The sequence below is a fragment of the Bradyrhizobium ingae genome (assembly GCF_055791185.1).
The window spans coordinates 1-57,145 of record NZ_JBVUBB010000033.1 but is presented as its reverse complement, the minus strand read 5'-3'; the positions used below and the strand labels follow the sequence as shown (position 1 = coordinate 57,145).

The 57,145-nt window shown below is 63.8% G+C and carries 48 protein-coding genes (1 of these 48 cut by a window edge); 21 read left to right on the top strand and 27 right to left on the bottom strand.

Translation table 11 applies throughout. The annotated features are described in order from the left end of the window. The 6 genes from ACV1FX_RS32585 to ACV1FX_RS32560 form a co-directional block, all read right to left on the bottom strand. Nucleotides 1-1,453, bottom strand: the 5' portion of a protein-coding gene (locus ACV1FX_RS32585; RefSeq protein WP_473121638.1) for a feruloyl-CoA synthase. It extends 431 nt beyond the left edge of the window; only the first 1,453 of its 1,884 coding nucleotides appear in the window; its start codon is at nt 1,451-1,453; its stop codon lies beyond the left edge, outside the window. Then, nucleotides 1,450-2,259: a crotonase/enoyl-CoA hydratase family protein gene (locus ACV1FX_RS32580; RefSeq protein WP_473121637.1), complete on the bottom strand. Its 810-nt coding sequence runs from the start codon at nt 2,257-2,259 to the stop codon at nt 1,450-1,452. The genes ACV1FX_RS32585 and ACV1FX_RS32580 overlap by 4 nt, the downstream gene beginning before the upstream one ends. Nucleotides 2,260-2,530: 271 nt before the next feature. Further along, entirely contained in the window at nt 2,531-2,992 is a 462-nt protein-coding gene (locus ACV1FX_RS32575) for a DUF3237 domain-containing protein (protein WP_473121636.1), read from the bottom strand. Between the two features lie 10 nt (nt 2,993-3,002). Beyond that, nucleotides 3,003-4,322, bottom strand: a complete 1,320-nt coding sequence (locus ACV1FX_RS32570; RefSeq protein WP_473121635.1) for a TRAP transporter large permease — start codon at nt 4,320-4,322, stop codon at nt 3,003-3,005. A gap of 2 nt (nt 4,323-4,324) precedes the next feature. Next, on the bottom strand, nt 4,325-4,834 hold the full coding sequence (locus ACV1FX_RS32565) for a TRAP transporter small permease (protein WP_473121634.1): 510 nt from the start codon (nt 4,832-4,834) through the stop codon (nt 4,325-4,327). Nucleotides 4,835-5,094: 260 nt separating this feature from the next. After that, nucleotides 5,095-6,111 (bottom strand): TRAP transporter substrate-binding protein, encoded by a 1,017-nt coding sequence (locus tag ACV1FX_RS32560; RefSeq protein ID WP_473121633.1) that lies wholly within the window; start codon nt 6,109-6,111, stop codon nt 5,095-5,097. 251 nt (nt 6,112-6,362) lie between these two features. Here ACV1FX_RS32560 and pobA point away from each other — a divergent pair, with 251 nt between their 5' ends. Further along, entirely contained in the window at nt 6,363-7,532 is a 1,170-nt protein-coding gene (pobA, locus tag ACV1FX_RS32555; RefSeq protein WP_473121632.1) for a 4-hydroxybenzoate 3-monooxygenase, read from the top strand. Between the two features lie 311 nt (nt 7,533-7,843). Continuing rightward, nucleotides 7,844-8,263: a PaaI family thioesterase gene (locus ACV1FX_RS32550; protein WP_473121631.1), complete on the top strand. Its 420-nt coding sequence runs from the start codon at nt 7,844-7,846 to the stop codon at nt 8,261-8,263. A 6-nt stretch (nt 8,264-8,269) separates the two neighbouring features. Here ACV1FX_RS32550 and ACV1FX_RS32545 read toward each other — a convergent pair whose 3' ends face one another. Continuing rightward, entirely contained in the window at nt 8,270-9,154 is an 885-nt protein-coding gene (locus tag ACV1FX_RS32545; RefSeq protein ID WP_473121630.1) for a LysR family transcriptional regulator, read from the bottom strand. A gap of 120 nt (nt 9,155-9,274) precedes the next feature. On the opposite strand from ACV1FX_RS32545, the gene ACV1FX_RS32540 reads away from it, so the two are divergent. Next, nucleotides 9,275-9,901: a pyridoxamine 5'-phosphate oxidase family protein gene (locus tag ACV1FX_RS32540; protein WP_473121629.1), complete on the top strand. Its 627-nt coding sequence runs from the start codon at nt 9,275-9,277 to the stop codon at nt 9,899-9,901. Between the two features lie 215 nt (nt 9,902-10,116). On the opposite strand, the gene ACV1FX_RS32535 is transcribed toward ACV1FX_RS32540, so the two are convergent. From ACV1FX_RS32535 to ACV1FX_RS32525, 3 genes are read right to left on the bottom strand one after another with little or no spacing between them, the layout of a single operon-like run. Further along, nucleotides 10,117-10,848 carry an ABC transporter ATP-binding protein gene (locus ACV1FX_RS32535; RefSeq protein WP_473121628.1) on the bottom strand — a complete coding sequence of 244 codons (732 nt, stop codon included), beginning with the start codon at nt 10,846-10,848 and terminating at the stop codon, nt 10,117-10,119. Then, nucleotides 10,845-12,614: a branched-chain amino acid ABC transporter ATP-binding protein/permease gene (locus tag ACV1FX_RS32530; RefSeq protein ID WP_473121627.1), complete on the bottom strand. Its 1,770-nt coding sequence runs from the start codon at nt 12,612-12,614 to the stop codon at nt 10,845-10,847. Before ACV1FX_RS32530 ends, ACV1FX_RS32535 begins: the two co-directional genes overlap by 4 nt. A gap of 5 nt (nt 12,615-12,619) precedes the next feature. Further along, nucleotides 12,620-13,660, bottom strand: coding sequence for a branched-chain amino acid ABC transporter permease (locus ACV1FX_RS32525; RefSeq protein WP_473121626.1), 1,041 nt, complete (start codon nt 13,658-13,660; stop codon nt 12,620-12,622). Between the two features lie 175 nt (nt 13,661-13,835). Between ACV1FX_RS32525 and ACV1FX_RS32520 the strand changes: the two genes are divergently transcribed. After that, nucleotides 13,836-14,366 (top strand): MarR family winged helix-turn-helix transcriptional regulator, encoded by a 531-nt coding sequence (locus ACV1FX_RS32520; protein WP_473121625.1) that lies wholly within the window; start codon nt 13,836-13,838, stop codon nt 14,364-14,366. A 208-nt stretch (nt 14,367-14,574) separates the two neighbouring features. Here ACV1FX_RS32520 and ACV1FX_RS32515 read toward each other — a convergent pair whose 3' ends face one another. Continuing rightward, nucleotides 14,575-16,680 (bottom strand): putative bifunctional diguanylate cyclase/phosphodiesterase, encoded by a 2,106-nt coding sequence (locus ACV1FX_RS32515; RefSeq protein ID WP_473121624.1) that lies wholly within the window; start codon nt 16,678-16,680, stop codon nt 14,575-14,577. Nucleotides 16,681-16,927: 247 nt separating this feature from the next. On the opposite strand from ACV1FX_RS32515, the gene ACV1FX_RS32510 reads away from it, so the two are divergent. The 7 genes from ACV1FX_RS32510 to ACV1FX_RS32480 are packed head-to-tail and all read left to right on the top strand — an operon-like array spanning nt 16,928 to nt 24,330. Further along, nucleotides 16,928-17,200, top strand: a complete 273-nt coding sequence (locus tag ACV1FX_RS32510) for a helix-turn-helix domain-containing protein (RefSeq protein WP_473121623.1) — start codon at nt 16,928-16,930, stop codon at nt 17,198-17,200. A gap of 34 nt (nt 17,201-17,234) precedes the next feature. Next, nucleotides 17,235-19,235 carry a hydrogenase 4 subunit B gene (gene hyfB, locus ACV1FX_RS32505; protein WP_473121622.1) on the top strand — a complete coding sequence of 667 codons (2,001 nt, stop codon included), beginning with the start codon at nt 17,235-17,237 and terminating at the stop codon, nt 19,233-19,235. Beyond that, on the top strand, nt 19,232-20,188 hold the full coding sequence (locus ACV1FX_RS32500; RefSeq protein WP_473121621.1) for a respiratory chain complex I subunit 1 family protein: 957 nt from the start codon (nt 19,232-19,234) through the stop codon (nt 20,186-20,188). The genes hyfB and ACV1FX_RS32500 overlap by 4 nt, the downstream gene beginning before the upstream one ends. Before the next feature lie 3 nt (nt 20,189-20,191). Continuing rightward, nucleotides 20,192-20,854 carry a hydrogenase-4 component E gene (locus ACV1FX_RS32495; RefSeq protein ID WP_027521310.1) on the top strand — a complete coding sequence of 221 codons (663 nt, stop codon included), beginning with the start codon at nt 20,192-20,194 and terminating at the stop codon, nt 20,852-20,854. Beyond that, the gene (locus ACV1FX_RS32490; protein WP_473121620.1) at nt 20,851-22,290 is read left to right on the top strand and encodes a hydrogenase 4 subunit F; all 1,440 of its coding nucleotides are present in this window, start codon (nt 20,851-20,853) and stop codon (nt 22,288-22,290) included. The genes ACV1FX_RS32495 and ACV1FX_RS32490 overlap by 4 nt, the downstream gene beginning before the upstream one ends. 3 nt (nt 22,291-22,293) lie before the next feature. Then, nucleotides 22,294-23,805: a hydrogenase large subunit gene (locus tag ACV1FX_RS32485; RefSeq protein WP_473121619.1), complete on the top strand. Its 1,512-nt coding sequence runs from the start codon at nt 22,294-22,296 to the stop codon at nt 23,803-23,805. A 3-nt stretch (nt 23,806-23,808) separates the two neighbouring features. Further along, on the top strand, nt 23,809-24,330 hold the full coding sequence (locus ACV1FX_RS32480; protein WP_473121618.1) for an NADH-quinone oxidoreductase subunit B family protein: 522 nt from the start codon (nt 23,809-23,811) through the stop codon (nt 24,328-24,330). A 150-nt stretch (nt 24,331-24,480) separates the two neighbouring features. On the opposite strand, the gene ACV1FX_RS32475 is transcribed toward ACV1FX_RS32480, so the two are convergent. The 9 genes from ACV1FX_RS32475 to ACV1FX_RS32435 form a co-directional block, all read right to left on the bottom strand. After that, on the bottom strand, nt 24,481-25,764 hold the full coding sequence (locus tag ACV1FX_RS32475; protein ID WP_473121617.1) for a glycerate kinase type-2 family protein: 1,284 nt from the start codon (nt 25,762-25,764) through the stop codon (nt 24,481-24,483). 205 nt (nt 25,765-25,969) lie between these two features. Beyond that, complete coding sequence (locus ACV1FX_RS32470) at nt 25,970-27,199, bottom strand: ABC transporter substrate-binding protein (protein ID WP_473121616.1); 1,230 nt, start codon at nt 27,197-27,199, stop codon at nt 25,970-25,972. A gap of 234 nt (nt 27,200-27,433) precedes the next feature. Then, the gene (locus tag ACV1FX_RS32465) at nt 27,434-28,660 is read right to left on the bottom strand and encodes an ABC transporter substrate-binding protein (RefSeq protein ID WP_473121615.1); all 1,227 of its coding nucleotides are present in this window, start codon (nt 28,658-28,660) and stop codon (nt 27,434-27,436) included. Between the two features lie 116 nt (nt 28,661-28,776). After that, nucleotides 28,777-30,003, bottom strand: a complete 1,227-nt coding sequence (locus tag ACV1FX_RS32460; RefSeq protein WP_473121614.1) for an ABC transporter substrate-binding protein — start codon at nt 30,001-30,003, stop codon at nt 28,777-28,779. Nucleotides 30,004-30,025: 22 nt separating this feature from the next. Beyond that, complete coding sequence (locus ACV1FX_RS32455; RefSeq protein ID WP_473121613.1) at nt 30,026-31,045, bottom strand: branched-chain amino acid ABC transporter permease; 1,020 nt, start codon at nt 31,043-31,045, stop codon at nt 30,026-30,028. A gap of 2 nt (nt 31,046-31,047) precedes the next feature. After that, entirely contained in the window at nt 31,048-31,926 is an 879-nt protein-coding gene (locus ACV1FX_RS32450) for a branched-chain amino acid ABC transporter permease (RefSeq protein ID WP_473121612.1), read from the bottom strand. A 13-nt stretch (nt 31,927-31,939) separates the two neighbouring features. Next, nucleotides 31,940-32,653 (bottom strand): ABC transporter ATP-binding protein, encoded by a 714-nt coding sequence (locus ACV1FX_RS32445; protein WP_473121611.1) that lies wholly within the window; start codon nt 32,651-32,653, stop codon nt 31,940-31,942. Further along, nucleotides 32,650-33,447, bottom strand: a complete 798-nt coding sequence (locus tag ACV1FX_RS32440) for an ABC transporter ATP-binding protein (RefSeq protein ID WP_473121610.1) — start codon at nt 33,445-33,447, stop codon at nt 32,650-32,652. The genes ACV1FX_RS32445 and ACV1FX_RS32440 overlap by 4 nt, the downstream gene beginning before the upstream one ends. Before the next feature lie 66 nt (nt 33,448-33,513). Next, complete coding sequence (locus ACV1FX_RS32435; RefSeq protein ID WP_473121609.1) at nt 33,514-34,380, bottom strand: IclR family transcriptional regulator; 867 nt, start codon at nt 34,378-34,380, stop codon at nt 33,514-33,516. 131 nt (nt 34,381-34,511) lie between these two features. Between ACV1FX_RS32435 and ACV1FX_RS32430 the strand changes: the two genes are divergently transcribed. The 5 genes from ACV1FX_RS32430 (at nt 34,512) to pimD (ending at nt 42,302) form a co-directional block, all read left to right on the top strand. Continuing rightward, nucleotides 34,512-36,608 (top strand): 3-hydroxyacyl-CoA dehydrogenase NAD-binding domain-containing protein, encoded by a 2,097-nt coding sequence (locus ACV1FX_RS32430; RefSeq protein ID WP_473121608.1) that lies wholly within the window; start codon nt 34,512-34,514, stop codon nt 36,606-36,608. Between the two features lie 193 nt (nt 36,609-36,801). After that, nucleotides 36,802-38,487: a dicarboxylate--CoA ligase PimA gene (gene pimA / locus ACV1FX_RS32425; RefSeq protein WP_473121607.1), complete on the top strand. Its 1,686-nt coding sequence runs from the start codon at nt 36,802-36,804 to the stop codon at nt 38,485-38,487. Continuing rightward, on the top strand, nt 38,484-39,671 hold the full coding sequence (locus ACV1FX_RS32420) for an acetyl-CoA C-acyltransferase (protein WP_473121606.1): 1,188 nt from the start codon (nt 38,484-38,486) through the stop codon (nt 39,669-39,671). The genes pimA and ACV1FX_RS32420 overlap by 4 nt, the downstream gene beginning before the upstream one ends. Nucleotides 39,672-39,834: 163 nt before the next feature. Next, entirely contained in the window at nt 39,835-41,025 is a 1,191-nt protein-coding gene (gene pimC / locus ACV1FX_RS32415; protein ID WP_473121605.1) for a pimeloyl-CoA dehydrogenase large subunit, read from the top strand. 134 nt (nt 41,026-41,159) lie between these two features. Further along, nucleotides 41,160-42,302, top strand: a complete 1,143-nt coding sequence (pimD, locus tag ACV1FX_RS32410; protein WP_473121604.1) for a pimeloyl-CoA dehydrogenase small subunit — start codon at nt 41,160-41,162, stop codon at nt 42,300-42,302. A gap of 222 nt (nt 42,303-42,524) precedes the next feature. Here pimD and ACV1FX_RS32405 read toward each other — a convergent pair whose 3' ends face one another. Next, on the bottom strand, nt 42,525-43,400 hold the full coding sequence (locus ACV1FX_RS32405) for a hypothetical protein (RefSeq protein WP_473121603.1): 876 nt from the start codon (nt 43,398-43,400) through the stop codon (nt 42,525-42,527). Nucleotides 43,401-43,402: 2 nt separating this feature from the next. Then, nucleotides 43,403-44,761 carry an MBOAT family O-acyltransferase gene (locus ACV1FX_RS32400; RefSeq protein ID WP_473121602.1) on the bottom strand — a complete coding sequence of 453 codons (1,359 nt, stop codon included), beginning with the start codon at nt 44,759-44,761 and terminating at the stop codon, nt 43,403-43,405. Between the two features lie 159 nt (nt 44,762-44,920). Between ACV1FX_RS32400 and glpK the strand changes: the two genes are divergently transcribed. Both glpK and ACV1FX_RS32390 read left to right on the top strand, forming a co-directional pair. Then, a complete protein-coding gene (gene glpK / locus ACV1FX_RS32395; RefSeq protein ID WP_473121601.1) occupies nt 44,921-46,423 on the top strand; it encodes a glycerol kinase GlpK in 1,503 nt (500 codons plus the stop codon). A gap of 7 nt (nt 46,424-46,430) precedes the next feature. Continuing rightward, on the top strand, nt 46,431-47,024 hold the full coding sequence (locus ACV1FX_RS32390; RefSeq protein ID WP_473121600.1) for a GNAT family N-acetyltransferase: 594 nt from the start codon (nt 46,431-46,433) through the stop codon (nt 47,022-47,024). A 53-nt stretch (nt 47,025-47,077) separates the two neighbouring features. Here ACV1FX_RS32390 and ACV1FX_RS32385 read toward each other — a convergent pair whose 3' ends face one another. Beyond that, entirely contained in the window at nt 47,078-48,058 is a 981-nt protein-coding gene (locus ACV1FX_RS32385) for a threonine/serine dehydratase (RefSeq protein ID WP_473121599.1), read from the bottom strand. A 27-nt stretch (nt 48,059-48,085) separates the two neighbouring features. Here ACV1FX_RS32385 and ACV1FX_RS32380 point away from each other — a divergent pair, with 27 nt between their 5' ends. Further along, on the top strand, nt 48,086-48,388 hold the full coding sequence (locus ACV1FX_RS32380; RefSeq protein WP_473121598.1) for an ArsR/SmtB family transcription factor: 303 nt from the start codon (nt 48,086-48,088) through the stop codon (nt 48,386-48,388). Nucleotides 48,389-48,399: 11 nt separating this feature from the next. Beyond that, a complete protein-coding gene (locus tag ACV1FX_RS32375) occupies nt 48,400-49,029 on the top strand; it encodes a glutathione S-transferase family protein (protein ID WP_473121683.1) in 630 nt (209 codons plus the stop codon). A gap of 16 nt (nt 49,030-49,045) precedes the next feature. On the opposite strand, the gene ACV1FX_RS32370 is transcribed toward ACV1FX_RS32375, so the two are convergent. The 4 genes from ACV1FX_RS32370 to metF form a co-directional block, all read right to left on the bottom strand. Next, nucleotides 49,046-49,738 carry a hypothetical protein gene (locus ACV1FX_RS32370; RefSeq protein WP_473121682.1) on the bottom strand — a complete coding sequence of 231 codons (693 nt, stop codon included), beginning with the start codon at nt 49,736-49,738 and terminating at the stop codon, nt 49,046-49,048. A gap of 386 nt (nt 49,739-50,124) precedes the next feature. Further along, nucleotides 50,125-50,691 carry a YbhB/YbcL family Raf kinase inhibitor-like protein gene (locus ACV1FX_RS32365; RefSeq protein ID WP_473121681.1) on the bottom strand — a complete coding sequence of 189 codons (567 nt, stop codon included), beginning with the start codon at nt 50,689-50,691 and terminating at the stop codon, nt 50,125-50,127. A gap of 460 nt (nt 50,692-51,151) precedes the next feature. Further along, nucleotides 51,152-55,009, bottom strand: a complete 3,858-nt coding sequence (gene metH / locus ACV1FX_RS32360; protein WP_473121597.1) for a methionine synthase — start codon at nt 55,007-55,009, stop codon at nt 51,152-51,154. A gap of 3 nt (nt 55,010-55,012) precedes the next feature. Continuing rightward, nucleotides 55,013-55,945 carry a methylenetetrahydrofolate reductase [NAD(P)H] gene (metF, locus tag ACV1FX_RS32355; RefSeq protein ID WP_473121596.1) on the bottom strand — a complete coding sequence of 311 codons (933 nt, stop codon included), beginning with the start codon at nt 55,943-55,945 and terminating at the stop codon, nt 55,013-55,015. A 388-nt stretch (nt 55,946-56,333) separates the two neighbouring features. Here metF and ACV1FX_RS32350 point away from each other — a divergent pair. Beyond that, nucleotides 56,334-57,145 (top strand): LLM class flavin-dependent oxidoreductase (locus tag ACV1FX_RS32350; protein WP_473121595.1); only part of this gene is annotated, 812 nt, incomplete at its 3' end.

The following is a 57,145-nucleotide window of genomic DNA, read 5'->3' as shown; positions in this document are numbered from 1 at the left end:
GCTTGAAGTCCTCGGTGACCCGGCCGTCGAAGTCGAAGCCCGCGTTGAGATCGTTGGGGTCGGCTGGCTTCAGCGCATCGCCGAGCTTGTAGAAGCCCTCTTCGTCAAAGGATTTTGCTGTGACTTCCGCCTGGCGCCAGTAGCCGGGCATCACGTTCGGTCCCTTGGCGCGCACCTCCAGCTTGCCGTTGTTCGGCACCAGCTTGGCGTCATTGCCGGAGACGGGCAGACCGACATGGCCGGAGCGGCTGGTGCGCGGGTTGACCGACATGAAGAACGGCGCAGTCTCGGTGGCGCCCAATCCCGTCAGCATCGGAACGCGATAGCCCTTCTCCTTCACCGCGAGCTCGTCGAGGCTGTCCCAGACGAAGGGCGAAAGCGCTGCGCCCGAGAAGAACATCGCATGCAGCCGGTCGAAGAACTTTGCGCGCAGGCCCTGGTCGTCGCGCAAGTACGGCAGCAGCGATTCGTAACCCTTCGGCACGTTGAAATAGACTGTCGGCGAAATCTCCTGGAGATTGCGCACAGTCTCCTCGATGCCGCCGGGGACCGGCTTGCCGGCGTCCAGATACATCGAGCCGCCGTTGTAAAGCGTCAGGCCGATATTGTGATTGCCGCCAAAAGTGTGATTCCAGGGCAGCCAGTCGATGATGACCGGCGGCTCGTCCTTCAGGAAGGTCAGCGTCTCGCGTAGCATCACCTGGTTGGCGCAAATCATGCGCTGGGTGTTGATGACGGCCTTGGGATTGCCGGTCGAGCCTGAGGTGAGCAGGAATTTTGCGATCGTGTCGGGGCCGATTTTGCCGTGCAGCTCGTCAAGCCCGGGGTGGATCGGCGTTGCCATGAGGTCGGCGAGCAGCGTGACGTCGCGTCCCGGCACCGTGCCGTAGGATGCCGCGATCTCGGTGCCGAGCGAGACATTGGTCGCAAGCGCGTCCGCGAATTTGTCGGCATCCTCGGCAAAGACGAGGCCCGGCGTCAGCAGCTTCATCAGATAAGAGAGTTTGCCGTAGTCCTTCGACACCAGCGAATAGGCCGGCGAGACCGGGCAGAACGGTACGCCGGCATAGAACGCGCCGAAGGCGAGCAGCGCGTGATCGATCGAATTGCCGGAGAGGATGACAACCGGCTTCTCCGCCGACAGGCCGCGCTGGATCAGGCCGGAGGCGATGTGCCGGCTTGCGGTGAGGAGCTCGGCATAGGTGACCTTGCGCCAGCCGCGGCCGCCTTCGCGCTCGGCCATGAAGACGCGGTCCGGCGTCGTCTTCGCCCAGTGATGCAGGCGGTCGGTGATGCGCTCCGGATAGTCGCCGAGCGGCTGTTTTGGCCGCAGGTAAATCGTGCCGTCATCGCGCCGCTCGATGTTGACGACGGGATCGCCGAACGAGATCGGCCGCAGCGGAGAGGTGCTCGCGCCGCGCTCCGTGGTGGAAGAGGACGGCTTCGCGCTCATGATTTTGGCTTTACCTTGGCGGTCTTGTGCTCGAGGAATTCGCGAATCCGCCGCTTGGCTTCCTTGTCGCTCTGGGCGACCGTCGCCATCAGCGATTCCATCAACAGGCCGGCCTGCGGATTGGCCTCTGCGATCATCGGCAGCGCCTGGAGCACGGCGAAATTCGTCAGCGGCGCGTTGGAGGCGATGCGGCCGGCGAGCTCGAGCGACTTCGTCAGCGAGCCGCCTTCCTCGGTCAGATATTGCGCAAAGCCGTAGGAGGCGCCTTCGGTCGCGGGATAGACGCGCCCGGTGAGCATCATGTCCATCATTCGCGCAACGCCGATCAGGCGCGGAAGCCGCACCGAGCCGCCGCCGCCGACGAAGATGCCGCGCTGGCCTTCCGGCAGGGCGAAATAGGTCGAGGGCTCGGCGACGCGGATATGCGCGGCGCAGGCCAGCTCCAGCCCGCCGCCAATGACGGCGCCCTTCAGCGCCGCGATCACGGGCACGCGGCTGTACTGAATGCGGTCGAATACCCGGTGCCACATCTGCGAGTGCAGGAGGCCGCCGGTCGCGTCGTGGTCGGTCAGCTCGGAGAGATCGAGGCCGGAGGAGAAATGGTCGCCGATGCCATGGATGACGACTGCACCGATGTCGTCCGGCAGGGTCGCAAAGCAGTCGCCGATCTCGTGAATGATGCCGTCATTGAGCGCATTGCGCTTGGCCGGCCGGTTCAGACCCACGGTCAAGACCTTGCCCGCCCTCTCGATCCTAAGCAGCGCATCAGGCCTCGTGGCTGCGGTATCGGCGTTTCCCTGTGTCATTTGCGTCCTTTTCAGAATAGTTATGTTGTATAACGAATTTCGGAGGAGTCAATATGGGGTAAGTTCCGGGCATCAGCCAGGTAGGCGAGGGGATGGTCCACATTCGGTGTCATCCCGGCGAAGGCCGGGACCCGTACCCCCAGGGAGAAGTTTGGCGAAGACCCTCGTTTGGTACTCAGATCTCTCGCAATCGATGGATTCCGGGTCCCGGCGAAGGCCGGGACGACGAGCAGGGCGCTTGGAGCCAGCGGAACGCTTACGACCGCCCGTCTCACATCACCTGATGCACGTCGATCACCACGCGGTCTGCGTGCCGCGCGGCTGAGGCCACGAAGATGTGCTGCATCAGCCAACGGTATTTCTCGTGCCCGGTCTCGAACTTCGGCACGGTGCGGAAGTAGATCAGCGCGGGATCGACCGCCTCACCGCGCTTGAGTTTTTGCAGCAGGTCCACCGGGCCGAAGCGGATGCCCTTGTTCTCGACATAGACAATAGCCCCGTCGTCGGTCTCGAAGGCGTATCTGGCTTCCAAATCGATCAGCTCGCTCGGACGGATGATCTGAAAGTCGGCGCCGAACGGCAAGACCTTGCCGTTGATCGCGCCCTGCACCTCGCCGCCGATGATCGGGATGATGCGGCGGACACCCGTGCCGGTTTCGCCCGCGGTGATGACGTCGCCGATACGGGCGGTGATGGTGAAGACGTATTTTGTGTCGAGCTTGGGTGAGATCATCGCTCCACCCCTAATGCGCCATCATCCGCGTCGGCAACCACGTCGCCAGCAGCGGGAAGGCGATCAGGATCACCAGCCGCACGAGGTCAGTGGCCACGAACGGGATCACGCCCTTGAAGATGGTGGAGAAGGACACATCCTTCACCACGCTCTTGATGACGAAGACATTCATGCCCACCGGCGGATGGATCAGGCCGAGCTCGACGGTCATGACGATGATGACGCCGAACCAGATCGGATCAAAACCGAGATGCGTGATCACGGGGAAGATGATCGGCACCGTCAGGATGATCATTGCCATGGCGTCCATCAGGCAGCCGAGCACGAGATACATCACCATGATCAGCGCGAGCACGCCGTAAGAGCCGAGGCCGAGGCCGGTGAGGAATTCCGTCACCTTCTGCGGGGTCTGCGTCACCGTCAGGAAGTAGCCGAAGATCAGCGCGCCGATCAGCACAGTGAACACGGCGGCCGCGGTGCGAGTCGCCTGAAGCAGCGATGCAAGAATCTTCTCGCGGTCGAGCCGCCCCGTGAGCACGCCGATGATGAAGGCGCCGGTGGCGCCGACGCCGCCGGCCTCGGTCGGCGTGAAGCGGGGCAGGAACGGCAGGCCGTAGAGGCCGCCGATCACGAACACGAACAAGAGGACCGGCGCCCAGATGTCCTTGAGGCCTGCGAAGCGCTCGTTCCATGGCAGCTTCTTGCCCTTGGGCAAAAAGTCAGGACGAAGATATCCGATCAGGCCGATGGTGATCATGTACATGCTCATCGCGAGCAGGCCCGGGATGATGCCGGCGATGAAGAGCTTTCCGATGTCCTGCTCGGTGATGATGCCGTAGACCGCGAGCACGGTGGAGGGCGGTAGCATCGCACCCAACGTGCCGCCGGCCGCGATCACGCCGGTGGCAAAGGATTGCGGATAGCCGAAGCGGCGCATCTCGGGATAGGCGACGGCGGAGAAGGTCGCGGCGGTTGCGACGGAGGAGCCGCAGATCGCGGCAAAACCACCGCAGGCGCCGACGGTTGCGATGCCGAGCCCGCCGCGCAGATGGCCGACAAAGCCGTTGGCGGCGCGGAACAGCTCGCGGCTCATGCCGGAATTGCTGACGAAGGAGCCCATCAGCAAGAACATCGGGATCACGCCGAAGGTGTAATCGGTGACCGTGCGCATCGAGGTCTGGCCGACCAGCTTCAGCGCCGGCGTTGCGCCGACCAGGTAGGAGAAGCCGGACACGCCGACGAGGCCCATCGCCATGCCAACGGGCACGCGCAGCAGCATCAGGAGAAACAAGGAAACGAAGCCGATTACGGCGACGGCATCGGTGCTCATGATTACTCCGTCGCCTTCAGCTTGGGATCGTGCATTTCTTCGGGATGGAAGATCAGCCGGTAGGTGCGGATCGCGATCAGCAGCACCGCCGAGACGTCGCCGATCCAGGCGATCGCGAAGAACGGCCAGGTCGGCATATGCAGGTCGAAGGTCTGCACATTGTCGTTATAGGTGCCGCGCACCTTGTCGAACAGCGTCCAGGTCTGCACGGTCACGACGAACAGCAGCACCAGGGTTGCGAACACGTCGATCCAGCGCTGGTAGCGCGGGCTTGAATTGGCCCAGACCAGGTCGACCGTGATGTGCGTGCCGCGATAGGAGGTCGCGGCGATGCCCCAGAAGATCAGGATGCCCAGCAGCATCCGGCCGATGTCGAAGCTGTCGGGGATCGAATAGTTCAGCGTGTTTCGCAGCAGGACGGACACGAAGATGTCGAGCGCGACGAGGCCGACGAAGCCGGCCGCAATCCATTCGATCGTATCGATAAAGCGATCCATCCAGGCGCGCTTCATGGGATAGAATCCTGTTCAAATAGCCTGACGAGTTCGAGGCGTTTCCGCGGCGGACGTGCGCTCCCTCTCCCGCTTGCGGGAGAGGCACAGGCGGCCTTCGGCGGCCGTTCTTAGAATACGCCGATGCGAAGCATCGGCTATGGGAGAGGGAGTTTCCGCAATCGAGACTCCCAACGTGGAGACGGCCCTCACCCGGCGCTTCGCGCCGACCTCTCGAGCAAGCGGGAGAGGTGCGGCGAGCTCGCGGCGGCAGCTTGTCGTCACTCCGCCAGCGCGTTGTACTTCTTCAGCGAAGCTTTCAACTCGGCGAGTGCCGCATCGGGGTCGGTGCCGGTCTTCTTCACGCCCTCGCCCCAGGTCTTCACCAGCGGCTCGGCGGCCTTCTTCCAGGATGCGGTCTGCTCCGGGTTCAGCTTGTAGACCTCGTGGCCCTCTTCGGCCTTGATCTTGTCGATGCCGGCATCCTCGAACTTGCCCCAGTGCTCGCCGACCACGCCGGCCATCTCGGTCGTGCAGTTCTTGTCGATGGCCGCCTTCTGCTTGTCGGACATCGCATTGTACTTGTCCTTGTTCATCACGAAGACGAACGTCGTGACATAGAGCGGCGCGTCCATGTGATACTTCGTCACCTTGTCGATGCCGAACAGCACCAGCGAGCCCCAGGGGAAGGTGACGCCGTCGGCGACGCCGCGCTCGATGATGTCGCGCACTTCAGGCGCGGACGACTGCACGTTGGTACCGCCGAGCGAGGTGACGAAATTCGCCATGGTGGCGTGGGCCGGGCGGATCTTCAGGCCTTTTACGTCCTCAGGCACCACGATCTTCTTGGTGCGGGAGTGGAAGGAGGAGGGCGAGTGGACGAAGGCGAGGCAGTATTTGACGTCCTTCATCTCCTTCTCGGCATATTTGCGATACCAGGCGTCCAGCCCCATGGAGCCGCCCTTGGCATCCGAGATCAGGAACGGCAATTCGCCGGCGCCGATGATCGGGAAACGGCCTGGCTGGTAGCCGGGGTTGACGTAGGTGACGTCGGCGATGCCGTCGCGCGCCATGTCGTAATGGTCGAATGCCTTGCCGAGCTGCTGCGCCGGGAACACCTTGCCCTTGATGGTGCCGCCGGAGTCCTTCTCCACCGCGGCCGCCCAGTCCTCCAGCGATTTCTGGAGCGGATGCGAGGCCGGCACCCAATGCGAGATCTTCAAGTCGAAATTCTTGTCCTGCGCGAAAGCAGGCGTCACGCTTGCTGCCAGTAGCAACGCCAGACAGGCTTTCCTCATCACTCGTCTCTCCCTGTTTTTGACCGCAGGCTTCTTCGGCCCGGTCTTGTTAGTTAACATGTTATATAATTGGAGTGCTCGTTCAAGCCGGAATTGGCAACGCGACTGGTTCATCCCGCGGAGAACGGTTGCTCGCGCTGCGGCGAATAGCACTCCCTTTTGCTCAAATGTTATATGTTATAATTACAGCGCGAGGACGACCGCGACAAGCAAGCTCGCGCCGCACCCTACAGGATCGAGAGGAGCAAGTATTGCGGACAAAAGTCGCAATCATCGGCGCTGGGCCGGCGGGACTGTTGCTTGGCCAATTGTTGCACAGTTACGGCATCGACAATGTCATTCTCGAGCGACAGAGCCCGGACTACGTGCTCGGGCGTATCCGTGCCGGTCTTCTCGAAGAGGGAACCGTGGCGTTGCTCGACGAGGTCGGTGCGGGAACGCGCGCACATGCCGAAGGCCTCCTGCATGAGGGCATCGAGCTTGCCTTTTCCGGCCGTCGTCACCGCATCGACATGAAGGCTGCGACCGGCAAGACGGTCATGATCTACGGCCAGACCGAGGTGACCCTCGATTTGATGAATGTGCGGAAGGCTGCGGGCCTCACCTCGGTCTACGAGGCCAAGGACGTGCAGCCGCATGACTTCGACAGTAGTCACCCGCGCGTAACCTACATCAAGGACGGCGTCAGCCACGAGATTTTCTGCGACTTCATCGCCGGCTGCGATGGTTTCCACGGCGTCAGCCGCGCCAGCGTCAAGCCGTCGGCGATCGAGGAGTTCGAGCGGGTCTATCCGTTCGGCTGGCTCGGCATCCTCTCGGATACGCCGCCGGTCAGTCATGAGCTGATCTATTCCAACCACGCCCGCGGTTTTGCGCTCTGCACCATGCGCTCGACCAGGCGCAGCCGGCATTATGTCCAATGCTCGCTCGACGATCACGTCGACCAGTGGCCGGACGATCGCTTCTGGGACGAGTTGAAACGCCGGCTCGACCAGGAGGCGGCCGACAGCCTCGTCACCGGGCCCTCGATCGAGAAGAGCATCGCGCCCTTGCGCAGTTTCGTCGCCGAGCCGATGCGCTTTGGGACGATGTTCCTGTGTGGCGATGCCGCCCACATCGTGCCGCCGACCGGCGCCAAGGGCCTGAACCTCGCAGCGTCGGATGCGCATTACCTCGCAACCGCGCTCCGCGAATATTACGACGAGAAATCGAGCGCCGGGATCGATGCCTATTCCACCACGGCACTGGCGCGGGTCTGGAAGGCCGTGCGCTTCTCCTGGTGGATGACCTCGATGCTGCACAAGTTCCCCGATACCGGCACCATCGGCGCGCGCATCCAGCTCGCAGAGCTCGACTACGTCACGCAATCGCAGGCAGCGATGGCGTCGTTGTCGGAGAATTATGTGGGACTGCCGTTTTAATTTACAGGGTGGGCAAAGTGGAAGCGTGCCCACCACTTCTGTCTCACTTGCGGGAAAATGGTGGGCACGGCGCGATGCGCCTTTGCCCACTCTACGCGTCGAAGCTGTCTCCACACCGTCATTGCGAGCGCAGCGAAGCAATCCAGACTGTCTCCGCGGAACGATTCTGGATTGCTTCGTCGCTACGCTCCTCGCAATGACGGCAAAGCGCATTTTCAAACGTTCGCGCAAATGTCGTTTAAAACTTTGTAGGTGATGCATCCGTCACGTCCATCGCGTTCAATGGCGGCAACCAACGACGCGAGGCACGCATGAGCGCCACCGGCATTCCCGACGGCTTCGAGCCGCATTTTCGCAAGTCTCCGCTCACCGATCCCTGGGAGCCGCTCTATTCCAAGCGCACCGAGAAGGCCGTGGTCGTCGGATTGCGGCTGGCAAAACCGCACACCAATGCGCGCGGACTTATTCACGGCGGCCTCATTGCAGCGCTGGCCGATGCCGCGATGGGCTATAGCTGCGCGCAGGCAACTGGCTGGACGACGTCGTTCGTGACGATCTCGCTCGCCGTCGATTACGTCGGCGCGGCCGAGATCGGTCAGTGGTGTGCGGTCGAGAGCGAGGTGATCAAGACCGGCAGCACGATCTGTTTCGCGCAGTGCCTGGTCAAAGCCGACGACGCCGTCATCGCGCGGGCTAGCGGCACCTTCCGCGTGGTGCCGAAGAAGGAGTGACGATGACTACCCAAACTTCCAGTTCGTCGTTTCCACCGCGAGATCGATGAAGGCGCGCACCTTGGCGGAGAGCAGGCGCGAGGTCGGATAGACGATGTGGATCGGCAACGCCGGCTGCTCGAATTTCGCCAGCACGATTCTGAGGCGCCCGCGCTTCAGGGCGGCGGCGGCCTGATAGGCCAGCACCCGCGTCACCCCGCCGCTCTGCTCGGCATATTGCAGCACCGCATCGGCGCTGTTGCTGATGAATCCCGGGCTTGGCGTGACCTCGATGACGCGGCCCTCGCGCAGAAAACGCCAGTTGGTCGCAGGGCCGAATTGGATCGTGCGGTGCTGGAGCAGCGCCTCCGGAGACTTCGGCTCGCCATGGCGCTTGAGGTAGTCGGGCGAGGCAACCACGATCCGTCGCATCTCGCCGACCTGCCGTGCCACCAGTGAGGAATCGGCGAGATGGCCGATGCGCACCGCGAGGTCGACCGCGTCCTCGACGAGGTTGATCAAATGGTCGGAGAGGCGCAATTCGCCGGTAACATCAGGATAGCGCTTCAGATACGCCGACATCACGGGTCCGACATGCAGCCGGCCGAAGCCGACCGGCGCGGAGACCACGAGCCGCCCGCTCGGCCGGTTGCGCTCTGCGCGCGCCGAGCCATCCGCCTCCTCGACATCCGCGAGGATCCGCCGCGCACGCTCCAGATACCGCGTGCCGACATCGGTGAGCGTCACGGAGCGCGTGGTCCGCTGCAGCAGCCGGGCCCCGAGATGCTCTTCCAGCGAGGCGATCATCCGGGTCACCGCCGACGGCGACAGCCGCAGCTTGCGCGCCGCCGGCGCAAAGCCGCGCAATTCGGCGACGGTGACGAAGACGTGCATGGCCTCGAGCCGGTCCATGGAGATTATTGCATATAACGCAATGATGAAGTGTCAAGTCGTTCGATTGTTTTCGACCGAAATGGGGCCAGTTTGTCTGTCATAGACGCGAGAACGCGCCGGTCTCCTGGAGATGCTTCGATGCCGTCCGCCCGCACCTACGCCAGCGACGTTGCCTTCACCCCGGCAGTCAAATCGATTCAGACGCGAAAAGGCTCGCGCGAAGTCTATGCTGACGCCGAGCAGCGCGGTTGGCGCACCGAGATCGACGAAAATCTCGCAGCGTTCCTGGCTGAAGCGAGCGGCTTCTATTTCGCCACGGCCTCAGCCGACGGCCAGCCCTATATCCAGCACCGCGGCGGCCCGAAGGGCTTTTTGAAGGTGCTGGACAAGCAGACGCTTGCCTTTGCCGATTATGCCGGCAACCGGCAATATCTCTCGCAGGGCAACCTCTCCGAAAATCCCAAGGCCTATATCTTCGTGATGGACTACGCCCACCGCCGCAGGGTGAAGATCTGGGGTGAAGCGCGCGTGGTGGAGGACGATCCCGCGCTGACGCAATCACTGATGCCGAAAGGCTACAGGGCGCGACCCGAGCAGGTCATCCTGTTCAAGATCAAAGCCTGGGACACCAACTGCCCGCAGCACATCCCGCAGAAATTCGACGCGGCGGATGTGGCGGCAGCGCTGGCCGCGCGCGATGCAAGGATCGCGGAGCTGGAGGCAGAGGTGGCGGCGTTGAAGGGGCGGACGGTGGTTACGGGGTAGTGAAGGTGGAAGCTAGCACCGCACCGACAGTGCACCCTCTCCCCTTGTTGTGGGAGAGGATGGCTCGCCGCGGAGCGGCGAGACGGGTGAGGGGTCTCTCTCCGCGAGTAAGTCTCTCGCAATTGAATTCGTCGAAACAACCCCTCATCCGGCGCTTCGCGCCACCTTCTCCCACAAGGGAAGAAGGGAAGAAGGGAAGAAGGGAAGCGAATAGATCAAATCGCGCTGGCGCCTTCGTGCTGGAAGCCGAGATAGCTCGCTGCGACGCGTTCGTTGGCGGCGATGTCGCTGGCTTTGCCGGAGAGCACGAACTCGCCGAGCTCCATTACATAAGCTTTGTCCGCGATTTTCAGTGCGGCCTGCGCGTTCTGCTCGACCAGCAGCACCGAGACGCCGCCGGCGCGCAGCTCGGTGACGATGCGGAAGATGTCGGCGACGATGATCGGCGCCAGGCCCAGGCTCGGCTCGTCCAGCATCAGCAGCTTCGGCTCTCCCATCAGCGCGCGGCCCATGGCGAGCATCTGCTGCTCGCCGCCGGACAGCGTGCCGGCGAGCTGCTTGCGCCGCTCCTTCAGCCGCGGGAACAGCGCGTAGACCCGCTCGATCGAGCTCTTCGCCCGGCTCTTCTCGATACGAAAGGCCCCTAATTCCAGATTGTCCTCGACATTCATGGTCACGAACAATTCGCGATGCTCCGGCACGAGTCCCAGCCCCATCGCGACGCGGTCCTCGATGTCGAGGCGCGCGAGGTCTTGCCCGGCAAAGGCGACGCGGCCCTTCAGCGGCAGGATACCCATGATCGCCGAGAGCAGCGTGGTCTTGCCGGCGCCGTTGGCGCCGACGATGGTGACGATCTCGTTTTGGCCGACCTCGAGCGAAACCGAGCGTACCGCCTCGACCTTGCCATAGGCGACATGCGCGTCGGTGACCGATAACAGCGCGCTCATGCCGCCACTCCGAGATAGGCCTTGATCACTTCGGGATTGGTCTTGATCGTGGCGGGCGTGCCCTCCGCGATCTTGGTGCCGAAATCGAGCACCACGATGCGGTCAGCGAGATTCATCACGAAGCCCATGTCGTGCTCGACCAGGAGGACGCTCATGCCGCCGTCGCGCAGGTCGCGCAGCAGCTTGGCGAGCTGCTGTTTCTCCATGTGGCGCAATCCAGCCGCCGGCTCGTCGAGCAGCAGCAGCATCGGATCGACGCACAGCGCGCGTGCGATCTCGACGATGCGCTGCTGTCCGAGCGAGAGGGAGCCCGCGAGTTGATGCATCTGCTCGCCCAAGCCGACGCGCTCGATCTGGCGCGCGGCTTCCGCGAGCAGCCGCGCCTCGTCGGCGCGGTCAAGCCGCAGCATCGAGGCAATCGGACCGGAATGGCCGCGCAGATGCGCGCCGATCGCGACGTTCTCCAGCACGGTCATGTCAGGCACCAGCTTCACATGCTGGAACGTGCGGGAGATGCCGAGCTTGACGATCTCCTGCGGCGGTGCCTTGTCGACCTTCCTGCCGAGCACCGAGATCGAGCCTGATGTTGCTGACAGCACGCCGGTGATCAGGTTGAACGTCGTGCTCTTTCCGGCGCCGTTCGGACCGATCAGCGCGACGATCTCGCGGGCCTGGACGTCGAAGGAGACGTTGTTCACCGCGATCACGCCGCCGAACTGCTTTCGCGCCTTTTCGACCTGAAGCAGCACGCTTGCCTCGCCGGGCGCGCGGACGCGTGCCGGCAGGGTCAGTGAGGTGTCCGGCTTTTTGCCCTTGGTCCTCTCCGGCAGGAGCGACATCAGCCACGGCCAGACGCCGCCCGGCGCGAGCTGCAACAGCACCACCAGCATGACGCCGAACACGATGGTCTCGACCTGGCCGGAGCCCGGCAGGATCAGCGGCAGGTAGCTCTGCAGCACCTCCTTCAGGATCACGACGATTGCCGCGCCGAGCACGCCGCCCCAGACATAACCGGCCCCGCCGACGACCGCGATAAAGAGATACTCGATGCCGGCCTGCGCGCCGAACGGCGTCGGATTCACCGCGCGCTGGAGATGCGCATAAAGCCAGCCGGAGAGACCCGCGAGCACCGCGGCGTGGATGAACACCAGCAGCTTTGCACGCGGGGTCTGCACGCCAAAGGCTTCGGCCGCGACATGCCCGCGCCTGAGCGCACGGATGGCGCGGCCGGTGCGGGAGTCCAGCAGGTTCATCGTGAGCAGTGCCGAGACGATCACCGCAACCCAGATCGCGTAGTAGATCGAGCCGGGCGAGAGCATTTTGAACGTGCCGATCGACAGCGGGGGGATCGCGGAGATGCCGTCGTTACGTCCCAGAAATTCGAGCTTGCTGAAGAGATAGAAAAGCCCGAGTCCCCAGGCGAGCGTGCCGAGCGGCAGATAGTGGCCCGACAGGCGGACCGTAATCAGTCCGAGCAGCACTGCGAGCAGGCCGCTGACCAGCAGCGAGAGCGGCAGGGTCAGCCAGGGCGACAGGCCATACGCCGTCGACAGCACCGCAGTGGTGTAGGCACCGAAGCCGACGAAGGCTGCCTGTCCGAACGAGGTGAGGCCGCCGACGCCGGTCAGCAGGACGAGTCCCATCGCGACCAGCGCGGCGAGGCCGATATTGTCCAGCAGCACGATCCAGAACGGCGGCATGCCGGGAATAAATGGGATCGCCGCCATGACAAGTGCGAAGACGAGAATGGGAAGCCGATCGTTCATCGTGCTCAGTCCTTCTCTTCCTCGACCGCGGGGGCGGCGAGCGAGCGCAGCAGCAGCACCGGGATCAGGAGCATGAAGACGATGACCTCCTTGTAGTTGCTGGCGTAGAAGGACGAGAACGCCTCGACGATGCCGACAAAAACCGCGGCGATTGCCGTCAGGGGATAGCTGACGAGCCCGCCGATGATCGCCGCGACGAAGCCTTTCAGGCCGATCAGGAAGCCGCTGTCGTAGTAGAGGGTGGTGATGGGAACGATGAGGATACCCGACAGCGCGCCGATCACCGACGCCAGCAGGAAGGCGATCTGTCCCGACAGCGAGGTGCGGATGCCGGCGAGCCGCGCGCCCAGGCGGTTGACGGCGGTCGCGCGCAGGGCCTTGCCGTATCGCGTGAAGCCGAAGAACAGCCAGAGGCCGACGATGAAGGCGATCGTGATGCCGTAGACCGTGATGCTCTGCCCGGTGAAGCGCAGCGCGCCGAGCGTGAAGGCTGTCGACAGCACCGCCGGTCCGCGCTGGCCTTCGGCGCCGAAGAACAGAAGGCCGAGGCCCTGCAGCGCAAGATGGACGCCGACGGAAGCGATCAGCAGCACGAGCACGGAGGTGTGCGCCAGTGGCTGGAACACGATGCGATAGAGCGACACGCCGATCAGCGCGACGATCACCAGCGACAGCGCCATCGAGACAGCGACCGGCGGTTTCTGGCCGGCGAAGTACAGGGTCACCGCCAGCACGAGTCCGGGCAGCACGATGTTGGCGAGGAGGGTGCGCAGGATCAGCCGCCCATGCAGCGCCTTGCGCGCCCCGAACAGGTCGAACACGAAGGCGACGATGCCCATCGCGAGCGCGAGCTTGGCCGTGCCCGGCATCTGGCCGGAGGCGAGCGAGGCATAGGTCAGCGCGCCGTAAGTGACGAATTCGCCTTGCGGAATCAGGATGACGCGGGTGACGGCGAACACCAGCACCAGCGCCAGTCCGAGCAGCGCGTAGATCGCGCCGTTGGTGATGCCGTCCTGGATAAGGAACAGCAGGATGGTGGTGTTCAAGACCGGACGCTCCCCCTTAAGATCCGGGACGATTCCCCCTTTCGCGGTGGATCGTCCCTCACAGCCATTGAAAATCGCTGACGATATTTGATATGGTCAATAACAATTATCGAATATAACTTCAAGGGCCGGGGAACACCGGACCCAAATCTAACGGGATTGCGAGCAACAGGCGATGACCGTTTCCAAGGCGGCGGAAAAATCGGCGGAAGCAACCGCAAAGGGCGCAGAGGCTGCCAAGGCGCGCAAGGACGCGCCCGACGATGCGGCGGAAGCCCTTCAGCTTGGCGAGCTTTCCGAACAACTCGGCTACGTGCTCAAGCGCGCCCAGCTCAAGGTGTTCGAGAATTTCCTGCGCTGCATGGCCTCGCTCCAGCTCACGCCGGCGCAGTTTTCCGTGCTGCTGCTGGTCGAGAAGAATCCCGGCCGCAATCAGACCGAGATCGCCTCCACGCTCGGCATCCTGCGGCCGAATTTCGTGGCCATGCTCGACAATCTCGAAAGCCGCGATCTTTGCGCGCGGATCCGCTCCACCAACGACCGCCGCTCTCACATCCTGGTCTTGACCGACAAGGGCAAGGCCGTGCTGTCCCGCGCCAAAAGGCTCGTCGCAACCAAGCACGAGGCGCGGCTGAACGAGCTGCTGGGCGGGGCCAACCGCGAGTCCCTGATCGCGATGCTCTCCAAAATTGCGAGCGAGTTCTGAGTGATCTCGTCACCTCGGAGCCGCCCGCGGCACCCTGCGCTCCCTTGCGGGAGGGCAATCGCATATGGCCTTGGAGAGCTTGCGCACTGACGTTCCCGCATCGTCATGGCCGGGGCTCGTCCCGGCTCTACGACGTTTCCCGCTGCACGAAGAACGTGGATGCCCGGGACAAGCCCGGCCATGACGAGTTCGTGGCGAGGGAAGACGATCAGGCCGCAGCGAACCGGTCGGGCAGGGTGGGCGCTTCCGGGGACAGGAAGCGGCGCTCGATTTCCGCTGCGGGCAGGGGGCGACTGAACAAATAGCCCTGCATTTCCGTGCATCCTTCCGCCGCGATCCGGTCGAGCTGCTCTCGCGTTTCGACGCCTTCCGCCGTTGCCGTCATTCCCATCCCGCTTGCGAGCGCAGCAATCGCCCGCACGATGTTGAGTGATCCGGCATCGGTGGCGATGTCGCGCACGAAGGAGCGGTCGATCTTGATCTTGTCGAACGGGAAACATTGCAGATAGGTCAGCGACGAATAGCCGGTGCCGAAATCGTCCATCGCGATCCGGATCCCGAGCTCGCGCAGCCGGTGCAGCGTGGCGAGCGTTCCCTCCTTGTCCTGCAAGAGGACGCTCTCGGTAATCTCGATTTCGAGCCGGCTGGCGTCCAGCCCTGCGGCCGCGAGTGCGCCGACGATCACCTCGGCAAGACCGGCGGAGCGGAATTGCACGGCCGATATGTTGACGGCAACGTGGAGGTGCTTTGGCCACCGGCTGGCGGTCATGCAGGCCTGCCGGATCACCCACTCGCCGATCGGCACGATCAGGCCGATCTCCTCGGCAAGCGGAATGAAGCTGCCCGGAGGGATTAATCCGCGCTGCGGATGCTGCCAGCGGATCAGTGCCTCGAAGCCGCTGATCGCGCCGCTGTGGCTCTTCACGAGCGGCTGATAGTGGAGCTCGAATTCGCCGCCGGCGAGCGCCTTGCGCAGATCGATCTCCAATGCGCGGCGGCTCTGCACCTGCTCGTCCATGGCGGGCTCGAAAAAGCGGTACATGCCCCTGCCGTCGCTCTTGGCCCGGTAAAGGGCAAGGTCGGCGTTGCGCAGCAATTGCTCGGGTGTTGTTCCATCGGCTGGCGCAAAGGCGATGCCGATGCTTGCGCCCGCAATCGTCTGCTGGGCGTCGATCTCGAACGGCGCGCTCATCTGCCCGATGATGCGCTGCGCAAGCGTGCCTGCTTCGCTTGCCTCGCTGATCGGGGTCTGCAGCACGACGAATTCGTCGCCACCCATCCGGGCGATCGTATCGCCCGGGCGAACGAGGCTGCGCAGGCGCTCGCTGACGCCCTTGAGCAGGGCGTCGCCGGCATGATGTCCCAACGTGTCGTTCACCGACTTGAACTTGTCGAGGTCGATGTGATGCACGGCGAACGCCTGGTTCGACGCAATCGCCTGTTCGAGCCGCTGGTTCAGCAGGGCGCGATTGGCAAGATCCGTCAGCGCGTCGTGATGCGCCATATGCGCGATTCTGAGCTCGGCCCGCCGCTGCTCCGTGATGTCTTCGTGGGTCGCCACCCAGCCGAGGTCCGGCATCGGGCGATGGCGGATCTTGAAGGTGCGCCCGTTTCGCATCTCGACGATGCTGTCGACGGGCTCGGCCGAGACCGCGACCCCGGTTCGCCATTTCGCGTATTCGTCCCGCGACATTGCCGGCACGCTGCCGACCTCAAAGCGCATGTCGAAGATTTCCGACAGGGGCGTGCCGGGACGGACGCGCTCGCGCGGCAGTCCGTACATGTCGATGAAATCCTTGTTGCACACGATCAGCCGGTGATCGGCATCGAAGAAACACAGCCCGTGCGACATGTTGTTGATCGCGATGTCGAACTGCATGTTGCGCTGCTGCAGCCGCGCGCTGAGCTCCTCGCGCTCGGTGATGTCCTCGTGGGTGGCCATGCCGCCACCATCCGGCAGAGGGTGGACGGTATAGGCGATGATCCGCCCATCCGCGAATTCCTGCACGGTCTGTTCTCTGACGACCTTGCGCTCGGTGCGAGCGCGAACATACTCATCGGCCTCGCCGCGGATCTTCAATCCCAGCTTGAGCCGGTGCTGGATCAGTTTGCCGACCGGCGTGCCTGGCCGCACCTCGTCAGGTGCAAGGCCGTACATGTCCATGTAGCGCTGGTTGCAGTAGATGACCTCGCGGCTCCGGTTGAACAGGATGATGCCGAGCCAAAGATTGTTGACGGCCTGCTCGAGCAGCCCGCCCAAGGCGAGCGAGCCGAGCCCGCCGTGGTCGGCGACCTGCCTGTCGCGATCCTCCATGTGTGTTCGCCCCCTTCAAGCGTGGAAGGCATTAGAGCAGAGGCCGGTGAACGGTCTCTACGATCGGCCGCCCGTGGCGCAGCTTCCTGAAATCGCAGCGAATTTCGCGTTAAGGCGCGCGATGACGTTGCAGCCTGGAGCTGACTTGGCTTTGATGTTCCATGCAGCATAATTGATGCTTGATACATCAATTTAGATATCATAAGATTGCTTTCTCAAATATGACACGTGGCATGGGGCATTCTCCGTGATTACCGCCGCGCAGCTTCGGGCCGCCCGGGCCCTTCTTGGGATCGACCAGCGCGAGCTGGCGCAGCGATGCTCGCTATCGTTGCCGACAATTCAGCGCATGGAGTCCTCCGAGGGCGTCATTCGGGGCAACGTCGATTCTCTGATGAAGCTGGTCGAGGCGCTCGCGGCGGCGGGAATCGAGCTGATTGGCGAGGGCACGGCCTCGACCGGCGGCGGCCGCGGCGTGCGGTTGAAATCACTGCCCAGCGCGGTTGAGGACGACAAATGACGACACGCGCAGAACTCGCAACCCGGGACCTCTGATGATCTCGGTGGCGCTATGGTCGGTGGCACTGCTGCTGGCGCTGGCGCCGGTCGGGATCGCGCTGTCGACGCGCCCGCGCGGCTCGGCCGTGCTTTACGGCGCCTGCCTCGTCGTCACTGCGGCGCTCTGCGTCACCGCACTCCTTCATCTGCTCGATCCTGCTCACCCGGTGCTGAGCGCGACGCTGCCGATCGGTCTGCCCTGGCTGGGGGCTCACATCCGTCTCGATGCGCTGTCGGCCTTCTTCCTGGTCGTGATCAATCTTGGTGGCGCAGCCGCGAGCCTGTTCGCGCTCGGCTATGGCGCGCATGAGGAAACGCCCGGCCGGGTGCTGCCGTTCTATCCGGCCTATCTCGCCGGCATGAACACCGTCGTGCTCGCCAACGACGCCTTCAGCTTCCTGGTGGCGTGGGAGTTCATGTCGCTGACCTCCTGGGCCCTGGTGGTGGCGCATCATCGTGAAGCCGACAACGTTCGTGCCGGCTATGTCTATCTCCTGATGGCGAGCTTCGGCACGCTGGCGCTGCTGCTTGCCTTCGGCCTGCTTGCCAATGGTGCCGGTTACGATTTCGATGCGATCCGCGCCTCGCATCCTTCGGCCGCGCTTGCCGGCATGGTGGTGATCCTTGTCCTGCTCGGCGCCGGCTCCAAGGCAGGCCTCGTGCCGCTGCATGCCTGGCTGCCGCTCGCCCATCCCGCCGCACCCAGCCATGTGTCGGCCCTCATGAGCGGCGTGATGACCAAGGTCGCCGTCTACGGCTTTGTGCGCATCGTCTTCGACCTGCTGCCGGAGCCTGAGTGGTGGTGGAGTATGGTGGTGCTGCTGGTCGGAGGCCCAACTGCGACGCTGGGCGTGCTCTATGCGCTGATGCAGCGCGACATCAAGCGTGTGCTGGCCTATTCGACCATCGAGAACATCGGCATCGTCTTCACTGGCCTCGGGCTTGCGCTCGCCTTCAAGGCGCAGGGGCTCGACTGGGTGGCGGCACTCGCCTTCACCGCAGCGATGCTGCACGTTTTCAATCACGCGCTGTTCAAGAGTCTCTTGTTCTTCGGCGCCGGCGCGGTGCTGGAAGCGACCGGCATGCGCGACATGGAGAAGCTCGGCGGCCTGATCCATCGCATGCCCCGCACGGCTTTCGCGATGCTGGTCGGCTGTGTCGCGATCTCGGCGCTGCCGCCCTTCAACGGGTTCGTCTCGGAGTGGTTGACCTTCCAGGCGATCCTGCTCTCGCCGCAACTGCCGTCCTGGGGACTGAAGCTCGCCATCCCAGCGGTCGGCGGTCTCTTGGCACTGGCGGCAGCCTTTGCCGCGGCCTGCTTCGTCAAGCTTTACGGCATCAGCTTCCTCGGCCGTCCTCGTTCCGATATCGCCGCGGGCGCGCATGAAACCGATCGCTTCTCGCTGGCCGCGATGTTCGCGCTTGCAGCGCTCTGCCTCGTGACTGGGATCCTGCCGGGCCTGTTCATCGATGCGCTGGCGCCAGTGAGCAAGGCCATGGTCGGCAATGTCATGCCGCACCAGGCGGGGCTGGAGTGGCTGACGATTGTGCCGATCGCAGAAAGCCGCAGCTCCTACAACGGGCTTCTGGTGTTCCTGTTCGTCGCATTCAGCGGTACGGCAGCGGCTTCCGCGATCCATCGCCTCGCCTCCGACCGGCTGCGCCGGGCGCCTGCCTGGGACTGCGGTTATCCTGATCCCGATCCCACCATCCAGTACTCGGCCTCCAGCTTCTCGCAACCGATCCGCCGCGTGTTCGGCAGCGTGATCTTTGCGGCACGCGAGATCGGCGAGATGCCGCCGCCTTCCTCGCCCGCACCGGCGCGGCTCACCGTCGAGTTGCATGACCTGATCTGGGAGGCACTTTACGCGCCGATCGCAAAGGGTATTGGCTTCGCCACCGAGCGCATCAATGCCCTCCAGTTCCTCACCATCCGCCGCTACCTGACGCTGGTGTTCGTGGCGTTGATCCTGCTGCTCCTGGTGGTGGCGCTATGACCACGCTGCCTGACATCGTCTCGCAAGGCGTCCAGATGCTGCTGGTGCTTCTGCTCGCCCCGCTGCTGACCGGCTTCGTGCGCAAGGTGAAGGCACGGCTGCTCCGTCGGCGCGGGCCGCCTCTGCTTCAGCCCTATCGTGACCTCGTCCGCCTGATGCGCAAGGACGTCGTGCTCGCGGACAACGCTTCCTGGCTGTTTCGCGCCATTCCTTATTTGATGTTCGCCGGAACATGGGTAGCGGCCTCCCTGGTGCCGACGTTCGGCAACGGCCTGCTGTTCTCCTGGAGCGCCGACCTCATCGCCATCATTGCGCTGCTCGGCAGCGCGCGTTTCTTCCAGGCGCTTGCCGGAATGGATGTCGGCACCGCCTTTGGCGGCATCGGCTCCAGCCGCGAGGTGATGATCGCAACCCTGGCCGAGCCGGCCATTCTGATGACGGTGTTCGCGGTCGCGATGATCGCGGGCTCGACCCAGCTTTCCACCGTCGCCGAATATATGGGCTCCAGCCTCGTCGGTCTGCGTGTTTCGCTCGGCATGGCCCTGGTCGCGCTGACCATCGTGGCGCTGGCGGAAAACGCGCGCATCCCCATCGACAATCCAGCCACTCATCTCGAGCTCACCATGGTGCATGAGGCCATGGTGCTGGAATATTCCGGCCGCCACCTCGCGCTGGTCGACCTGTCCTCGCAGCTCAAGCTTCTGCTCTACGTCTCCCTGATCGCCTGCGTGTTCCTGCCGTGGGGCACCGCGACCGCGGACGCCGGCGTCGGGGCGCTCGGCATCGGCGCGCTGTTCTATTTCGGCAAGCTCGCACTATGCGGCTTCCTGCTCGCGCTGTTCGAGACGTCGATCGCCAAGATGCGTGTCTTCCGTATCCCTGAATTCCTGGGAGCTGCGCTGATGCTGGCGCTGCTCGCGACCTTGCTGCGCTTCGTGTCGGGGAGCCTTTAGGACATGAGCAGCCTGCAATTCGATATCGCCCACCTGCTCGCCGGCTCGCTCGTGCTGGCGAGCTTCATGCTGCTCTATCAGGACCGGCTCTACGCGCTGCTCAACGTCTATGCGCTGCACGCCGGCGTGCTGGCGCTGTCGGTGGCCTGGCAGGCCTATGTGCAGGCGGCGCCGCATCTCTATGTCACCGCGCTGATTGCGCTGGTCTTCAAGGCCATCATCATCCCGGTGGCGCTGCACCGGATCATCCGGCGGCTCGGCATCCACCGGGAGATCGAGAACGTGATCGGCATCGGGCTGACCATGATGGCCGGTATCGGCCTCGTCGCGCTGTCGATGGTGGTGATGTTGCGGGTGACGCCGGGCGCGGATGCGCTGGCGCGGGAGGATCTCGCCTTCGCGCTTTCGGTGGTGCTGCTCGGTCTCTTGATCATGGTGACGCGGCGCAATGCCGTGAGCCAGGTGGTCGGGTTCATGTCGCTGGAGAACGGCCTCGTGCTGGCAGCGACGGGGGCCAAGGGCATGCCGCTGGTGGTCGAGATCAGCGTCGCCTTCTCGGTGCTGATCGCCTTCATCGTGATCGGCATTTTCCTTTTCCGCATCCGCGAGCGCTTCGACAGCGTGGACGTGCAGGCGCTCGACCGCTTTAGGGGAGAGCGACGATGACGATCGACGCGCTCGGTGCGATCCTGCTGATCCCGGCGTTGGCGGCTGCGCTGCTTGCGATCCTGCCCGGCTACCTCTTGACGGCAAAGCTCAATGTCGTCGCCTCGCTTGCAACGTTTCTCATCTCGCTCTCACTGTTCGTGATCGAGCCGACGTCAGGGCCATATCTGCTGCTCGACGACCTCAACAAGGTCTTTATCGTGCTGACAACCTTCGTCGGCTTCACGACATCCGTATTCAGCGCGAGCTACATCCATCATGAGCTCGAGAGCGGACGGCTGACGCCGGCCTTTCTGCGCTTCTATCATGCGATGTACCAGACGCTGATGTTCGCGATGAACCTTGCACTCGCCGCCAACAATATCGGCCTGATATGGGTTGCGATCGAGGTGGCGACGCTGACGACCGTGCTGATGGTCGGCATCTACCGGACCCACGAGGCGCTCGAAGCTGCCTGGAAATATTTCATCCTTGGCAGCGTCGGAATCGCGCTGGCGCTGTTCGGCACCATCCTGGTCTACATGGCGGCGCGCCCGGCGGTAGGTGAGGGGCTCGACGGCATGGTCTGGACCGTGCTGGTGCAGCACGCCGCAGCGTTCGACCCCGCGCTGCTCAACGTCGCCTTCGTCTTCCTGCTGCTCGGCTACGGCACCAAGGTCGGCCTCGCGCCGCTGCATGCATGGCTGCCCGATGCGCACGCCGAGGGCCCGACGCCGATCTCCGCGGTGCTGTCGGGTCTTCTGCTCAATGTCGCGCTCTATGCGCTGTTGCGCTTCAAGATGATGCTCGCGGTCAATTCAGCGGCGATTGCGCCGGGACCGCTGATGGTGACGATGGGCCTGATCTCCGTGATCTTCGCGGCGCTGATGCTGTATCGCCGCCGCGACATCAAGCGCATGTTCGCCTATTCCTCGATCGAGCACATGGGCATCATCGTCTTCGCTTTCGGCATGGGCGGCCCGCTCGCGAATTTCGCCGGCCTTCTGCACATGACCATGCACTCGCTGACCAAGTCGGCGATCTTCTTCGCGGTCGGTCATATCGCGCAGGTCAAGGGCACGCAGAAGATCGCCGACATCGGCGGCCTCACGGTGACCAACCCGGTGCTCGGCTGGGGCCTGATGCTCGGCGTCATCGCCATCATCGGCCTGCCTCCGCTCGGCATCTTCATGAGCGAGTTCCTGGTCATCAGCTCGACTTTCTCCCGCGCGCCATGGGTAACCGCGATCCTGGTGCTGGGGATCATCGTCGCGCTCGGCGGGCTGTTGCTGCGGGTCGGCGTCGTGATGTTCGGCGAGCCCAAGGGCAAGACCGCGCCGGCGGAGGCTTCCTATGTGCCGATGTTCACGCATCTTGCGCTGGTCGCGGTGGCCGGCGTCTATCTCCCGCCGGTCCTGGTGACCGGTTTTACGAATGTCGCAAAGCTCCTGGGATAGGCAATGGGCATCCTCGACCACATCCCTCATGTTCACGCCATGCCGTCGCACCGGCCCTGGCCACGCGTCGTCGTGGTGGAGGCGGGCTGGCAGGCGGCGATCGATCGGCTGGCCGCCGGACGCCTGACGCTGCTCGGCTTCTGGGGTGAGCCGGCCGCGGTGCACATGGCGCTGCTCGATGAAGCCGCGGCGGAGATCGCAGTCGTCACCTTTGAATGCGCAGCGGGGAGCTTTCCAAGCGTCGCCTGCCAACATCCACCCGCGCTGCGGCTGGAGCGTGCCATCCACGACCTGTTCGGGCTAACGCCAACGGGCGCGAACGATGTGCGGCCATGGCTCGATCACCACGTCTGGGGCAGATCGTTCCCGCTTGGAAGCCGCAACATGCCGCCGCGCGAGGTCGTCCCTTATCAATTCCTGCCGGCCGAGGGCGAGGCGCTGCATCAGGTTGCGGTGGGACCCGTCCATGCCGGTATCATCGAGCCCGGCCATTTCCGCTTTACGGCCAATGGCGAGCATGTGGTGCGGCTGGAGCAATGGCTGGGCTATACCCATAAGGGCATCGAAGCGCTGATGCAGGGCGCGAGCCTCGAGGTCGCCGCAAAGCTCGCCAACCGCACTTCGGGCGATAGCGCGGTGGCCTACGCGTTCGCCTTTGCGCGCGCCGTGGAGGCCGCGCTCGACATCGAGGCGCCTCTGCGCGCGACATATCTGCGGGCGCTGATGGCGGAGCTGGAGCGGCTTGCCAATCATTTCGGCGACATCGGCGCGATCTGCAACGATGCTTCGTTCGCGTTGATGCATGCGCAGACCGGCATTTTGCGCGAGCGCTGCCTGCGCGCCGCCGACATCGCTTTCGGCCATCGACTGATGATGGACGTCATCGTGCCCGGCGGTGTGACGCGTGACACCACGCCGGATGGCGTTGCGGCACTGCGCACGCTGGTCGCCGAAATCAACAAGGTGTTTCCGCGTCTGATCGAGCTCTATGACAACACGGCCTCGCTTCAGGACCGTACCGTCACCACGGGCATCGTGAAGACCGACTATGCGCGGCAGTTCGGCGCCGGCGGCTATGTCGGCCGTGCTTCGGGACGCAATTTCGACGCGCGGCGCGCGCTCGGCTACGCGCCCTATGATCGCTTGTCGTTCGAAGTGCCGGTGCTGGATGCTGGCGACGTCAATGCGCGGGTCTGGATCCGCATCCGCGAAGTCGAGCAGAGCGTCGCGCTCATTGTGCAGCTTCTCGACCTGATGGCGCCGGGCGAGATCATGAGCGCGCTGCCGGGTGGTCGCGGTGAATGCGAAGGCTTCGCGCTGACCGAGGCGTTCCGTGGCGACGTGCTGATCTGGCTGCGCCTGGACGGTGACGGTCGTGTGCAGCGCTGCCACCTGCGCGATGCGTCCTGGTTCCAGTGGCCGCTGTTGGAGACCGCGATCGAGGGCAACATCATCGCCGACTTCCCGCTCTGCAATAAGTCCTTCAACTGCTCCTATTCGGGCGTGGATCTCTGAGCCATGCGCAAGACTTTGCTTGAAAGTCTCACTCACGGCTCTCTGACCGAGCCCGCCCCGACGCCCGACGCGACGGCGCTGGCCGAGCTCGCGGCGAAGGTCGACCGCGCCGCGCAGGCAAGACTCGGCCGCTCGCTCGCGATCCGCCAGGTCGATGCCGGCTCCTGCAACGGCTGCGAGCTCGAGATCCACGCGCTCTCCAACGCCTTCTACGACATCGAACGTTTCGGCTTGCGCTTCGTCGCCTCACCGCGTCATGCCGACGTCCTGCTCGTCACCGGCCCCGTGACCAAGAACATGAGGCAGGCGCTGGAGCGCAGCTACAACGCCACGCCCGATCCGAAATGGGTCGTTGCGGTGGGCGGCTGCGCCGCCGATGGCGGCATCTTCAAAGGCAGCTACGCCTGTGTCGGTAGGGTGTCCGAGGTCGTTCCGGTGGATCTGCACATCAAGGGCTGCCCGCCGACGCCGACGGATCTGTTGAAGGGCCTGCTCGCGCTCCTGGAGCATGTCAGCGGGAGGTAGTGAGCTGCGCCCACACATCTCGTCATTGCGAGGAGCTCGCGACAAATTGCGAAGCAATTTTGCGCTGAAGCGACGAAGCAATCCAGACTGTGTCCGCGGACGCAGTCTGGAATGCTTGGCTTCGCTCGCAATGACGGGGAGAACCCTGCCTCAATCCACCAAGATCACCCTGAGGTCGTTCACGTTGGTCAGCGTCGGCCCCGGCAGCAGCAGGTCGCCCGTCGCGGCAAAGAACGCCGTCGCGTCGTTGTTGTCGAGATAGGCCTGCGGCTCCAGTCCCAGCGTCTTCATCTTCGCAAACGTCGCCGCGTCGATCAGCGCGCCGGCGGGGTCGGTGGGCTTGCCGGCGCCGCCGTCGGCACCGTCAGTGTCGCCGGCGAGCGCGGCGATGTCGGGGGTGTCCTTCAGAAGGCCGGCGAGCGCCAGCGCGTATTCCTGGTTGGGGCCGCCGCGGCCATTGCCGCGCACGGTCACCGTGAGCTCTCCGCCGGAGAGGATCGCGGTGCGCTTGCCGGCGGCGCGCGCTTTCAAGGCCAGCTTCGCGTGATCGGCGGCGACCTCGCGCGCCTCGCCTTCGAGATCGGCGCCGAGATCGATCACCTCGTAGCCCGCGTCCTTCGCGAGCTTGACCGCGGCGTCGAGCGACTGCTTGGGACGTGCGATCAGTTCGAACTGCGCGCGCGCGAAGGCGGCATCGCCCGGCTTGCAGCTCTCGTTGCCGGCATCATCGAGCGCGCGCCGCACGGCGTCGTCGAGCTCGAGCTTGTATTTCGCGACGATCGCGCGAGCGTCCGCGAGCGTGGTTGGATCGGGCACCGTGGGACCGGAAGCGATCGCGGAGGGCTCGTCATGCGGCACGTCGGAGATCGCGAGCGTGACGATCTCTGCGGCGTTCTTCCCGGCGCGCGCGAGCCGCCCGCCCTTGATCCGCGACAGATGCTTGCGCACGATGTTCATCTCGCCGATCGGTGCGCCCGAGCGCAGCAGCGCGCGGTTGACCGCCTGCTTCTGCGCGAAGCTGAGGCCATCGACCGGCGCGATCCAGTTCGCCGAGCCGCCACCGGTGAGCAGCACCAGCAGCAGATCATCAGGGGCGGCCTCGCCTGCGAGCACCAGCGTGTCGGCAGCGGCCTTGAGGCCTGCCTCGTCAGGCACGGGATGGCCGGCCTCGACCACCCTGATGCGCCGCGTCGGCACGCCGTGGCCATGGCGGGTGGTGGCGATACCGACCAGCCGCTCCGGGTCGAGCTTGAGCGTATCGAGATAGTGCCGCTCGGCGGCCGCGGCCATGGCGCCCGCGCCCTTGCCGGCGGCGAGGCAGATCACGCGGCCCTTGGGCGCGGGGCGCAGATGCGGCGCGAGCACCACGTCGGGATGGGCGGCGGCGACGGCAGCGTCGTACAGTGCGCGGAGCAGGGGGCGTCGGTCGGTCATGGCGATGCTTTCGTCAAGGAGAGGCGGTTGCCGGCGATCTCGCCGGAGTTCGCCGCATACTTGCCTAGCGCATCGCCGTGCAAAGTGTAAGCAGGCTCGATCAACATTCGATTATGCAATCGCGTGATGATAATCGGAAGGCAATCAAAAGCCCCCCGCGAGGCTCTCGCGAGGGGCGTTCCCCTATCCCGGACCTGCCGGACGGTTAGCCGCCGACGTCGGCGGTGATCACGTCGCCGAACAGCTCCCATTTCTCGCCCTTGAAACGTTCGAGCTGGAGCGAGCTGATAGGAGCAAAATCCGTGGGCGAGGTGTTGATCTTGATGCCGGGCAGCAGCACCTCGGTGCGGAAGTCGTTCAGGTTCGCGGCCTGCTTCATGACGTTCTCGCGCGTCAGGTTGTCGCCGCACTGCTTCAGCACCTGCACGAGGGTCTGCGCGACGCCGAAGCCGGTCATCGTAAAGCTGTCCAGCTTGTCGCCTTCCGGGAAGTTCTTGTCCATGAAGGTCAAGAACTCCTTCATTCCCGAGTCGTCTTTCCAGGTCGGATCGGTAACGTCCTTTAGGTACGCGGCGGAGATGATGTCCTGCGCGTTCTCGAAGCCCGCCGGCTTCAGCACGCTGCCGACGCTCGAGGAGACGTTGTTGAGGAAGTGCAGCGGCTTCCAGCCGATCTCGGCGTTCTTCTTGATCGCCTGGGCCGCAAATTTCGGCGTCGTGATGTTGACGAAGACATCCGCGCCCGACGCCTTGAGCTTGACGATGTGACTGTCGATCGTCGGCTCGGAGGTCTCATAGCTCTCTTCGGCGACGATCATGGACGCCGCCTTGGATCCCAGGCCATCCTTCAAGCCCTTGAGATAATCCTTGCCGTAATCGTCGTTCTGGAACAGCACGGCGATCTTGGCGTCCGGCTTGTTCTGGAGCAGCCACTTCGCATAGATCTGCGTCTCGCTCTGGTAGTTGGGCTGCCAGCCCATGGTCCAGGGAAAGTCTTTCGGATCGTTCCACTTGGTGGCGCCGGTGGCGACGAAGAGCTGCGGCACCTTCTTGGAGTTCATGTATTTCTGGATCGCCGAGTTCGGCGGCGTACCGAGCGAGTTGAAGATGAGGAGAACTTCGTCGCTCTCGACGAGCTTGCGTGCCTGTTCCACCGTCTTCGGTGGCGAATAGGCGTCGTCATAGGAGATGAAGTTGATCTTGCGGCCGTTGATGCCGCCTTCGTCATTGATCTTCTTGAAATAGGCGGCCTCGGTGCGGCCGATGATGCCGTAGGCGGACGCCGGTCCGCTATAGGGCATGATGTTGCCGATCTTGATCTCGGTGTCGGTCGCGCCGGTATCGTATTTCTTCTGGGCTGATGCAGTGGAGGTCGAGACCGCGAACAGTGCAAGCGCGACTGACGCGGCAGCAAGTTTGCCAGTGACAGCGGGCATTCCAGTCTCCCTGATTTTTCTTGGTGTGTGTGCGTCCTTTTCTTTTTCTTGGCGTCGTTTTTCTTTGCGACGCCCTACAATTCAATACGATTTGGCCGACGCCTTCAAGAAAAAGCCCCGGTGACGAGGTCACCGGGGCTGCTCCTTTAGTAGTCATCGGCTATTGCATGAGCCTGCTGCTGCGGTTGAGGTGCGTCGCACCAGCGATTTTTGGTTGCGCTTTCTCCGGAAAGCCTAATGGCTGAGCTCGCTGGAGATGACGTCGCCGAACAGCTCCCACGACTTTCCCTTGAAGCGCATCATCTGGAGCTGTGAGATCGGCGCGAAATTGTCCGGCGCGGTATTGATTGTGATGCCGGGGAGCAGCGTGTCCGGCGCGAACTCCTTCAAGCTCGCCGCCTGCCTCATGACGTTCTCACGCGTGAGATCGTCGCCGCACATCTGAAGGACCTTCACGAGCGTCTGCGCGGCGCCGTAGCCGAATGCGACGGCGGCGTCGAGCCTGTTCGCCTTCGGATCGTATTGCGCAAGGAAATCATAGAACTTCTTCATGCCGTCATCGGCATTCCATTGAGGGTCGGAGCCATCCTTGACGTAAGTCGCCGATACGATGCCTTGCGAGATTTCGAAACCTGCCGGTTCGATCACCGCCCCGACCGAACTCGAAATGTTGGATATGATTTGCAGCGGATGCCAGTTGATCTCGGCCGTCTTCTTGATGGCCTGCGCGGCGAATTTCGGCGTGGTGATGCTGATGAAGACGTCTGCGCCCGAGGCCTTCAGCTTCACGACGTGCTCGTCGATTGCCGGCTCCGAGGTGTCGTAAGCCTCCTCCAGCACGATCATCGAGGCCTTGGGCCCGAGGCCGTCCTTCAGTCCCTTCAGATAATCCTTGCCGAAGTCGTCGTTCTGATAGAGCACGGCGATCTTGGCTTCCGGCTTCTCCTTGATGATGTATTTGGCATAGATGCGCGCTTCGCTGGCGTAGCTCGGCAACCAGCCCATGGTCCAGGGATAGTTCTTCGGATCGTTCCATTTCGAGGCGCCGCTCGCCACGAACAATTGCGGCACCTTCTTCTCGTTCATGTATTTGCGGATCGCTCCGTTGGTGGACGTGCCGAGCGATCCAAATATCAGGAGAACGTCGTCACCCTCGACGAGCTTGCGCGCCTGCTCCACGGTTTTCGGCGGCGAGTAGGCATCGTCGTAAGAGATGAACTTGATCTTGCGGCCGTTGATGCCCCCTTCCGCATTGATCTTGTTGAAGTAGGCAGATTCGGTTTTGCCGACTGTACCATAGGCCGACGCCGGACCGCTGTAGGGCATGATGTTGCCGATCCTGATCTCGGTGTCGGAGGCGCCGGTGTCATATTTCTTTTGCGCCAGGGCCGTGCCGTTCGTTGCAGCGCACAAGACGAATGCGGCAGAGAGGGCCGCGAACTGAGTACGGACGGCAGTCATTTTCTCCCACCCCCTTTGGATCGGCGCTGCATTGAACAAGATTGGCGACTGCCGTCAACAAGAAGCCCCCGCGAACTTCCGCGGGGGCTTGGGACTCAAGCTGCTGCGTCAGCCCATCATTCGGGAGCGACGTCGCCGTTGATGACTTCGCCGAAGAGTTCCCATTTGTCGCCCTTGAAGCGTTGCATCTGGAGCTGGCTGATGGGGGCGAAGTCGGTCGCGCTGGTGTTGATCTTTATGCCGGGCAGCAGCGTATCGGGCACGAAGTCCTTGAGACTCGCCGCCTGCTTCATGACGTTCGCGCGGGTCAGATCATCGCCGCACATTTCCAGCACTTTTACGAGCGTCTGCGCCACGCCATAGCCGTAGACCACGAAGCTGTCGTTCTTGTCGGTGCCGGGCATGTACTTGTCGACGAACTCCGACCACTTCCTCATGCCGGGGTCATCGTTCCACTGCGGGTCGCCGCTGTCCTTGCCGTAAGTGGCAGACAGGATGCCTTGCGAGTTTTCCAAGCCGGCGGGCTTTATCACGCCGCCGACCGAGCTCGACACGTTGGTGATGATCTGCAGCGGTTTCCAGGACAGTTCGGCGACCTTCTTGATGGTCTGGGCGCCGAATTTGGGTGTCGCGTAGATCAAGAGCACGTCGGGATTGGCGGCCTTGATCTTCACGATATGGGAGTCGATCGCCGGCTCGGACACCTCATAGCTCTCTTCCATGATGATGTTGGAGGCCTTGGCGCCGAACCCGTCCTTGGTGCCCTTGAGATAATCCTTGCCGAAATCGTCGTTCTGATAGAGCACCGCGACCTTGGCGTCGGGTTTCTCCTTCATCAGCCACTTCGCGTAGATCTGCGCTTCGCTCTGGTAGGAGGGCTGCCAGCCCATGGTCCAGGGGAAGTTCTTCGGATCGTTCCACTTGGTGGCGCCGGTCGCGACGAACAACTGCGGGATCTTCTTGGCGTTGAGATATTTCTGGATCGCGGTGTTGGAGGGCGTGCCGAGCGGATTGAAAACCACGAGCGCTTCGTCGCTTTCGACGAGCTTGCGGACCTGCTCGACCGCCTTCGGCGGCGAGTAAGCGTCGTCATAGCTGATGAAGTTGATCTTGCGGCCGTTGATGCCGCCCTTGTCATTGATCATTTTGAAATAGGCTTCTTCGGTCTTGCCGATGACGCCGTAGGCGGAGGCCGGACCACTATACGGCATGATGTTGCCGATCTTGATCTCGGTGTCGGTCGCGCCGGGATCGTATTTCTTTTGGGCGAGTGCTGCGCCGGAGGTGATCGTCACGACCGCCGTTGCAAGCGCGGCGGTTCCCAGTATTCTTCCAAACAGCAATTCAGTCTCCTTATTTGGCGTTTCAGTTCTTCTTGAGTTTGCCGATCAGCTGTTGGCCGACGATAGCAACCTGCCTTGCGCCGTGCGGCACCAGGAAGATGACGAGGAACAGGAGGACGCCGAACACCGCGCCGGAGAGGCCTTTCGAGATGCTCTCCGCTATGTTCGGCACGAAAATGATGAAGGCAGCGCCGACGAACGAGCCGGGCAGCCAGCCGACACCGCCGACGACCATGCCGAGGAACAGCGAGATCGCGAGCGTGATGTTGTAGCTGTCGGGCGCGACGAACTGTACCGCAATGGCGCTGAGGCCGCCGGCAACGCCGGTGATGGCTGCGGATACGCCGAAGGCCAGCGTCTTGTACAGTGCGACGTTGACGCCCATGGACGAGGCAGCGATCTCGTTGTCGCGGATCGCCATGAAGGCGCGGCCGGAGCGGGAGCGCAGGAGGTTCACCGAGAAGATGTAGATCGCGAGCGTGACGGCGAGCGTGAAGTAATAGAGCCACATGTCCTGTGACATCTTCAGCCCGAACGGCGCGTCCGGCTTGGTGACGACGAGGCCCTGCACGCCGCCGGTCCAGTGCTCGAGGAAGTTCAGCTTCAGAAGCTGCGGCATGGCGGTGGCGAGCGCAAACGTCGCGAGCGCCAGATAGACGCCGGAGAGGCGCAGCGCCGGCTGGCCGAACAGGAAGCCGAAGCCGAAGCAGACTACGCCTGCGACCGGCAGCGTGAGCGCATAGTTGACGTTGAACTGCTCCATCAGCACCGCCGTGACGTAGGCGCCGACGGCGTAGAACGCGCTCTGGCCGAGCGAGAACTGGCCGCTCCCGCCGGTGAGAATGTTCAGCGCCAGCACCGCGAGCCCGTAGATCAGGAGCATCGTCAACTGGAAGATGATGAAGTTCTTGGCGAACAGCGGAACGATCAGGAGCGCTGCGAGCACCACCAGCGAGGTGGTGGTGCTCAGCGTCATGGCCCGCTTCGGAACGGCTTCAACCCTCTCGTGGCCTTCGGCAACGACTTCTTCTGCTGCGCTCATGATCAAACTCGCTTGACGATGTGCCGGCCGAACAGGCCAGCGGGTTTGACGACCAGGACGGAGATGATCAGTGCGAGGGCGATCGGAAGTTTCAGCTCATTGCCGACGCCCGGAATGTAGGTGCCGACGAGGTTCTCGAAGATGCCCATCAGGAAACCGCCGACGACGGCTCCGAACGGGCTCGACAAGCCGCCGAGCACGGCGGCTGCGAAGCCATAGAGCAGGACGCCGACCATCATGTTGGGCTCGAGGAATACGACCGGGGCGATCAGCATGCCGGCAATGGCGCCGATCGCGGAGGCCATGCCCCAGCCGAGCGCGATCATCCAGCTCGTATTGATGCCGACGAGGCGCGCCGATTCAGGCAATGAAGCTGCCGCCCGCATGGCGAGTCCGATCCGCGTATATCGGAAGAAAAAGAACAGGCCGAGGAGCAGCAGCAGGGTCACGCCGATCATGCCGGCCTGATGGGTGGAGATGAGCTGGCTGCCGAGGAAGGGCGCCGAGCCGAACGGGGTCGGATATTGCTTGATGGTGAAGTCCCAGATCAGGCCGGCCGAGGAGTTGATGATCGAAAATAGCGCGATGAATCCGGCGACGTTGGTCAGGATCGGAGCCTTGGCGAGCGGCTTGAACAGGATGCGCTCGATCGCGATGCCGCCGACGAAAGCGAATGCCAGCGTGATGACGAACGCGACCCAGTAGGGCACGCCCCATTGCATCAACTGCCAGGAGACGAAGGTCGAGAACATCGCCATCTCGCCTTGCGCGAAGTTGAGATGGTCGATCGCCTGGTAGATCATGACCACCGCGAGCGCCATGCAGGCATAGATCGCACCGGTCGCAATCCCGGCCAGGACCTGGTTGGTGAACAGCTCCATCGTCCCGGCTCCCTCAGTAACCCAGATAGGATTTGCGGATTTCTTCGTTGTTCGCGACGTCCTTGGCATTGCCTGACATCACGATACGGCCGGTCTCGATCACATAGGCCTGGTCGGCGAGCTCGAGCGCGAGCTGGGCGTTCTGCTCGACCACCAGGATGGTGACCTTGTCTTCGCGGTTGATCTTGCCGAGTATCTTGAAGAGGTCGCGCACGATGAGCGGGGCAAGACCGAATGACGGCTCGTCCAGCAGCATCAGGCGGGGCCGCAGCATCAGCGCGCGCGCGACCGCAAGCATCTGCTGCTCGCCACCCGAGAGCGTTCCGGCCTGTTGGGTATGCCGCCGCTTCAGCACCGGGAAATGCGCATACATCCGCTCGATGTCGGAGACAATGCCGGCATTGTCCTTGCGGGTGATGGCTCCGAGCTGGAGATTTTCCTCCACCGTCATGTTGGTGAAGGTGCCGCGGCCCTGCGGCACATGCGCTATGCCGAAGCGCACGATGTTCTCGGTCGAGCGGCTGGCGAGCGGCTTGCCATCGAACTCGACCGCGCCGGTGGAGCGCACCATGTTGCAGATCGCGCGCAGCGTAGTGGTCTTGCCGGCGCCGTTGGCGCCCAGGAGCGTGGTCAGCGAGCCCTCGTTGAGCGAAAAGGACAGGCCGTGAAGGGCCTGCACCTGGCCATAATAGGCGCGCAGATCCTTGACGTTGAGCAGCATCGTCATTGATCCTTGCTCCCGAGATAGGCCTTGATGACGTCGGGATCCGCCTGCACCTGGGCGGGCGTACCTTCGGCCAGCTTCTTGCCGAAATTCAGCGCCACGACGTGGTCGGCGATCGACATCACGAGGCCCATGTGGTGCTCGACCAGCAGCACGGTCATGTGGCGGTCGTCGCGGATGCGGCGGATGAGGTCGCCCAGCACATAGACTTCCTCGTGGTTGAGACCGCCGGCCGGCTCGTCGAGCAGCAGGATCTTCGGGTCGGCTGCGAGCGCGCGCGCCAGCTCGACGCGCTTCTGCGTGCCGAAGGGCAGGCCGGAGACGATGGTGTGGGCGACATCCTCGAGGTCGAGATAGGCGAGGATCTCGTGCACCTTCTTGTTGACGCTCGACTCGCTGCGGCGAATCCACGCAAGGCGAAGCGAGTCGCTGATAATGTCGCTGGAGGTACGCGCATGCGTGCCGATGCGCACATTGTCCATCACCGAGAGGTTGGGAAACAGCGCCACGTTCTGGAAGGTGCGGCCGATGCCGATCTCGGCGATCCGGTGCGGCGGGCGCGTCAGGATGCTTGCGCCTTCCATCAGGATGTCGCCCGACGAGGGCTGGTAGAGCCGGGACAGGCAATTGAACAGCGTGGTCTTGCCGGCGCCGTTGGGACCGATGAGCCCGAGGATCTGGCCCTTGTGCATGTCAAAGGACACGCCGTTGAGCGCGACGATGCCGCCGAACACGACGCTGACGTCGCGAACCGCGAGCAGAGGAGAATTCCCCTGCGCGAGCTGTGCCTGCGTCATCTCGTCTCGCCCACACCGTGGAGCGGGCCGGAGGGCGACACGAAGTGCCCCCTGCAACGACGATGGCTATCTGATCCCCTCGGCCACACGTGCAACTTTCCCTCCTGATTTCAGCTTCTTGCCGGCTTCTTTTTTGAATTGCGGCGCTATTCCCCCGAGCGCCGCTTCGATGTTCCTTACCATCGCCAAGAGACGCGGTCCAACATCGGTGATCAAGCGCTCTTCCGTGAAGCGGAATGCGGGCGCGCCGCAATTGAAAGCGTAGGGACCGGTTCCGTCGTTCAGCCTGAGCGCGACGCCCGCGGCGCCGATGTCGTCGTGCCAGTCGCCGACCGAAATCGCAAAGCCGTATTTCGCGACGGTCTCGCCGGATCGCTCTAGCCCGTCGCGCAATTTCGGCCAGCGGCTGCCGTAATGTTCACGCAGGTCGCGCAGGAGCGAAGCGCGTTCCTCTTCGTCCAACGCCCAGAAATAGGCGCGACCCATCGCACTGGTTGCAATCGGCACGCGGGAGCCGACGTCAAGTTGAACGCCGACCGTCTCGCTGCCCCGGCTCTGTCCGAAATAGATCATGCTCTGGCGGTCGCGACCGCCGACCGCGACCGCGCCGCCCGTGGCGCGCATCACTTCCTCGCGAAACGGTTCGGACAGATGTCGAATGCCCAGATTGGCGAGCGCGGCGTAACCGAGCGCCAAAGCGGCCGGCGCGAGCTGGTACTTTTCGAAGCGGGGAACCGGTGTAAGATAACCGAGCTTGGTCAACGTATAGGTCAGCCGCGAGACGGTCGGCTTGGGCAGATTGGTGCGGGCCGCGATCTCCTGATTGCCGAGAAGCCCGTCATTGGGTTGAAATGCGCGCAATACATCGAGCCCGCGGGAAAGCGCGACGACGAAGTTCCGATCGGTCGCTGGTTTCTTACCTGTGCGCTTCATCCCTGATCTGCTTCTTGCGCGGAGTCGTTGACAAGCCACGTGCTTCAAAATAACCCTGCCGTCAAGATGCGGAATTAAATTCCGCACTGCGAAATTGAAACAAAAGTAAATCCTTAACCGGAGGGTATGCCGTGAGCGAAGTGGTCAAGCTTGAGCGTCATGACGAGATCGGGGTCGTCACGGTCAACAGCCCTCCGGTGAACGCGCTCAGTGCGGCAGTCCGCGGCGGAATCCTGGAATGCATCAAGCAGGCGGTCGCTGATCCCGCCATCAAGGGCATCGTGCTGACCTGTGCGGGTCGCACCTTCATTGCCGGCGCAGATATCACCGAGTTCGGCAAGCCGCCGAAGCCGCCCGCGCTCAATGACGTGCTCGCGGAGATCGAGAATTCGCCCAAGCCCGTCGTCGCCGCGATCCACGGTACTGCCCTCGGCGGCGGCCTCGAGGTTGCGCTCGCCTGTCATTTCCGCGTCGCGACCAAGGAGGCGAAGCTCGGCCTGCCCGAGGTGAAGCTTGGTCTTCTGCCCGGCGCCGGCGGCACCCAGCGCCTGCCGCGCGCGGTCGGCCCGGAGCTCGCGGTCAAGATGATCGTCGGCGGCGATCCGATCGGCGCCGCGGAAGCGCTGAAGAGCGGCCTGATCGAGGAGATCGTCGAAGGCCCGGCGGCCGGCGGCGAAGCTTTCGCCCGCAAGCTGCTCGCCGACAAACGTCCGCTGCGCCGCCTGCGCGATGACGACAGCAAGATCGCCGCGGCCAAGGCCGATCGCTCGATCTTCACCAACGCGGTTGCCGCCATGACCAAGAAGGCGCGCGGCCTGGAAGCACCGTTCGCGGCCGCCGACGCCGTCGGCTACGCCATCGACCTGCCGTTCGACGAGGGCCTGAAGAAGGAGCGCGAAGGTTTCCTGAAGCTCCTCACCAGCGACCAGTCCAAGGCGCAGCGCTACGCCTTCTTCGCCGAACGCGAGGCCAACAAGATCGCCGGCGTGCCCGAGGGCACCCGGTCGCGTCCCGTCGAGCGCGTCGCCATCCTCGGCGCCGGCACCATGGGCGGCGGCATCGCGATGTCCTTTGCCAATGCCGGCATCCCCGTCACCCTGATCGAGACCGGCGAGGAGCAGCTCAAGCGCGGCATGGGCATCATGCAGAAGAACTGGGAAGCGACCGCGGCGCGCGGCGGCATTCCGGCGGACGCGCCCGCCAAGCGCATGGCGCTGATCAATGGCGTCGTCGGCATCGAGAATGTCGGCAACGCCGATCTCGTCATCGAGGCGGTGTTCGAGACCATGGCGGTGAAGAAGGAGGTGTTCGGCAAGCTCGACCAGTACGTCAAGCCGGGCGCCGTGCTCGCCTCCAACACTTCGTATCTGAACATCGACGAGATTGCGAAGTCGACCAAGCGTCCGCAGGACGTTTTGGGCATGCACTTCTTCTCGCCGGCCAACGTCATGAAGCTGTGCGAGATCGTGCGCGCCGAGAAGACGGCGCCGGATGCGCTGGTGACCGCCGTGACCATTGCGCGCAAGATCGCCAAGGTGCCGGCCGTGGTCGGCGTCTGCGACGGCTTCGTCGGCAATCGCATGCTTGCGCAGCGCGGCAAGCAGGCGGAGAAGCTGCTGTTCGAAGGTGCGCTGCCGCAGCAGGTCGACGCCGTCGTGACCAGGTTCGGCATGCCGATGGGACCGTTCGCGATGGGCGATCTCGCCGGCCTCGATATCGGCTGGCGCTCGCGAAAGGATCGCGGCATCAAGTCGGAGATCGCGGATGCGCTGTGCGAAGCCGGCCGCTTCGGCCAGAAGACCGGCAAGGGCTACTACAAGTATGAAGCGGGCTCCCGCGCGCCGCTGCCCGATCCCGAGGTCGAGAAGCTGATCGACGAGACGCTGCTGCGCTTGGGGCGCAAGAAGCGCGTCGTCAGCGACGAGGAGATCCTCGAGCGCATGATGTACCCGATGATCAACGAGGGCGCGAAGATCCTCGAAGAAGGCATCGCGGCGCGTCCGTCGGATATCGACGTGGTCTGGCTCTATGGCTATGGCTGGCCGATCTATCGCGGCGGCCCGATGTACTGGGCCGATACGGTTGGCCTCAAGCAAATCGCTGATCGCCTCTCGGTCTACGCCAAGGAGACCAACGACCCCAGCCTCGAGCCCGCGCCGCTGTTGAAGAAGCTTGCCGCCGAAGGCAAGACGTTTGCATCGCTCGCGACGGAATCGAAGGCAGCGTGATGACTGCTGGCACACTCTCTCCGTTCCCTCCCCCCTTGCGGGGGAGGGACAGGGAGGGGGGTAGCCCCAAGCGACGTCGGCGTTCGTGGCACCCCCTTCCCCAACCCTTCCCCGCAAGGGGGAAGGGAGCCCGTCCGCTTGTGCCCACCTCACGCGACATTGTTGCGACGGCTTTGCAGAGTATCGATCGCTCATGACCCATCCCGGCGAACAATTTTATCCCGAAGGCGTGCATTGGGACGACGCGATTTCCCAAGGCACGTTGCCTGATCTCCTCTCGAAGGCCGCCGCCGACTTTGGCTCGCGTGCCGCGCTCGAATTCCGCGATCGCCCGATCAGCTACAGCGAGCTGGAGGCGATGGCTGAATCCGCCGCCGCCGCGTTCCTGCGCGCCGGCTGCGGCAAGGGCTCTTCCGTTGCGCTGTTCCTCGGCAACACGCCCGATCATCCCGTCAATTTCTTCGGTGCGTTGAAGGCAGGTGGCCGGGTTGCGCATCTCTCGCCGCTCGACGGCGAGATCGCGCTGACGCACAAGGTCTCCGACTCCGGTTCGCGCGTACTGGTGACTTCCAACCTCGCGGCGCTGCTGCCGACGGCACTGAAATTCCTGGAGAAGGGCCTGATCGACCGCTTGGTCGTCTGTGAGGATGATCATTGGGGCAAGGTCGGCACGCCGCAAGCCGCGATCCCCGCCGATCCCAGGATCATCACCTTCAAGACGTTCATCGATGGCGCGACCAAGCCGGCGCAATGGCCCGCCGTCGCGGCCGATGACGTCGCGCTGCTGCAATATACCGGCGGCACCACCGGCCTGCCGAAGGGCGCGATGCTCACGCATGGCAACCTCACCTCGGCCGTATCGATCTATGATGTCTGGGGCAAGCCGGCCCGCGCGGCGCGCGGCAACGCCATCGAGCGCGTGATCTGCGTGCTGCCGCTGTTCCACATCTACGCCCTCACCGTCGTTCTGTTGTCTTCGCTCCGCCGCGGCAATCTGATCTCGCTGCACCAGCGCTTCGACGTCGAGGCTGTCATGCGCGACATCGAGGTCAAGCGCGCGACCTACTTTCCGGGTGTGCCGACGATGTGGATCGCGATCGCTGCGCTTCCCGATCTCGACAAGCGCGACTTTTCCTCGCTCAACGCCATCGGCTCCGGCGGAGCGCCGCTGCCTGTGGAGGTGGCGAGTTTCTTCGAGCGCAAGGTCGGCAAGAAGCTCAAGAGCGGCTGGGGCATGACCGAGACCTGCTCCCCAGGCACCGGCCACCCGCCGGTCGGTCCGGAAAAGCCGGGGTCAATCGGCCTGATGCTGCCCGGCATCGAGCTCGACGTCGTATCGCTGGATGATCCGACAAAGGTGCTGCCGGCGGGCGAAGTCGGCGAGATCCGCATCAAGGGACCGAACGTCACCAAAGGGTATTGGAATAAGCCGAAGGAGAGCGCGGAATCCTTTGCCGACGGCCGCTTCCTCACCGGCGACATCGGCTGTCGCGACACGGACGGCTATTTCTTCCTGGTCGACCGCAAGAAGGACATGATCATCTCCGGCGGCTTCAACGTCTATCCGCAGATGATCGAGCAGGCGATCTACACGCATCCGGGCGTGCATGAGGTCATCGTCATTGGCATTGCCGACCAATATCGCGGCGAGGCGGCCAAGGCTTTCATCAAGCTCAAGCCGGATGCAAAGCCGTTCTCGATCGACGAGCTTCGCGGCTTCCTCACCGGCAAGCTTGGCAAGCATGAGTTGCCGGCCGAGGTCGAGTTCGTCGACGAGCTGCCGCGCACGCCGGTCGGCAAGCTGTCGCGGCATGAATTGCGGCAGCAGAAGAAACCATCTCAATCCTCCCAACAAAGCGCTACAGGAGTTCGCTCGTGACCGACGCCGTCATCGTTTCCACCGCCCGCACGCCAATCGGCAAGGCCTATCGCGGCGCGCTCAACAACACCGAGGGCGCGACGCTGCTCGGTCACGCCATCGGCGAGGCCGTTGCGCGCGCGAAGGTCGATCCGAAGGAGGTCGAGGACGTCGTGATGGGCGCCGCCCTTCAGCAGGGTTCGACCGGCGGCAACATCGCGCGCAAGGCGCTGCTGCGTGCCGGCCTTCCCGTCACCGTCGCCGGCACCACGATCGACCGGCAATGCGCCTCCGGCCTGCAGGCGATCGCGCTTGCCGCGCGCTCGGTGATCTTCGACGGCGTCGAGATCGCGGTCGGCGGCGGCGGCGAGTCGATCTCGCTGGTGCAAAACGACAAGATGAACGCCTTCCACGCCCAGGATCCGGCGCTGCTCAAGATCAAGGGCGAAGTCTACATGCCCATGATCGACACGGCTGAAATCGTGGCGAAGCGCTATGGCATCTCGCGCGAGAAGCAGGACGAGTATTCGCTGGAGAGCCAGCGCCGCACCGCGGCCGCGCAGCAGGGCGGCAAGTTCAAGGACGAACTGGCGCCGATCACGACCAAGATGGCCATGACCGACAAGGCGACCGGCGAGGTCTCCTTCAAGGACGTGACGCTGTCGCAGGACGAAGGTCCGCGCCCCGAAACCACTGCCGAAGGCCTCGCCGGCCTGAAGGCCGTGCGCGGCGAAGGCTTCACCGTCACGGCCGGCAATGCCAGCCAGCTCTCGGACGGCGCCAGTGCGTCGGTGATCATGAGCGACAAGGAAGCGGCCAGGCGCGGCTTGAAGCCCCTCGGTATCTTCCGCGGCTTCGTCTCCGCCGGCTGCGAACCGGATGAGATGGGCATCGGCCCGGTCTTCGCCGTGCCGCGCCTGCTCAAGCGCCACGGGCTCACGGTCGACGACATCGGTCTCTGGGAATTGAACGAGGCGTTCGCGGTGCAGGTGCTCTATTGCCGCGACAAGCTCGGCATCGACCCCGACAAGATCAACGTCAATGGCGGCGCGATCTCGGTCGGCCATCCCTATGGCATGTCGGGCGCGCGGCTCACCGGCCACGCCTTGATCGAAGGCCGCCGGCGCAAGGCCAAATACGCGGTCGTCACCATGTGCGTCGGGGGCGGCATGGGGGCGGCGGGATTGTTCGAGGTGTTGCAGTAGTTGCTGTCGTCCCGGCGAAAGCCGGGACCCATACTCCGCGGCAGGAGTTCGGCGCGCAGACGTTAATGGCCTTCGCAAACTAACGAAGGCCGGTGGTAATGGGTCCTGGCTCCAGTGCGCAATTGCGCACAAGGCCAGGACGACGAGGAAACAGGAGGATCCGATGGATCTCGCATTCACGAAAGAAGAGCAGGCGTTTCGCGAGGAAGTGCGGCAGTTCTTCCGCGATAACGTGCCGCCGGATACGCGGCGCAAGCTGCTCGAGGGCCGTCACCTCTCGAAGGACGAGATGGTCACGTGGTGGCGTATCCTCAACAAGAAGGGCTGGGGCGTCAGCCACTGGCCGACGCAGTATGGCGGCACCGGCTGGACATCCGTGCAGCACTACATCTTCAACGAGGAGCTGCAGTCCTATCCCGCGCCGCAGCCGCTCGCCTTCGGCGTCAGCATGGTCGGCCCGGTCATCTACACCTTCGGCAATGAGGAGCAGAAGAAGCAGTACCTGCCGCGCATTGCCAATGTCGACGACTGGTGGTGCCAGGGTTTCTCGGAGCCCGGCTCGGGCTCGGACCTGGCCTCGCTGAAGACCAAGGCCGAGCGCAAGGGCGACAAGTGGATCATCAACGGCCAGAAGACCTGGACCACGCTGGCGCAACACGCCGACATGATCTTCTGCCTCTGCCGCACCGATCCGTCGGCCAAGAAGCAGATGGGCATTTCGTTCATCGTCTTCAGCATGAAGTCGAAGGGCGTCACGGTGCGTCCGATCCAGACCATCGACGGCGGCGTTGAGGTCAACGAAGTCTTCTTCGACGACGTCGAGGTGCCCATCGAGAACCTGATCGGCGAGGAAAACAAGGGCTGGGACTACGCAAAATTCCTGCTCGGCAATGAGCGCACCGGGATTGCGCGCGTCGGCGTCTCCAAGGAGCGCATCCGCCGCATCAAGGAGCTGGCGTCCAAGGTCGAGTCCGGCGGCAAGCCGATCATCCAGGACGCCGCCTTCCGCGAGAAGCTGGCGGCGTGCGAGATCGAGCTGAAGGCGCTCGAGCTCACGCAGCTCCGCGTCGTCGCCGACGAGGGCAAGCACGGCAAGGGCAAGCCCAATCCGGCGTCCTCGGTGCTGAAGATCAAGGGCTCCGAGATCCAGCAGACCACGACCGAGCTGCTCATGGAAGTCATCGGCCCGTTCGCCGCGCCCTACGACGTGCACGGCGACGACGGTTCGAACGAAGCCATGGACTGGACCGCCCAGATCGCGCCGAGCTACTTCAACAACCGCAAGGTCTCGATCTACGGCGGCTCCAACGAGATCCAGCGCAACATCATCGCCAAGGCGGTGCTGGGGTTGTGATTGCGCCCTCGCGCCACGCACTCGCCGTCATGGCCGGGCTTGACCCGGCCATTCACGCCTCACCGCAAGGAAGGACGTGGATGCCCGGCACAAGGCCGGGCATGACGAAATCGATACCGGGAGAATAGAGAACCATGGATTTTGATTTGACCGAGGAGCAGCGGCTTCTCAAGGACAGTGTCGACGGCCTCTTGACCGACTCCTACGATTTCGAGAGCCGCAAGAAGTACATGGCCGAGAAGGGCGGCTGGAGCAAAGCGGTCTGGGGCAAGCTCGCCGAGCAGGGCCTCTTGGGCCTGCCCTTCACCGAAGCCGATGGCGGCTTCGGTGGCGGCGGCGTCGAGACCATGATCGTGATGGAAGCGCTCGGCAAGGCGCTCGTGCTCGAGCCTTATCTTGCGACCGTGGTAATCGGCGGCGGCTTCCTGCGCCATGGCGGCTCGGATGCGCAGAAGGCCGCGCACCTGCCCGGCATCATCGACGGCAGCCAGACTCTCGCCTTTGCGCAGCTCGAGAAGAACTCGCGCTACGATCTCTTCGATGTCGCGACCACGGCGAAGAAGAAAGGCGCCGGCTGGGTCATCGACGGCGAAAAATTCGTCGTGCTCAACGGCGAGAATGCCGACACCCTTCTAGTCACCGCCCGCACCAACGGCGACCGCCGCGACAAGGCCGGCATCGGTGTGTTCCTGGTTCCCGCCAACGCCAAGGGCGTTACCAAGAAGTCCTATCCGACGCAGGACGGCCTGCACGCTGCCGACATCACCCTCACCGGTGTCGAGGTCGGCGCGGACGCGGCGATCGGTAACCCTGCGGACTCGCTCGCGCTGATCGAGCGCGTCGTCGATGAGGCCCGCGTCGCGCTCTGCGCGGAAGCGGTCGGCCTGATGGATGAGTCGCTCAAGACCACCGTCGAGTACATCAAGACGCGCAAGCAGTTCGGCGTCGCGATCGGCTCGTTCCAGTCGCTCCAGCACCGCGCCTCCGACATGTTCGTCGCCGCCGAGCAGGCTCGCTCGATGTCGATGTTCGCGACCATGGCAAACGATTTCGAGGACGCCAAGGAGCGCTCCAACGCGATCGCGGCCGCCAAGGTGCAGATCGGCAAGTCGCTGAAATTCGTCGGTCAGCAGGCGATCCAGCTCCATGGCGGCATCGGCATGACCATGGAGGCGAAGATCGGCCACTACTTCAAGCGCCTGACCATGATCGAGAACACCTTTGGTGACACGGAATACCATCAGCGCCGCGTCGCCGATGCGGGCGGGTTGATCTGAGCGAGACTGTCGTCCCGGGGCATCGCGAATCGATGAGCCCGGGATATCGCGCCAATCGTCATTGGCGAGCGAAGCGAAGCAATCCAGCGGTCTTTCCGTTGAGACAGCTGGATTGCTTCGTCGCTACGTTCCTCGCAAATGACGGAAAGCGCGGAAACAAAAAGCCCGACAACAACGAAAATCACTCCGTTCGACGGGGGAGTGGCAACCGCCGCGGCGTAACTAACGTCCCGCCAAGGCCTTCTCGATCGCACGCGCGACGATCAGGGCGGAGCGCTCGTCGAGGTGGACGCCGTCGGCCCAGCGCAACTCCGAGAGCGGCGCATCGATGGCGAGCCATGCGGCCGGGTCCGGGAAGGCCTCTTGCATGATCGCCCTGGTCGTCGTGACGAAGCTCGTCGCTTCGATTTCCGGCGAGAACGGAATGGCGATCAGAAAAGCGCGCCCGCCGCGCCGTTCGATCTCGCCGATGAGCTGCTTGATGAGGATCGCATTCGCAGTGGCCAGCGCGGACGGCTCCGCCGCGTTCATCTCCCCTACGGCGCGCTCGACATAGACGTGATTGTCGAAGTCGGAGGGCGGCTGGCTCAGCAGATCCTCGCGCCCGGCGCGAGCCTTCGCTGCATCCGGAGGCGCGTGGTTCCAGGTCTCGAATGCCGCTATCGCCGTTCGCACCGGACGGAGAAACAACGCGTTTGTCCGTTCGCCGCCGGTGAACCGTTCGACCAGCGCGCGGTCGACGGCGCGCGAGATGACGTTGCTCTCGATCAGGACGATCTTCGGCAGGCGCGGCTGCTTCGCGACGATCTCGAGCCCGGTCACGGGCGAGCCGCCGGCCAGCGCAAGATTGCGGACGCGGGGCCGCGAGAAATAGTCTTCCTTGAGACGCCAGGTGACCGAGCTGCCGACCAGCACCAATTCGGGCACGGGCTCCCTCACATAACGGTTGAGGGTGACGAGGCTGCCGTCGCGGGTCGTGACCGCCGGCTGCTGGAGCGCCGCGCCGACCCACGCCGTGGCAATGCCACAGGCCAGCAGCAGCGCCGCCGCGACGGCGGCGCATCTGATCAACCATGGAAGTGGCGACGTCTGCGGCATGGTCAGAACTGGAAATAGATGAAGGCGGCGTCGGGGCCCGCCTCGAGAAAGGCGAGCGCGGCGAGCGCGCCATAAAGGTAGGGCTCCCATCGCCGCCATCGGCCGTCGACGAGCGCGCCGATGCCGAGATGCTGGATGATTACGGGAAGGCTGTAGAGCAGAGCCAGATTGTAGAACAGCTTCGTCGGATTGGGATTGGTCGTCGGCGTGAACATGCCCTTGAGATAGCCGAGCGCGTGATCGAAGTTCGGCAACTTGAAGAAGATCCAGAGCATCGTCACGCAGAGGAACACGATGCCCATGCGGAGCAGCCGCACGAGTGGTCCCGCATCGCCCAGCATTTTCAGGAACGGCCGCTCGATGACGAGCAGAAGCCCGTGCAGCATACCCCACAGTGCGTAGCTCAGGCTCGCGCCGTGCCAGAGTCCGCCGAGCGTCATCACGATCATCAGGTTGAGGCAGGTTCGCACCACGCCCTTTCGGTTGCCGCCGAGCGGGATGTAGAGATAAGTCTTGAGCCAGTTGGACAAGGAGATGTGCCAGCGTGTCCAGAACTCGGAGAACGAGGCCGAGATGTAGGGCAGGTCGAAATTGACCGGCAGGCGGTATCCGAACAACAGCCCCAGGCCGAGCGCGATCGCCGAATAGCCGAAGAAGTCGGCATAGATCTGGTAGCTGTACAAAAACACCAGCAGCCAGCGGTCCTGCGTGCGCAATGTCTCGTAGAGTGGAAAGTCCATGTAGGACGTCATCTCGTTGAGATTGTTCGCCACATAAAGCTTGAAGAAATAGCCGGTCAGGATCCATTTGGCCGCCTCCACGAAGGCGACGTCGGCAAGCTGCTTGGGCGCGATTTGCGGCATGAACTGGCCCGCGCGCGTGATCGGGCCGGAGACGAGCTGCGGAAAGAAGATGATGTAGAGGAAGACCTCGCGCAACGGCGGCGGTCGTTTTTCGCGCGTCAGGTCGACCAGCAGGCTGATGTTGTGGAAGACGAAGAATGAGATGCCGATCGGCAGCGGCAGCCGCAGCAGGAAATCGACCGGCACGAGCCCGCTCGGATGTACCGATGCGGCATCGACGAACAGGAACTTGTACTTGAAGAAGGCGAGCAGTCCGAGATTGAAGATGATCCCCGCCGGCATCCACGTCGCGCGGTTGTCGAAGGCCAGCACCAGAAATACCCAGGTGCCGAGCACCGCGACGAGCAGCAGCGGCAGGAGCTCCGGCTGGCCGAAGCCGTAGAAGAACACGCTCGCGAGCACGAGGAGCTGGACCTGGACGCGTCGCAAAGGCGGCAAATAATAGGCGCCGAACACGACCGCGACGAAAACACCGAACTGAAGAGAAGTGAAGGTCATGCCGCCCCGTTTACCCGGTCCCGGCATGTATCACTTTCGCTGGCGCCGTCCTAGAGCATGATCCGGCGAGGCGGTCTTGACCTTCCCGCCCCAATCCGCTCCCTTAGCCGCGACACAATAACCCTCCCGGGACACCGGAAATCGCCAAGGTCAACATCCATGTCTTTCGTCCTCGCCATCGATCAGGGCACCACCTCCTCGCGTGCCATCGTGTTTCGCAGCGACATTTCCATCGCGGCGAAGGCGCAAGCCGAGTTTCCGCAGCATTTCCCGGCCTCGGGCTGGGTCGAGCATGAGCCGGAGGACATCTGGACCTCGACCGTGATGGTCTGTCGCGACGCGCTCCAGAGCGCCGGCGTCACGGCCAAGGACGTTGCCGCGATCGGCATCACCAACCAGCGCGAGACGACTGTGGTGTGGGACCGCGCCACCGGTCAGGCCGTGCACCGCGCCATCGTCTGGCAGGACCGCCGCACCGCCGATGTCTGCTCGAAGCTGAAGGCCGAAGGCCACGAGCCCCGGATCTCGGAGAAGACCGGCCTGATCATCGATCCCTATTTCTCCGGCACCAAGGTCGCCTGGATCCTCGACAACGTCCCCGGCGCCCGTGCGCGGGCCGCGCGCGGCGAACTGATGTTCGGCACCGTCGATTGCTACCTGCTGTGGCGACTGACCGGCGGCAAGGTGCACGCCACCGATGCCACCAACGCCTCGCGCACGCTGCTGTTCAACATCCACACCGGCGCGTGGGACGACGAGCTGCTCGAGCTGATCGGCGTGCCGCGCTCAATGCTGCCGGAGGTCAAGGATTCCTCCGCCCGCTTCGGCGAGACGACGGCCGACCTGTTTGGCGGCGCCATCCCGATCTGCGGCATCGCCGGCGACCAGCAGGCCGCGACCATCGGCCAGGCCTGCTTCCGCCCGGGCATGATGAAGTCGACCTACGGCACCGGCTGCTTCGCCCTGCTCAACACCGGCACCACGCCCGTGGCCTCGAAGAACAAGCTGCTGACCACCATCGCTTATCAGCTCGGCGGAAAACGCACCTACGCGCTCGAAGGCTCGATCTTCGTTGCCGGCAGCGCGGTGCAATGGTTGCGCGACGGCCTCGGCATCATCAAGCACGCGGCCGAGACCGGCCCGCTCGCTGACCAGTCCGATTCCATGCAGAGCGTCTATCTCGTGCCGGCCTTCGTCGGCATGGGCGCGCCATATTGGAATCCGCGCGTGCGCGGCGCGCTGTTTGGCCTGACCCGCAACACCGGCCCGGCTGAGCTCGCCCATGCCGCGCTGGAGAGCGTCTGCTACCAGACCTTCGACCTCTGGGCCGCGATGCGCGCGGACTGGCCGAGCTCGGAGACGGCGAGTGTGGTCTTGCGCGTCGACGGCGGCATGACCGCCTCCGACTGGACCATGCAGCGTCTTGCCGATCTCCTCGACGCGCCGGTTGACCGCCCCGTGATCCAGGAAACGACGGCGCTTGGGGCAGCCTATCTCGCCGGCCTCGAGGCCGGCGTCTATCCCGAGCCGACGCAATTCGCCGACAACTGGCGCCTCGAGTACCGCTTCAAGCCGAACATGAGCCAGGCGACGCGCGAGCGGAAGCTCGCCGGCTGGGCCCGCGCGGTGAAGGGTGTGCTGGCGAGCGATGAGGGGGAGTGAGCGGCGAATGATCCTTCCCGACGGCTATTCGGACGTGCCCGACGGGAAGCTCGCCGCGGTCGTCACGCATCTGGAGATGACCGTGCGGCCGCCGCTGCGCGACGATCCGGTGGGCACCTGGACGTTGCGCCGGGTCGAGCAACCCGATCTCGACTGGTATCGAGCCCTGTATGCGCGGATTGGCGAGGACTGGCTGTGGTTCTCGCGCCTGCGCATGCCTGATGTCGAACTCGCGGCGATCGTGCAGTCGCCGCTTGTTGAGATCTACGCGCTTGTCGATGACGGCCGCGAAGAAGGCCTGCTCGAGCTCGACTTCCGCAAAGCGGGCCAGTGCGAGATCGTCTTCTTCGGCGTCGCCGCAAAACTCATCGGCACCGGCGCAGGCCGCTGGCTGATGAACCGCGCGCTTGAGCACGCTTGGACGCGGGAGGTTCAGCGGGTCTGGGTGCACACCTGCACCATTGATCACGCCTCAGCGCTCGCCTTCTACCAGCGCTCCGGCTTTCGCGCCTTCCGCCGCCAGATCGAGATCGCCGACGACCCGCGCCTCGTTGGCGCGGTGCCACGCACGGCGGCGGGGCATGTGCCGATCATCAAATGATATGTCGAGACCATGAGAACGAAACCGCGATTCCCGATCACGCAAACTCCCAATTAGCCATCGAAGTTCACCGCCGTGGTGTTGGCGCCGCAGATCAGCACCGCGATCCGTTCGCCAGGTGAGGGACGATAGCGGCCGGAGAGTAGCGCGGCGAACGCGGCCGCGCCGCCGGGCTCAGCCACGACGCGCAAGCTTGACCAAAGGGACGCCTGCGCCTGCCGGATCGCGTCGTCGCTGACCAGAACGACCCGCTCGACATAGGCCTGCGCGATCGGAAACATCAATTGCCCGACGCGGCGCGGCGCAAGGCTGTCGGCGGCAATGCCGCCGGCCGGCGCATCGACCGGTCCTCCCGCCGCGAACGCGGCATGCAAGGTCGGTGATTGCTCCGGTTCGATCGCGATGACACGTGTCTTGCCGGCGTACCATGCCGCAATGCCGCCGATCAGCCCTCCGCCGCCGACGGCGACCAGAAGCGTGTCGATGTCGGGAGCGTCCGCTTCGAGCTCCAGTCCGACGCTGCCCTGGCCGAGCAGCGTCTCGGCCTGATCGTAGGCGTGAACCGCCATCGCGCCCGTGCGCTCGACATGCGCTTCGCTCGCCGCAAGCGCATCTGCATAACGGCTGCCCGCGATCACGAGCTGCGCGCCATAGCCCCTGATCCGCCCCACCTTCGCGGGCGACGTGATCTCCGGCACGAAGATCGTAGCTGGCACGCCAAGCCGTTGCGCAGCATAGGCCACCGCGGCGCCGTGATTGCCGCCGGATGCCGCAACGACGCCGGCTTTCGGCACCTGCCGCAGCAACAGGTTCGCAAAGGCACCCCGCGCCTTGAACGATCCGGAATGCTGCAACATCTCAAGCTTGAAGGTGACGGGCTGATCGGGCTGGCCAAAATTAGCCAGATTGGCCTTCAGGACCGGCGTGCGCCGGACATGCGGGCGGATCACGGCCTCGGTCGCCGCAATCCGCTCGCGTGTAATGCCTGTTGTTGTCATGATGGCTGCCGTGATAGCGCGTCGCGGGGTTGACATCAATTAGGTAATTAGCAAAATGCCTAAATGAAGATCGCGATCGTGTTGCGGGCGCTGGCCAACGAGCGGCGCCTTCAGATTCTGGAATGGCTCCGCGAGCCACGAAAACATTTTCGAAAGCAGGCTGACGGAGACCTGGTCGAGGATGGCGTCTGCGGTCTCCTGATCGCGGAGAAGCTCGGCGTGAGTGCGCCGACCGTGAGCGAGCACATGCGGGTGCTGGCGGCCGCGAAGCTCGTGCGTGCCAAGCGCATCAAGCAATGGACGATGTACCGCCGCAACGAGGCCGCGATCGTGGCGGTGAAACGTGCTATCGAGGAAAACGTGTAGAGGTGCAAACCATGTTCCTGATCGGCCAATATGACTCCCCCTTCGTCCGCCGTGTCGCGATTGCGCTGAAGCTTTATGGCATCGCCTTTGAGCACAGGCCGTGGTCGACCTTCGGCGATGCCGACAAGATCGCGCCGTATAATCCTTTGCGCCGCGTGCCGACGCTGGTGCTCGACGATGGCGAGAGGTTGATCGAGAGCACGATCATTCTCGACTATCTCGACGATCTCGTCGGGCCGGAGAAGGCGATGCTGCCGCGCAGCGGCATCGAGCGACGGCGGCACTTGCGCATCTGCGCGCTGGCGGGCGGTCTCGGCGACAAGGCGGTCAGCCTGCTCTACGAGCGCGTGCTGCGCAAAGAACAGCTCGCGCTGTGGGTTGAGCGCTGCCAGGCACAGATCGCAGACGTGTTGAAGGTGCTGGAAGCCGAGCGCGCAAAGGTGACGACGCCCTATTGGCTGGGGACGCGCATCGGCCACGCCGACGTCGTAGTCGCCTGCGTCGTCCGTTTCACCCGCGAAGCGCATCCGCAGCTCTTCGATCCCGCGCGCTATCCGTCGCTCGCGGCACACTCCGAGCGTTGCGAGGCGCTGGCGCCGTTCAAGGAGATCGTACAGCCGCTGGCTCCGCCGAAGGGATGAAGGCGCAGCGTCCGTCCTACTTCCGCGTGCAGGGCTTGATCTCGCCCGACGCGGTCTTCAGGACGATGGGATTCGGCGACAATCTTATGCCGAAGAACAGTTGCGAGCCGGAGACCTTGTCATCGGCGCCTTGCTGTGCATCGAGGTCGAGTTTTGCCGCGATCTCGGATGTCAGCTTGGCCCGCTCCTCCATCGAAACCTTGTTGTGATATTTGATCTCGTAGACGACGTCAGCCTCCAGGACGGAGCGCGTCTGGCACACGACGCCGCCGCTTGAAATGTTCTGGGTGATCGCGTCCTCGCATTCGGCCTTCAGCAATGCGTTGCGGGTCGATATCAGCGACTCGTCGGAAATCAGGAGAATGTTGGCGTTCTCGAGCTTGAGGTGGATCGAATCGACCTCCTGCATGCCGACGACGGCGGACAGCTTGTCCCTGACCTGTGCGGATACGTCGAGGTTCTTCTCGAGCGACTGCTTCAGGTCGCGGTCAACGGTCGGCGATTTCTGAATCTTGCCCGTCAGGATCGTGGGATCGACATCGCAGGTCGGATGCAGCTCCAGCCGGCCGTTGCTCAGATATTCGATGGTGTTGATGGTGCCGGGACCACCGAACGTGCTCGGCGGCACCACCTCGAAATACCCGGTCTCGGAGAGGATGGCGGTGATCGTCTCCTTCTTGCGCGGGAAGGCGGCCCAGACCGCGACCATCACCAAAGCTATCGCAACAAATACTCCGCTACCAAGCCAAAGCCATTTGCGGCTCGCTACTTTCCTGGGCAGCACAGCTGATTTCGTTCGCCGCATGGCACGTAGCCTTTCGGACAGTCCGCGGCGGCAATCGCGGGCAGAACGACAAGAGCGATTGCGGCGGCAAACAGTGCAATGAACTGTTTCATATGCTTGATCCCGAACAAACCATCGGTTTGAAGGTAGTACACCGGCAGAGTAGCCAATTGAGGTTGAGCGGACAAGTGATCGAGTTCACACGCGCCTGGTTCCCGCAAGGTGCAAGCGCGCGAAGGCCCTCGCCCCAGCCCAAGGTAAAGGTGGGATCGTACGTCGTCGCGGATGCGGACCGCGCCCGCCGCGTCCCGTCACCGGCCGTAGAGGCCGGTCAGGGTGGCTTTTCCGAGCGTATGGAAGTGCAGGTCGAAACCGACGAGTGCCGGGGATGCTGAATGGTCCTTGGCATCCGGAAGCTTATCGACATCAACGGCGAATACGGTGATCTGATAGTGATGCGGCTTGTCGCCAGGCGGCGGACATGGTCCGCCATAGCCGTCGCTGCCGAAGTCCGTGCGGCCCTGAATCGCGCCTTTCGGCATCAGCTTCTTCTTTGGATCGCCGGCCCCCTTGGGAAGCGCAGTGACGGATGGCGGAAGATTGAAGACGACCCAATGCCACCAGCCGCTGCCGGTCGGCGCATCAGGATCATATACCGTCACGGCGAAGCTCTTGGTGCCCGCCGGAGCACCGCTCCAACTCAGGGACGGAGAGGTGTTGTTGCCGGTACAGCCAAAGCCTTTGAATACCTGTTCGCTGGCAATCGTGGCGCCTTCGCTGATGTCCGGGCTGCTCAGCGTGAGGTTCTGCGCACCAGCTTGGCTCGCATCAAACAGGAGCACACAAGCTGCTGCAAATGAGAATGCAAACCTTGTCATCGGAAGCACCTCTCCAACAATGAGCTCAGAGGTCGGAACGTAGCGCCCGAGGAACTTGGTTTCAATCGGTCTTGTCGGCACGAGGCGGGCAGCGGGGCCCATCTGGCACGGACGCAATGGTTGCATATTGCCGGTGATTTGCCCGACGCGTTAAGCAATTTCGGTAAATTCGTATTCGGTTGACCCTGCAATTTTCTACTTCGCATGGGGTTGTTTTTCACTTTTCAGCCGGGAAGGGCGTGCCGGCATTTCGGGCCATGAACGCGTCCGCCCTCCCGGCTGTCACGATGGTCGACACTCAGTCATCCACATCGTCGTCCTGGCGAAAGCCAGGACCCCATTGCCCCAGGGCGGAGTTTGGCGACGACCAGGAGTTCGATACTGCGACCATCCGTCCTCGATAGCTTCCGCGGTATGGGTCCTGGCCTTCGCCAGGACGACCCCGAGGGAAGCCGCGCGCCTACCCGGCGCCTGCGCGCTTCTTCTGCCAGACGAGATGCACCGCGCAGGTGCAGCCCGGCGGATGCGAGGCGAGGTCATTTGAGGTCTCGTCGTTCGCGGGCGTTGCCGCGAAGGCCTTGTTAGTCCCCTGCTGCGGTGGGATGTAGTTCAAAATCGGCGCCAGCCAGCGCTCGACCTCGGCGACCGTCATGGCTTTACGCAGGGCATAGTCCTCGACCTGGTCGCGCTCGATCTTGCCGACGCCGAAATAATAGCTCTCGGGATTCGCAAAATAGAGACCGCTCACGCTGCTGCCCGGCCACATCGCAAAGCTCTCCGTCAGCTTCACGCCGGCGGTGTTCTCCGCGTCGAGCAGGGCGAACAGCGTCTTCTTCTCGGTGTGATCGGGCTGCGCGGGATAGCCGGGCGCGGGACGGATGCCCTGATACTTTTCAAGGATCAGCTCCTCGTCGGAGAGCTTCTCGGCCGGCGCATAGGCCCAGAACTCGCGGCGGACGCGCGCGTGCATGCGCTCGGCGAAGGCTTCGGCGAGGCGATCGGCGAGCGCCTTGCAGAGAATCGAGGAGTAATCGTCATTGGCTTTCTTGAAGCGGTCGGCGACCGCATCCTCGCCAATGCCGGCGGTGACGACGAAGCCGCCGACATAGTCGGGAACGCCCGTATCGGCAGGTGCGATGAAGTCGGACAGTGCCGCGTTGAAGCGGCCCTCGCGCTTCTCGAGCTGCTGGCGCAGCGTGTGCAACGTCGCAATCTTCTTCGTCCGATGCTCATCGGCATAGAGCACGATGTCGTCGCCTTGGGCGTTTGCTGGCCAGAAGCCGATCGTGGCGCGCGCCCGGAACCATTTCTCCTTGACGATGAGGTCGAGCATCTTGCGCGCGTCGTCATAGAGCGAGCGCGCGACCTCGCCGACCTTGGGATCATCGAGAATCGCGGGGAAGCGGCCGGCGAGCTCCCAGGTCTGGAAGAACGGCGTCCAGTCGATGCAGTCGACGAGCTCGGCGAGATCGTAGTCGTCGAACGTCTTCGTGCCGAGGAATGCCGGCTTGACCGGCTTCCTCGCGATGAAATCGACCGGCACGCGGTTGGCGCGGGCATCACTGAGCTTTAGCCGCTTCTTGTCGGCCTGTGCGCGCAGATGCGCGTCGGAAATCTTTGCGTATTCGGCGCGTACCTCGGCGGCATAGGCCTCGCGCTTCTCGGGCGACAGCAGCGAGGATGCCACGCCGACGGCGCGGCTCGCGTCATTGACATGCACGACGGGACCGGCCCTGTAGTTCGGGTCGATCTTCACGGCGGTGTGCACGCGGCTCGTCGTCGCGCCGCCGATCAAGAGCGGCAGCTTCAGGCCCTCGCGCTGCAACTCGCCGGCAAAGAACGCCATCTCGTCGAGCGAGGGTGTGATCAGGCCGGACAGGCCGACGATGTCCGCCTTCTCCGCCTTCACCGTTTCGACGATCTTGGCGGCCGGCACCATCACGCCGAGGTCGATGACCTCGAAATTGTTGCACTGGAGCACGATGCCGACGATGTTCTTGCCGATGTCGTGGACGTCGCCCTTCACGGTCGCGAGCACGATCTTGCCGGCCGACGAGTTGGCATCGCTGCCGATGCCGTTCGCGAGGTTGCGCGCCTTCTCCTCCTCCATGAACGGCATTAGCCAGGCGACCGCCTGCTTCATGACGCGCGCGGATTTCACCACCTGCGGCAGAAACATCTTGCCGTCGCCGAAGAGATCGCCGACCACGTTCATGCCGGCCATCAGCGGTCCTTCGATCACGTCGAGCGGACGCGTCGCGGACTGGCGCGCTTCCTCGGTGTCGGTATCGATGAACTCGGTGATGCCGTGCACGAGAGCGTGCGAGAGGCGCTTCTCGACCGGCCATTCGCGCCAGGCGAGATCGGCTTCCTTGCTCTCGGTCTTCTTGCCGCGGAATTTCTCGGCGAGCGTCAGCAGCCGCTCGGAGGCGCCGGCATCGCGATTGAGGACCACGTCCTCGCAAGTTTGGCGCAGCTCTGGATCGATGTCGTCATAGACGATCATCTGCCCGGCATTGACGATGCCCATGTCCATGCCGGCCTTGATGGCGTGATACAGGAACACCGAGTGCATGGCCTCGCGCACCGGCTCGTTGCCGCGGAACGAGAAGGACAGGTTGGAGACGCCGCCCGAGATGTGCGCGCCGGGCAGATTCTGGCGGATCCAGCGCGTCGCCTCGATGAAGTCGACGCCGTAATTGTTGTGCTCCTCGATGCCCGTCGCGATCGCAAAGATGTTGGGATCGAAGATGATGTCTTCCGGCGGGAAGCCGACGCGGTTCACCAGGATGTCGTAGGCGCGCTTGCAGATCTCGGTCTTGCGCGCGAAGGTGTCGGCCTGGCCGACCTCGTCGAACGCCATCACGACGACGGCCGCGCCGTGGCGGCGGGCGATCCGCGCCTCGTGGATGAACTTGTCCTCGCCTTCCTTCATCGAGATCGAGTTCACGATCGGCTTGCCCTGAACGCATTTCAGCCCAGCCTCGATCACCGTGAATTTCGAGGAGTCGACCATCACGGGCACGCGGGCGATGTCGGGTTCGGCGGCGACGAGGTTGAGGAAGGTCACCATCGCCGCTTCCGAGTCCAGCAGTCCCTCGTCCATGTTGACGTCGATGACTACCGCGCCGTTCTCGACCTGGTCGCGGGCGACCTGCAGCGCGGCGGTGTAGTCGCCGTTGGTGATCAGCTTGCGGAAGCGAGCCGAGCCAGTGACGTTGGTGCGCTCGCCGACGTTGACGAAAGGAATGGCGGGCGTCAGCTCGAACGGCTCGAGGCCGGAGAGCCGCAGCCGCGGCTCGATCTCCGGCACGATGCGCGGCTTGTGCGGGGCGACGGCGGCGGCGATCGCCGCGATGTGGTCCGGCGTGGTGCCGCAGCAACCGCCGACGATGTTGACGAGGCCGTCGCGGGCAAACTCGCCGATCAGGCGCGCGGTATATTCCGGGCTCTCGTCATACTGGCCGAATTCGTTAGGCAGGCCGGCGTTCGGATAGGCGCAGACCAGCGTGTCGGCGACGCGGCCGATATCCGCGATATGCGCGCGCATGTCCTCGGCGCCAAGCGCGCAGTTGAAACCGATGGTGACGGGCTTGGCGTGCCGCACCGAATTCCAGAACGCTTCGGGCATCTGGCCCGAGAGCAGGCGGCCGGATTTGTCGGTGATGGTGCCGGACACCATCACCGGCATGTCGATGCCGCGTTCCTCGATGATCTCGGCGATCGCATAGAGCGCCGCCTTGGCGTTCAGCGTGTCGAAGATGGTCTCGACCAGCAGCAGGTCGACGCCGCCGTCGAGCATGCCGTTGATTTGCTCGCCATAGGATTTGCGCAAATCGTCGAAGGTGACGGCGCGATAGCCGGGATTGGCGACGTCAGGCGAGATCGAGGCGGTGCGGTTGGTAGGGCCGATGGCACCGGCGACGAAACGTGGCTTGCCGTCCTCGGCCTCGACGCGCCTGGCCGCATTGGAGGCGAGGCGGGCGCCTTCGCGCGCCATCTCGTAGACGACGTCGGCAAGATCGTAATCGGCCTGGGCGATCGATGTCGTGGAGAAGGTATTGGTCGCGACGATATCGGCGCCGGCACGCAGATACGCGGCGTGGATGTCCTCGATCGCCTGCGGCTGGGTCAGGATCAACAGGTCGTTGTTGCCGCGCAGGTCGCGGTGAAAATTCTTGAAGCGCTCGCCGCGGAAGGCGGCCTCGTCGAGCTGAAGGTTCTGGATCATCGTGCCCATGGCGCCATCGAGCACCAGGATACGCTCGCGCGCGGCTTTGAGCAGGGCAGTTCGCTTGGGAGACACGGTCACGGTCATCGGTTACGCCGCCTTCTGCGCGCTCTTGGCGCGGATGCCGAGCAAATGGCTGATCGCGAACACGAGATCGGCGCGGTTCATGGTGTAGAAGTGGAAGGTGTCGACGCCGTGTTTTGCCAGTTTCTGCACCTGGCCGGCCGCAACCGTGGCCGCCACCAGCTTGCGGGTCTCCGCGTCGTCATCAAGGCCCTCGAACTTTGCAGCGAACCAATCCGGCACGCTCGTGCCGGCGCGGGTGACGAAATTGCGGGCCTGCTTGAAATTGTGCATCGGCATGATGCCCGGCACGATCGGAATCTGGATGCCGCGGGCGCGGACGCGGTCGAGATAGCGGAAGTAGAGGTCGTTATCGAAGAACACCTGGGTGATCGCGCGCGTCGCGCCCGCATCGACCTTGGCCTTCAGCGTGTCGATGTCGGCGTCGAAGTCACGGGCTTCAGGGTGCTTCTCCGGATAGGCGGACACCGACACTTCGATGTCGGCATGGCGCTTCTTGATGCCGGCGACGAGCTCAGCCGAACTCTGGTAGCCATCGGGATGGGTGGAGTAGGGCGTGCCGATGCCGCCAGGCGGATCGCCGCGCAAGGCCACGATGTGGCGGACGCCGACCTCGTGGTAGCGGTCGACGATCTCGTCGATCTCGCCGCGCGAGGCGCCGACGCAGGTCAGATGCGCGGCCGGCAGCAGCGGCGTCTCCTTCAGGATGCGCGCGATGGTGGCGTGGGTGCGCTCACGGGTCGAGCCGCCCGCGCCATAGGTCACCGAGACGAATTTCGGATCGAGCGGGGCGAGGCGATTGACGGTCTCCCACAGGTTCTTCTCCATCTCCTCGGTCTTGGGCGGAAAGAACTCAAAGGAGATCGCCGGACGCTTGGCGAGGTGCCCGTCTTGCCCATTGTCTTGCCCATTGCGGGCAGGCGTCGTCGGCTCGGTCATGGCACCACTCACTCCAGATATCTTCGCAGCTGCGATAGATTTAGCTTGGGAAGGGGTAAGATAGGCCAAGCAGGGATTTCTCGACAGCCCATCATTAATGGGAAATGGCCCACTATTGGCAATAGTATCGATGTTTTTGTGCCTCGTCAGATTCCGGTGGGAAATTGGCTTAAAGAAAAAAATATAAATAAAATCAGTATAATAATTCATTCATGGAGTCCGGTGGCTATTAGGAGAGGGGGTGGGCAATGTGAAAATGAGGTGATTGTGGCTGATAGAATCCCACCGGTTCAGGCGGGGCGCCTGGGGCGTCTCGCGGCCAGCACACGCCAGCTCTGCTTCATCCAGCCATTGCCGGTGCGGTGCGGCGCACTACCTTGAACCGGCCATGATCCCTCTCTCCGTCCTCGATCTCTCCGTTGTCACGTCAGGCACCAAGCCGGCGGCGGCGCTGCGCAACAGCATCGACCTCGCGCGCCATGTCGATGAGCTCGGCTATGTCCGCTACTGGCTTGCCGAGCATCACAACCTCGCTTCCGTCGCGAGCCCGGCGCCCGATGTCATGATCGGGCAGATCGCGGCGGTGACGAAGCGCATCCGTGTCGGCTCGGGCGGCGTGATGCTGCCCAATCACGTACCGCTGGTGGTGGCCGAGCGTTTCAAGATGCTGGAGGCGCTGTTTCCCGGCCGCATCGATCTCGGGCTGGGCCGCGCGCCCGGCACCGACGGCGCCACCGCCTACGCGCTCAGAAGCCGGCTCGACCGCCGCGAGGGCGACGATTTCCTGGAGCGGCTGCACGAGCTGATCCTGTGGGAGACCCGCGAATTCCCCTCAGGCCATCCCTACAACAACGTCGTGGCCATGCCCGACGACACGCCGCTGCCCCCGATCTGGCTGCTCGGCTCCAGCGATTATTCGTCGGAATTGGCAGCCCAGGTCGGCATGGGCTTCGCATTCGCGCATCATTTTGCGAGCCATGACGCGATCGACGCGATGGTGCATTATCGCAACCGTTTCCAGCCGTCCGCCTGGCGCGCGACGCCGCACGCGATTCTCGCGGTGGCGGTCGTCACGGCGGATACCGATGAGGAGGCGGAAAAGCTTGCCTCGTCCTTCGACCTCAATCGGCTGCGCCGCGACCGCGGCCAATATCTGCCGCTGCCGAGCGTAGAAGAGGCGCTCGCCTATCCCTACACCGA

What these genes read in the sequence shown, in the direction of transcription:
- ACV1FX_RS32520 (WP_473121625.1), top strand. Translation starts at nt 13,836, where the DNA reads ATGACCGTTTCCAAGGCGGCGGAAAAATCGGCGGAAGCAACCGCAAAG.
- metF (WP_473121596.1), bottom strand. Translation starts at nt 55,945, where the DNA reads ATGACCGAGCCGACGACGCCTGCCCGCAATGGGCAAGACAATGGGCAA.
- ACV1FX_RS32450 (WP_473121612.1), bottom strand. Translation starts at nt 31,926, where the DNA reads ATGGAGCTGTTCACCAACCAGGTCCTGGCCGGGATTGCGACCGGTGCG.
- ACV1FX_RS32535 (WP_473121628.1), bottom strand. Translation starts at nt 10,848, where the DNA reads ATGAGCGCGCTGTTATCGGTCACCGACGCGCATGTCGCCTATGGCAAG.
- ACV1FX_RS32515 (WP_473121624.1), bottom strand. Translation starts at nt 16,680, where the DNA reads ATGGAGGATCGCGACAGGCAGGTCGCCGACCACGGCGGGCTCGGCTCG.
- ACV1FX_RS32540 (WP_473121629.1), top strand. Translation starts at nt 9,275, where the DNA reads ATGCCGTCCGCCCGCACCTACGCCAGCGACGTTGCCTTCACCCCGGCA.
- ACV1FX_RS32400 (WP_473121602.1), bottom strand. Translation starts at nt 44,761, where the DNA reads ATGACCTTCACTTCTCTTCAGTTCGGTGTTTTCGTCGCGGTCGTGTTC.
- pimD (WP_473121604.1), top strand. Translation starts at nt 41,160, where the DNA reads ATGGATTTTGATTTGACCGAGGAGCAGCGGCTTCTCAAGGACAGTGTC.
- ACV1FX_RS32380 (WP_473121598.1), top strand. Translation starts at nt 48,086, where the DNA reads ATGAAGATCGCGATCGTGTTGCGGGCGCTGGCCAACGAGCGGCGCCTT.
- ACV1FX_RS32370 (WP_473121682.1), bottom strand. Translation starts at nt 49,738, where the DNA reads ATGGTCGCGGTCTGGGCCGCCTTCCCGCGCAAGAAGGAGACGATCACC.
- ACV1FX_RS32365 (WP_473121681.1), bottom strand. Translation starts at nt 50,691, where the DNA reads ATGACAAGGTTTGCATTCTCATTTGCAGCAGCTTGTGTGCTCCTGTTT.
- glpK (WP_473121601.1), top strand. Translation starts at nt 44,921, where the DNA reads ATGTCTTTCGTCCTCGCCATCGATCAGGGCACCACCTCCTCGCGTGCC.
- pimA (WP_473121607.1), top strand. Translation starts at nt 36,802, where the DNA reads ATGACCCATCCCGGCGAACAATTTTATCCCGAAGGCGTGCATTGGGAC.
- ACV1FX_RS32495 (WP_027521310.1), top strand. Translation starts at nt 20,192, where the DNA reads ATGAGCAGCCTGCAATTCGATATCGCCCACCTGCTCGCCGGCTCGCTC.
- ACV1FX_RS32455 (WP_473121613.1), bottom strand. Translation starts at nt 31,045, where the DNA reads ATGAGCGCAGCAGAAGAAGTCGTTGCCGAAGGCCACGAGAGGGTTGAA.
- ACV1FX_RS32375 (WP_473121683.1), top strand. Translation starts at nt 48,400, where the DNA reads ATGTTCCTGATCGGCCAATATGACTCCCCCTTCGTCCGCCGTGTCGCG.
- metH (WP_473121597.1), bottom strand. Translation starts at nt 55,009, where the DNA reads ATGACCGTGACCGTGTCTCCCAAGCGAACTGCCCTGCTCAAAGCCGCG.
- ACV1FX_RS32480 (WP_473121618.1), top strand. Translation starts at nt 23,809, where the DNA reads ATGCGCAAGACTTTGCTTGAAAGTCTCACTCACGGCTCTCTGACCGAG.
- ACV1FX_RS32500 (WP_473121621.1), top strand. Translation starts at nt 19,232, where the DNA reads ATGACCACGCTGCCTGACATCGTCTCGCAAGGCGTCCAGATGCTGCTG.
- ACV1FX_RS32390 (WP_473121600.1), top strand. Translation starts at nt 46,431, where the DNA reads ATGATCCTTCCCGACGGCTATTCGGACGTGCCCGACGGGAAGCTCGCC.
- pimC (WP_473121605.1), top strand. Translation starts at nt 39,835, where the DNA reads ATGGATCTCGCATTCACGAAAGAAGAGCAGGCGTTTCGCGAGGAAGTG.
- ACV1FX_RS32475 (WP_473121617.1), bottom strand. Translation starts at nt 25,764, where the DNA reads ATGACCGACCGACGCCCCCTGCTCCGCGCACTGTACGACGCTGCCGTC.
- ACV1FX_RS32445 (WP_473121611.1), bottom strand. Translation starts at nt 32,653, where the DNA reads ATGACGATGCTGCTCAACGTCAAGGATCTGCGCGCCTATTATGGCCAG.
- ACV1FX_RS32565 (WP_473121634.1), bottom strand. Translation starts at nt 4,834, where the DNA reads ATGAAGCGCGCCTGGATGGATCGCTTTATCGATACGATCGAATGGATT.
- ACV1FX_RS32530 (WP_473121627.1), bottom strand. Translation starts at nt 12,614, where the DNA reads ATGAACGATCGGCTTCCCATTCTCGTCTTCGCACTTGTCATGGCGGCG.
- ACV1FX_RS32570 (WP_473121635.1), bottom strand. Translation starts at nt 4,322, where the DNA reads ATGAGCACCGATGCCGTCGCCGTAATCGGCTTCGTTTCCTTGTTTCTC.
- ACV1FX_RS32550 (WP_473121631.1), top strand. Translation starts at nt 7,844, where the DNA reads ATGAGCGCCACCGGCATTCCCGACGGCTTCGAGCCGCATTTTCGCAAG.
- ACV1FX_RS32580 (WP_473121637.1), bottom strand. Translation starts at nt 2,259, where the DNA reads ATGACACAGGGAAACGCCGATACCGCAGCCACGAGGCCTGATGCGCTG.
- ACV1FX_RS32385 (WP_473121599.1), bottom strand. Translation starts at nt 48,058, where the DNA reads ATGTCAACCCCGCGACGCGCTATCACGGCAGCCATCATGACAACAACA.
- hyfB (WP_473121622.1), top strand. Translation starts at nt 17,235, where the DNA reads ATGATCTCGGTGGCGCTATGGTCGGTGGCACTGCTGCTGGCGCTGGCG.
- ACV1FX_RS32405 (WP_473121603.1), bottom strand. Translation starts at nt 43,400, where the DNA reads ATGCCGCAGACGTCGCCACTTCCATGGTTGATCAGATGCGCCGCCGTC.
- ACV1FX_RS32440 (WP_473121610.1), bottom strand. Translation starts at nt 33,447, where the DNA reads ATGACGCAGGCACAGCTCGCGCAGGGGAATTCTCCTCTGCTCGCGGTT.
- ACV1FX_RS32465 (WP_473121615.1), bottom strand. Translation starts at nt 28,660, where the DNA reads ATGACTGCCGTCCGTACTCAGTTCGCGGCCCTCTCTGCCGCATTCGTC.
- ACV1FX_RS32485 (WP_473121619.1), top strand. Translation starts at nt 22,294, where the DNA reads ATGGGCATCCTCGACCACATCCCTCATGTTCACGCCATGCCGTCGCAC.
- ACV1FX_RS32490 (WP_473121620.1), top strand. Translation starts at nt 20,851, where the DNA reads ATGACGATCGACGCGCTCGGTGCGATCCTGCTGATCCCGGCGTTGGCG.
- ACV1FX_RS32560 (WP_473121633.1), bottom strand. Translation starts at nt 6,111, where the DNA reads ATGAGGAAAGCCTGTCTGGCGTTGCTACTGGCAGCAAGCGTGACGCCT.
- ACV1FX_RS32545 (WP_473121630.1), bottom strand. Translation starts at nt 9,154, where the DNA reads ATGGACCGGCTCGAGGCCATGCACGTCTTCGTCACCGTCGCCGAATTG.
- ACV1FX_RS32435 (WP_473121609.1), bottom strand. Translation starts at nt 34,380, where the DNA reads ATGAAGCGCACAGGTAAGAAACCAGCGACCGATCGGAACTTCGTCGTC.
- ACV1FX_RS32575 (WP_473121636.1), bottom strand. Translation starts at nt 2,992, where the DNA reads ATGATCTCACCCAAGCTCGACACAAAATACGTCTTCACCATCACCGCC.
- ACV1FX_RS32470 (WP_473121616.1), bottom strand. Translation starts at nt 27,199, where the DNA reads ATGCCCGCTGTCACTGGCAAACTTGCTGCCGCGTCAGTCGCGCTTGCA.